Genomic DNA, 57,671 nt, shown 5'->3' on the forward strand with positions numbered 1-57,671 from the left:
ATACTCACCTAATATCGCCGTGCTGCGGTCACATTCGTTGTTTTAACTCTCCATAGCCGGCGCTTGGACGAGGCCTAGTTTATCTACCGCTGTTTCCGACCTACGATTATCAAGCATACTCGGTGGTATTTTGTTGCAAGAGATTGATTTTACGCACCGCTCGCAAAACGCTTTTGGGAGAGCTTTATGCTTAAACTTCAAAGTGTGTATTGGCGTGTCGGTGCGTTCTCCCTTCAGGCAGCATCGCTGTATTAATCTGCACCGGGTAAATTAGTCGGCTATCTAAAACGACAATTCTCGGAAATTGTTCCTTCGTAGCTGACATTGAAGGTTTGATCAGAACAGACTGTGATATGCCAGAGCTAATCGTATTTGTTATCTCACTCTAGGTTGTTATAGTCAGTCATTTACACTGATACACTTCGAGGGTTCATGAAAATTGCACAGATTGATAAAGTCGCTTTATTTCTTGATTTTGACGGTACGTTGGTTAATTTTGCTACTACGCCCGAGGGGGTGCATGTATCTGTGGAGCTGAAGGATATGCTGGCTCAGATTTCCTTGCACCTTAATGGTGCGTTAGCTTTAGTGTCTGGTCGTTCTATAAGCTCATTGAGCGGTCTACTCGACCTACCTTTGACCATGGCGGGTAGCCATGGAGCCGAATGGTGTTACAGCGGTGGGCCTGTTCAGAGAGTGGATCTGAATAATAATACCTTTGCTGAGATTCGTTCTGCGTTATTAACCTTTGCGAATAAACACGACTTAATTGCCGAAGATAAAGGTCATGCGGTGGCACTCCATTACCGTACCAAGATGGAGACGCAACCATTACTAGAGACCTATATTGCTGATGAACTGGAGCTGGATAAAAGCGAAGCTATACGAGTTATCAGGGGTAATTGTGTTTATGAAGTCCAGCCGGTTGGAGTTGATAAAGGCGTTGCTATAGCGCGATTTATGAGTGATGCGCCATTTAAGGGGCGCCAACCTGTTTATATTGGTGATGACGCAACCGATGAAGATGGCTTTGCCTGGGTCAACGCTCATGATGGGATATCTATCAAAGTTGGAGACGGTTCCAGTTGTGCAAAAGCGCGTATTGCCAATACTGGCGAGGTTCTTGCATTTTTGAAGTTACAGCTGGATAAGTTGAGGCATCAAAATGACAGAACGAAACCTAGAGTTGGCATTAATCGGTAATTGCACCATTGGTGCATTAGTCGATAAAAACGCAGAAATTGTATGGAATTGCTTGCCGAGGTTTGACGGAGAGCCGGTATTTAGCTCATTGCTCAAAACCGATGACCCGGAAATAATTTTGGGGACGTACGCTATAGATTTAGAAGACTATAGCCATAGCGAGCAACATTACGAAAAGAATACCGCAATACTACAGACCCACCTTTATGACAGCCACGGCAATGGAGTCACCGTAACTGACTTTGTTCCACGCTTTATGCAGCACGGACGTACTTTCCGGCCGATGATGCTAGTGCGTAAGCTAACGCCAATTGGCTCACCTAAAGTTCGTATTCGCTTGCGGCCCGCTTGCGAGGACGGTTCACAAGCGTACCGAAAAATTCAGGGCAGCAATCATATTCGCTACCTTGGTTGCGATACCATGCTGCGATTGACAACCAGCCTGTCAGTCACCGCCATCATGGATGAAACCTGGTTTATTTTAGATGGCGAACACTATCTTATTTTTGGCGACGATCATTCAATTAATGAGCCAATTAAGCAGCTAGTTGAGCGTTTTTTAATCGAGACCGAATCGTATTGGTTAGAGTGGTCTCGCTATTTAGCGATTCCCTTTGAGTGGCAAGTTGAGGTTATTCGGGCCGCAATCACTTTAAAGCTAAGTGCCTATGAAGACACTGGCGCGATCATAGCGGCGATGACCACCTCGGTACCCGAAGCGCGAGACTCCGAGCGTAATTGGGACTACCGGTTCTGCTGGGTGCGCGACAGCTACTTTACCGTTCACGCACTGAATAGGCTTGGTGCTACCCGCACGATGGAGCAATATTTACAATATCTTGTAAACATAGTGGCAGGGTTGGATGAAGAGCATCTGCAGCCGGTATTTTGTATTAATGGTTCCAAGCAAATGCCCGAACGTCAGGCGGATAAGTTGTCAGGTTACCGTGGCATGGGGCCGGTAAGAATTGGCAATCAAGCCGCCGAACAAGTGCAGCATGATGTCTATGGCGCGATTGTTCTGTCGGCAACGCAAATGTTTTTTGATGAGCGTATCCGCCGACCGGGCAATAAAGAGCTATTTGCGTTGCTCGAAACAATGGGCGAAAAAGCTTATACCTATTACAACCAACCCGATGCAGGGTTGTGGGAGTTGCGCGGTAGTAAGCATGTACACACTTTTTCTAGCATGATGTGTTGGGCGGCAGCTGATCGTTTGGCTAAAATCGCACGCAAATTAGAATTACCACAACGTTTTGATTATTGGCAACAAGCGGCAGACGAGATACGTGCGGCTATCGAAGAGTATGGGTTTAACCAACAGCTTAATGCCTATACCGCGACTTGGGGTGGCGAGACAATGGATGCCAGCTTGTTGCTTGCTTGTGAGCTGGGTTATATCAACGGTGAAGATACTCGCTTTACCGGCACTATTGCCGAGATAGAAAAACGGCTTATGCCCAAAGGTAGTCGTTATTTGTTTCGCTACGTTGTCGAAGACGATTTTGGCATGCCCGAAAACGCTTTTACTATTTGTACGTTCTGGTATATCGATGCGCTGGCAGCGGCTGGGCGTACCGATGAGGCACGTGATTTATTCGAAGATTTACTCTCTAAGCGTAACCATTTGGGTTTGCTGTCAGAAGATTTAGACCCAGAGACCGGGGAGTTATGGGGGAATTTTCCGCAAACTTACTCGATGGTGGGTATTATTAACAGCGCCCGGATACTCAGTAAAAAATGGGAGACCGAACTATGAGCCGTTTAATTGTAGTATCCAATCGCGTAGCTAAAAGTGATGCTACTAGTAAAGGCTCAGAGGGTGGCTTAGCTGTTGGCGTTATGGCCGCGATGGAAAAAGATGGGGGCATATGGTTTGGCTGGAGCGGAAAGATCGATAACCGTAATGAAGAGCCCAAGACCGAGACTCGCGGTAATATTGAGTACGTCACCATTAATTTGCGTCAGTCAGAGTATAACCAATACTACAAAGGCTATGCCAATAGTGTGCTGTGGCCGTTGTTTCATCAGCGTCCCGAGTTAATGAGATACAGAGATATTGATTTATCGGGTTACTTGCAGGCCAATCAAAAATTCGCTGATGAACTATTAAAAATCATTCAGCCGGGCGACACCATTTGGGTTCATGATTATCATTTAATTCCGCTGGGAAAAATGTTGCGTGAAGCTGGCATTAAAAATCCGATTGGTTTTTTTCTTCACACGCCATTTCCATCGTTGGATTTATTGCGCACAGTGCCAGGTTACACAAAAACCCTTAAAGACTTAATGCGTTACGATTTGGTCGGTTTTCAAACCGAAGGCGATCACATGGGTTTTTGCATGGGGATTGCGCAAGGGCTTGGCGGGGAAATTTTAAAGAACGATAAGCTGCGGTTGGGCAGTTTACATTGTACCAGTCGCGTATATCCCATCAGTGTAGAAACCTCGGTGCTAAATGGTGCAGCACATGCGGGAATGCATACCGATGAGTACCGTCGTTTACATAGCAGCCTTGGGGATCGCAGCTTAATTATTGGTGTAGACCGGCTGGATTATTCCAAAGGCTTGGTGCAGCGCTGCCAAGCTTACGATAAGTTGTTAGGACAAAACCAAGAATTTATTCGCAATGTAGTTTACCTACAGATATCGCCCACCTCACGCGGCGACGTGCAAGCTTATGGTGATCTGGCGAAACGCATCGATAGTGAAGTAGGCCATATCATTGGCACTTATGCCGACTTTGATTGGATGCCAATGCGTTACTTAAACCGAGGTTTTCGACGTCGCACTATTCTTGCCATGTACAACCTTGCTCGCGTGGGTTTGGTTACGCCGTTAAAAGACGGCATGAATTTAGTGGCTAAAGAGTATGTAGCAGCACAAAATCCCGAAGACCCCGGCGTATTGGTGCTGTCCGAACTAGCCGGTGCGGCCGATGAGCTGGATTCTGCGGTTATTATTAATCCTTACGATGTCTGCGCAACGACTGGCGCACTGGCCCAGGCGCTTAAGATGCCTTTGAATGAGCGTATAGACCGTTGGCGTAAAATGATGGATGTATTAGAAAATCATGATATCCATGCTTGGCAGAGCAAGTTTTTAGGTGATTTGCAGCAAGTGACTAGCAGTGCGGTGTCTTAAGTCACCCGCAGTTTAGCTTGGCACGGCATGTGTATTGATCATGGATATCCCAGCGCCATGGATGGCGGAGCAGATCCTACCATATGAGCGAATGGTCAACCTGAGTTGTCTGTTAATCAAGATATATCGTGCGCCACATTCTCTGCGGCTTAAGCGACTTTCCTACGGTTCGGCACGCTTGCCGACTCTCCGTAATAATGCAGGCATACCGAGTAACAGCAGGTTTTGCTATATTTATCTTTCTTTGCTGGGCTCGATTTGTCTGCGTGGTAGGTTTCCGGCGTGGGACACTTTATAATGCGCAAATGGACTAACGCCTTAAAGGCGCATTAATGCATTGCCGGGAATCAGTATGACCAGTAAAGACAAACTTTATATTTTTGATACCACCTTGCGCGACGGTGAGCAGAGCCCCGGCGCATCAATGACTCGTGATGAGAAAATTCGCATTGCTAAAATGTTAGAAAAAATGCGAGTCGATGTGATTGAAGCCGGCTTTGCCATTGCCAGTAAGGGTGATTTTGAATCTATTCAGGCGATTGCTAAAGTCGTTAAAGACAGTACGATTTGCTCACTGGCGCGGGCCGTTCCTGGCGATATAGAGCGTGCGGCCGAGGCGATTAAGCCTGCCAATAGTGGCCGAATTCACACGTTTATCGCTACCTCGCCGATCCATATGCAGTACAAATTAAAAATGGAGCCCGCGAAGGTGCTAGAGCAAGCGGTAGCGGCGGTAAAGTTAGCGCGTAACTATACCGATAATGTTGAATTTTCACTGGAAGATGCCAGCCGTTCAGAATTTGATTTTATGTGCCAAATTATCGAGGCTGTGATTAACGCCGGTGCCGGCACCATTAACCTGCCGGATACTGTTGGTTATGGTGAGCCAGGCGAGTATGGACAAATGTTTGGCCGCTTAATTGGCAATATCCCTAACGCTGACAAAGCGATATTTTCAACTCATTGTCACAACGATTTAGGCTTGGCTGTGGCCAACTCGTTGTCTGCTGTTATGCATGGGGCGCGTCAAGTAGAGTGTACGATTAACGGTTTGGGCGAGCGCGCTGGTAACGCTGCACTAGAAGAGATCGTCATGGCTGTGCGCACTCGACAAGACATGATGCCGGTTGAAACATTTATTGACCCGCAGCACATCGTGCCAACGTCTCGTTTGGTTAGTAGTATTACTGGGTTTCCAGTACAGCCTAATAAGGCCATTGTTGGCGCTAATGCATTTGCTCATGAGTCTGGTATTCACCAGGACGGGGTACTTAAACATCGCGAAACTTACGAGATCATGCGCGCCGAAGATGTTGGCTGGAACACCAACAAATTAGTATTGGGTAAACATTCGGGGCGCGCTGCCGTAAAAGCACGCTTTGAGGCGCTGGGGATTACCTTCGAAAATACCGAAGCTCTAGGCGCCGCATTTGCGCGTTTTAAAGATTTGGCCGATAAAAAGCATGAGATTTTTGACGAGGATTTACAAGCGCTAGTCAGTGATGTTCGTCCACAAGCCGTGTTAGAGACATACCAGTTGGGTGAAATGGAAGTGCATTCTAAAAGCGGCCAGCAACCGACCACTACCATTAATCTGCATATTAATGGTAAATCGCATGTCTGCACCGCCAGCGGTAGCGGTCCAGTTGACGCTACTTATAAAGCCATCGAAAGCGCGGTTAACAGCGGCGCAACGCTTAAGCTGTACTCGGTTAATGCCATTACCCAAGGTACTGACTCGCAAGGCGATGTAACGGTACGGCTTGAAAAAGATGGTCACATAGTCAACGGTGTGGGCGCCGATACAGATATCGTGGTGGCCTCGGCCAAAGCGTATTTACATGCACTCAACCTATTGGTTGCCCCCGAACGCTCACACCCGCAGCGCGAAGGCATTTAAACCGGTCTATGAATGAGCTACAGCGTCAGCGTTATTTGTCTGCTCTTGGTATTGATAGCTTTGTTCCGCGGTTAATTTTACCGTGGGCACAGCCATCGGCGCCTTGTGAGCTGCCGCTGCCGCAAGCGCCGGTAGCCGCAGTTCATAAGATTACCGCTCAGCCGCCTGTCCTCACGAGTGCTCCCCAAGGCCAAACCGGTGGCGCTGAAACGGTAGGCCAAGTACTGCGAGATATGGGTGCGGTCAAGCCAACAGCGGTGCGTAAAGAGCCTTTAAAAACGCTACTGCCGAAACAAGTCGAGAAGCTCGAGACGATACATCTACGCCTCTGGCGCCCCGCTGATGATTTAATCGTCATCGATCATTATCACCCCGGCGCCGGACTACCTACCGATACATTGCTGCACAACATTCTGCGTTTACTGTGGCGGGCCGATATCCGAGTAGACGCCGGTGATGCTATTCGCTGCCCCATCAGTGATAAAGTCGCGAGTCTATATACTCGCCAAGATATGCAGCTTGAGCTGCAAGCTTGGTTTTCAGAAGTGCTGCAAAAAACACCCACAGCGAAAGTTTGGCTGCTGGGTGCTAGCGCGGCTAAATACCTTCTTCGCACTGACTCAGTGAGTGCTGATGTTACGAAGTCCAATGTCGAGGAGGCCGTGGCAGATGCTGATACCCCGCCAGGCGAGTTATCGCAAGGTTTGCTCTTTAAGCGATTTCCTTTAGCTATAAGTTCAGAGGCAAAGATAACCGCTGATGCGTTAGTTCTGCCGAGCTTAACTGAGATGCTAAATACCCCCGAGTTAAAAAATAAATTGTGGTATGCGGTACACGATGATGCCTGAACAAAAGCGGCTACCCGATCACTTAAACGGCACCGGAACAACTCGGACGGGTGAGCTCTTAGAGTATGGTTTGCTGGATGAAAGTCAGTTAGACGCCATTTGGGAGCTAGAACAACAAGCGCACAGCTACCCTTGGACCCGAAAACTATTTGGCGATTGTTTGGGGGTTCGGCAGCCTTGTGTTGTCGTTTATAATCGTGCGCAAATCGTCGGTTATGCGGTCGTAAGCGCCGCTGCCGGCAACGCCGAGCTACTTAACTTAGTGGTTGCCCCCAATTCTCGTCGTCAAGGTATTGCCCACGCCTTGATGCGGCATGTCATTGGCGCAGTAGCGTCCTACGCCGATACGCTTTACCTAGAGGTGCGTCAATCTAATGCGCCAGCTATCGCGCTTTATGAAGAAATCGGTTTCGTTGAGGTGGGTATTCGGCCTAATTATTATCCGGCCGCCAAAGGCCGAGAAGACGCTTTAATTTTAGCTTACACACTTTAAGCTACGCACTCCCCTTAAAGGTATAACGGTCGTGAGTTGTGGCGCTATAGCGTCTTGCGTGAGAGTTAACTTTTCACCGGCCGCTTGGTTAGCTTGCGTTGCAGTGTGCGCCGGTGCATACCCAATGAGCGCGCTGTTGCCGATACGTTGCCGTTATTCTCCAGCAATACTTTTTGTATGTGTTCCCATGCAACGCGGTCCACTGACGGAGGACGATCGGGGATGGTTGGTTGGCTTGCGGCACTGATTCCCAGTGCACTGAGCAGTTCATCGGTATCGGCCGGTTTGCATAAATAATTTTTTGCGCCCAACTTTATCGCTTGTACGGCGGTGGCAATGCTTGAGTAGCCAGTTAGCACAACAATCACAACAGATGGTTGTGCTTGCAGCAGCAGTTTAATAACCTCAAGCCCAGAGTCGTCCCCGAGTTTTAAATCGACAATCGCGTAGTGATACGCCTGAGTCTGTGCACACTGCTGCGTGGCCGCCGCCGAATGAGCCACATCGGCGTTATACCCACGGCGAATTAATGAGCGCTGCAACGCTGCCGCGAACACGGTGTCATCGTCCACAATTAAAAAGTGGTTGGGGTTAGTCATGCTGTGCGTCCAACGGTAAAGTAATGGTAGTGGTGGTGCCACCTTCCGGGCGGGATGTTAGCACGACTGTTCCGCCAAAACGTTGAATGCTGGCATGAGTTAAAAATAAGCCTAAACCCATGCCGTTAGGTTTGCTCGAAAAAAATGTTTTTCCGGCTGCGTTGCGTGCAGCTTCGGGCAAGCCTTCACCGCGATCATCCACTTGCCACACTAAAGAGTCGTTTTGACTGCTAACAGTTATGGTTAAGTGCTCAGGACAAGCGTCGGCGGCATTATTAAGTACGTTAATAATAGCCTGCTCAATGGTGGCATGAAAGCACACTTGTCGTTTAGTCAGATTGGTGTCCAAACAAATCTCGGGGCGTGCCTCTGGGCGTAGTAACTGCCAGTGCTCCAGCAGTGTGGTGCAATATTGTTGTGCTGGCATTGGCTGTGGCTGATGCAAACGACTTAGATCAGAGCGCGCCCGCAACCCCGTTAAAATCTCTGCACAGTGATTAACTTGTCGGTACAGTACGTCAAGATCATCGCCACAGGCTTTACGTGCTTGTGTATCTTGGCGCAAATCAGCTAATAGCACTTTCATGGTACTTAGTGGTGTGCCTAGCTCGTGCGCAGTGCCGGCTGCTTGAGCTGCGACTGCCAGCAGTTGTTCATCGCGCAAGTCTTCTTCACGGCGACGGTTAAGCTCGTTTTGTTGTACGCGTACGGCTCCAGCCATACGAGCCACAAAGAAACTGATCAATACCGCACTTAAGGCAAAATTTAACCACATGCCAAGTACATGTAAGTTGAGGCCGTTGGTACTGTGATGCGCGTGTGCGTCGCCGGGAGGCGCAAGCCATTGTAACGGTACATACCAATGCAGTAATAAGCCGTACAAAATGATACCTACGGCACTCACTGCCCAAGCATTTCTGGATGGCAGTGTGGCGGCCCCGATACATACCGGCACCAAGACATAACTTAAAAAGGGGTTGGTTGCACCGCCAGTAAAGTAAGCAACCGCTGCCACCGCAATAATATCAATAAGCAATTGCACGCTTAGCTCGCCCGCGGTGACGCTTTTAGAGTGCCCCAGGCGCAAAAAGGCTCCGCCATTGATGATGGACAATAACAGCAGTAGCAACAGTATCGGAGTGAGAGGTAAGTGCGTTACACCGGAGCGATTGATCAATAAGGCGGCAACAATCAAAGTAATAATGACTACCCAGCGCATCATGATTAGCTGACGGTAGTGCTCGGAGGGTGCTTTTAATGTTAGGTAGGGTGTTTTCATGGCGCTATTATACGGACAAGGTTTAACCATGACAGCTGCGGTTTATTGTCGCAGCTAATAGTGATGGCATCTCGGCGCTCATTAACAAACTCTCGGCCCGCCGCAAGTTTATCTTTTATCTGTTGCGAGAATATACCGCCGCACATAAAGGGAGTGGTGCGATGGTGTATACTGCCACAGCCCCAATTCACCTGAGTACAGGCCCATTTATGCCCCCCATGCCCGCGACCATGACAGAAGGCTCCGTACCCCGGCAGCTTCGCTCTCTGGCGCTGCCTATGGTGTGGGGGCTATTGGCGACTATGTCGTTTAATGTGGTGGACACTTTTTTTGTCGCTCAGCTGGGTAAAGCTCCGCTGGCGGCGATGAGTTTTACTTTTCCTGTAGTGATGTTGCTTACCAGTATGGGTATTGGCTTAGGGGCGGGCACCTCATCGGCGGTAGCGCGTGGCGTGGGTGCCGGCGACTCCAATCGCGCCCAGCGTTTATCTACCGATGCTGTCACTTTGACGTTACTACTTTCTGTAACGGTTTGTCTGCTCGGCTGGTTAACCATCGATCCACTGTTTACCTTGCTGGGAGCTTCGCCCGAGTTACTGCCGTTAATCCATCAATACATGAGTGTTTGGTATATCAGTGCCCCATGCTTATTGGTCCCTATGGTGGCGTTAGCTTCACTTAGAGCGATGGGCTTAAGCCAAATCCAAGGCACTTTAATGGGAGTTGCGGCATTGTTTAATGCCGCACTCGATCCGATTTTAATTTTTGGCTTACTGGGCGCGCCAAGGCTCGAGTTGGCGGGAGCAGCTTGGGCGACGCTTATTACTCGTAGTGTCACGCTAGTGGTGGCACTGTATGTTTTGCGCGCTCGGGTTGGCTTGTTGGTCAATCCGATTGCCCCTTGGGAGAAATTATTAAAATCTTGGCGCGCGGTTGTACACGTGGGATTGCCGGCTATGGCCGCCAACATGATTATTCCGTTGGCCAGCGCAATCGTGGTTATGATGGTGGCCCGTTATGGCAATGATGCCGTGGCCGGCTTGGGTATTGCGGTACGTATCGAACCGGTCGCGCTGATCGCTTTTTACGCTTTGTCGGGGGTTGTCGGCCCATTTTTTGGCCAAAATCACGCGGCGGGTAAGCGCGCTAGGTTGGTCGAGGCGCAGCGTATATTACTGGTATTTTGTCTTGGTTTTGGAGTGTTGCTCGCGACCATACTGTTGTTGTTTGGTCCGCTTATTGCCGGAATGTTCACCGACCATCCGGAGGTCGCTGCCGTAGCTGTGCGTTACCTTGCAATAGTGCCATTTAGTTATGGCGCCTACGGGTTAGTTATGTCCTGTAACGCCGCCTTTAATGGTTTGGGTACTCCTTGGCCGGCGATGTTGTTATCGCTGTGTCGGGTGTTGGTTATATTTTTGCCGCTGGCGGGCTTGTTGCAATACCTTTGGGGGCTGGATGGTTTATTTATGGCTGCAGCCATTACCAATGTCATCGTTGGCATTTGGGCGTGGCGGTGGCTGCGGTGGCAGTTAAAACATGAGCAGCCGAATTATTAGCATTAAGTGGTAAATTTGAAGCCTCGAGTTAGTTTGGGGCGTTTTTGACACGCCTCGCTGTGGCGTTGTAATTGTGAATTAGTGCGTTTTCATGGAGAATGACGCGCTTACTGTATCGGCCCGTAAGGGCTGCCAAGCCTTAAGATCTAAAACTATGTCTAACCCTACGCATCTTAAAAACGTCCAAAAACGCCGCACGTTTGCGATTATCTCGCATCCCGATGCGGGTAAAACCACGATTACTGAAAAACTATTGCTGTTTGGTAATGCCATTCAAGTAGGTGGCTCGGTTAAAGGTAAACGTGGGCCGCACGCAAAATCGGACTGGATGACGATGGAGCAGGAGCGGGGTATTTCGGTGACCTCGTCGGTGATGCAGTTTCCCTATAAAGAGCGAATCGTTAATTTGCTGGATACACCGGGGCACGAAGATTTCTCGGAGGATACTTACCGGACGTTAACGGCAGTGGATTCAGTGCTAATGGTGATTGACGGCGCGAAAGGTGTCGAGGATCGGACGATTAAGCTGATGGAGGTGTGTCGCCTACGAGACACCCCTATTTTATCGTTTATTAACAAAATGGATCGCGATATTCGCGACCCCATTGAAGTGTTAGACGAAGTTGAGGATGTGCTAAAAATTGCCGCCGCACCGATCAATTGGCCATTGGGTATGGGGCGTGATTTCAAAGGCGTTTATAACTTATATACCGATACGATACATGTGTTTGCTTCGGGTTTTGGTCATACAATCCCCCCTGATACGCTTATTAAAGGGCTCAACAGCCCTGAGGCGAGTGAGTTGTTAGGCAGCGATGCTGATGATATTCGCGAAGAGCTGGAGCTGGTGCGTGGCGCGACTCACAAATTTGATTTAGATGAATATATGGCTGGGCGTTTAACGCCGGTATTTTTTGGCACGGCGCTGGCCAATTTTGGTGTGCGTGAGATGTTGGACGGTTTTGTTGAATTTGCTCCTAAGCCTATTGGTCGCGAGACTAAAAGCCATTTTGTGGAAGCCTCGACTGAGGCGTTCAGTGGTTTCGTATTTAAAATTCAGGCCAATATGGATCCGCGCCACCGTGATCGCATTGCATTTATGCGCGTCTGTTCAGGTGTGTACAGCAAAGGCATGAAGATGCGTCATGTGCGTTTAGGCAAAGACGTTAAAATATCCGACGCCGTTACTTTTATGGCGGGCGATCGTGAATCGGTAGAAGAGGCCGTGGCCGGTGATATTATTGGGCTGCACAATCACGGGACTATTCAGATCGGTGATACTTTTACCGAAGGCGAAGATTTAAAATTTACCGGGATACCACACTTTGCGCCTGAGCTGTTTCGGCGTATTCGATTAAAAGACCCTCTTAAGACCAAGGCGCTGCAAAAAGGTTTGCAGCAGTTGTCTGAGGAAGGCTCGACACAGGTATTCTTTCCGCTCAACAATAACGATATTGTGGTCGGAGCTGTGGGTGTATTGCAGTTTGAGGTTGTGGCCTATCGTTTAAAAGACGAGTACAAGGTAGAGGCTATTTACGAGCCGGTTAACATTGCTACCGCGCGCTGGACTGACTGCGATGACGCTAAGAAACTAGAGGAGTTTAAGCACAAGTGTGCTGACAACCTCAGTATTGACGGCGGTGGTCACTTAACCTACCTAGCGCCTACGCGAGTTAATTTGTCGCTCGCCGAAGAGCGTTACCCCAGTGTAGAGTTTAGATCAACGCGGGAACATTAAGTTAAGCATTAGCGTCATGTGGACGTTTGATTTAGCGGGTTACCCTAAGACAACCAAAAAGCGCGGCCTAGGCCGCGCTTTTTGGTTTAGTTTTGTTGCAAGGTAAACGTGATGGGAATGGTGAATTCGTGAACTTGACCCGTAATGAGTGCAGGCACTTCGGGGAAAGGCACAGCATCTTGTACGGCGCCTAGTGCCTCATTGTTTAGAAGTTTATGATCAGTTTCTTCAATTAGCATCGAATTCAGTAGCTCACCATTGCGATTAATGGTGATAGCAATACGAATAGAGCCCTCGTAGCCGCGTTGCATAGCGCGACGTGGGTAGCTAATTTCCGCTTGAATTTGACGTACTAAGTTTGAGAAGTAACGCTGGTTGGCCAGCAGTGATTCGGCGGTAAAGATTGGTACGAAATCTTCATCACTTTCATCAAGCGGCTCAGGCTCATTAAGCGCAATCGGTGCGACGCTGCTTGATGAGCTACTAGAGATCGGTGCGGGGCCTTCAATTTGCGCTATATCATCGCTGGTGCTGCTAGCGGAAGCGGCAGTATTGGCGGTTGGTGCGGCTGGAATTTCAATTTTTGGAACACTGATCTGTGCAGTATCAGGAATACTAACGGGCGCGCTTGCCACGACTGGTGCAGGTGTAGGCTCTGGCGCAGGTGCTGGTACAGGCTCTGGTTTAGGCGCTGGTTTAGGCGCTGGAGCCCCCCACAATGCAACTTGATCGACTCGTGCAGGCGTTGGGTTAATGCTGTCGTAACGGTCGACGAGTGAGGCGCTAACATCACCGCTGACCAATAGTTGTTCCCGATAGGTTGATGAAAGCGGTACTCGACCGAGCCATGTGCTTAGCAGTAAGCCAAAGAAGTCGTCATCGGCAATAGTGCCAAGGTTAACGTCATCGACACTAATAACAACGCCTTGGCCTGGAGTTAAGGAAAACACCACATGGTCGTCTTTTTGCAGACGCTCTTGAAAAAGCTTAGTGAAGCTCACCATATTGTCCGCTTGCTCGGTGAGGGCGTTGCCGCGAATATTGATGGCCATGCCTTCTATCCACATGCGACTAAACTTACGCGCGGCAATACCTCTATCCGCGGTAATCTTTAGCTCCATGCGCATAGCTTGGTTGGCGGCCATGAGTGTGCTGGCATCGCTGCTGAGCGTATCGCTGTATATGGCACCAATAAACTGATCTCGACCGAGTTCTTGGTGTAGCGCCATGCCGTTTAATAAAGGGGCTGCCTGTACTAGATTAGCACCTAGTACAAACAGTGATAGAATCCAAAAAACAGGGGCTCTGAGTATGCACATAGGTTTTGCTTCGCTTTAATTGGGTGGTCGCAAATGCCTGCTGGCCGGGCATGACGTACAGGCTTGTATAAGTCTGATGAAAGTCATTATTGTAAGCAGCACTTTGCTTACAATTCACTTCATTCAGAATCGCTTTTTTAGTTGCAACCCTTACTCTACCTAAAAACGGCTGTACAGAAAAGATTAAAGCGCCAAAAGGCCTCGAAGTTTTACGTATAACCAATATCGTCGATATATAATGTAAGGAGCTGCTATCATTAGAGCTTATTAGCCGTGTTTTCGGTTAAAACGATGGTTGTCGACAGGGGAGATGATCGGCCGGCGTATGGATATAAAGCTAATTCAAAAATTTCAACGTGAAACTGTCGATCAGTTGCTTTCGGCCATCCCTTTCTTTAAAGCCGTGCGACAACACGATTTGGCCCAGTTTGAGGTGTTACTGGAGCATTCTAGTATTATCACCTATCGGCCAGGTGAGATCGTTGTGAACCGCGGTGACGGTGATCAGAGCCTATATTTTTTACTGAGAGGCTGTCTGGCGGTATACCCTAATGAGGCTCTTAAAGGCGAGCCCGTGAATATGATTACCCCCGGCGAGGTATTTGGCGATCTGGCTCGGCTGACGCATCAACCCCGCTCTGCGACAATAGTGGCCGATCATAACAGCCGTGAGGTAGTGGTGTTTGCCTCCGATTTTGGTGTATTTGGTGACCTTGAGTCTACTTACCCCATTAGTTTGCATACTAAGCTGCTTTACTATCGCAACACTGTACACAACTTGCGCTGGAAGCTAGAGGTGTACCGCACGACTCATTCTGATGCCGAACTTGCTAATCAGCACCGTGCAATCAAACTGTATATTGGCCCTAAAGATTGCTTGCAAGAACTCTTGTCGTTGCATGATCAGGCTTGTAAATTGGCGGCACTATTGCTCAGTTGGAACGATCGATTTGGTTCCATAAGCCATGATGAGGCGCCTGTTAACGATCAATTGGTTAATGCCCTTGAGCATTAATTTGCCGTACGGGTAATAACTAAGTGATACTAGCGGTTGTTGTGGTAAGCCCGTGCGTCTTTTTGGTTAAACGTCGGTATATCTGCGCTGCAACGCTGCCCCTAAAATTCATTGTTACGCGCCGGCGTAATCACCTCGCACTTAATAAAAGTACGTTATGGACTTTGCTGACTTAAAACTACCCTACGGTACATCGTTGCAACTACAAGCTACCAGTAGTAGTGGTCAACCAGAGAAATTCGCGTCGCGTTTAGTGGGCGCCGTGCCTGGGCGTAGCTTAATCTTTAGTGTGCCTCGCGCTGCAAATAAAGCCGTGCGTTTTCGCCCTGGGCAAAAGCTTGCCGTACGTTTAATGGTGGCTAATGGTGTGGGCTTATTTGCTGCCGTGGTCGAGGCGCAAAGTGCCGAACCCTACCCACTACTTTATGTAAGTTACCCCGAAACGGTTACTTTTAAAGGTATACGTGGTGCCACTCGGGTAACGGTAGGGTTACCGGTGATTACCACCAACCGAGACGATCTAAGCGGCATTAAATCCGAAGGCTGTATCGCCGATATCAGTACCTCGGGAGCGCGGCTTGAATTGCGTGATGCTATTGTCAGTGTCGGGGATAACCTGACCATAGACGCCGAGGTTAAAATTGCCGAACTCACGCGTCACTTGTCAGTAACCGCAGTGGTGCGCGCCCGTATCGAGCGTAGCACCAAGGAGCGAGATCAAGACTTACCTGCCGTTTACGGTGTTGAATTTATCGAGCGCAATCAAGATGCTCTGCTGGTACTTTACGCTTATGTCTTTGCACAAATCCTTAAAGAACAGATGCCTCACGAAATCTCTTAAACCGCACAGTCTAACGGTTGCTCCTGTGGCTTTAGGCGTATTGCTTGTAACTCTTTGCGCAGCTAATGCGCCGGCTGCAGTAGCGACAACCGATGTTGATGTGCAGCAGTTGCACTTACCTCGCAGTTACCTTCGTTACCTTCCCTCTATGCTCGACGGTGCTAGGCTTATGGCGGCCGACGAGCAATGCGCGCAATTTTTGGCGGGTGACCTGAATATCGATCAAAGTACGTTATCGCACCCAGTATTTCGCTATCAGTGTCGAGACCCTAATGGGGCTACTTATCGTTGGTATATCGATGGTGATACTTTAGAGGTGATCGATAATACGCGTCCCAATGGACGTATAAGTTTTGCCGACTTGGCGGCACAGTACGAGCACGAGCGCGAGCTGGCGCGACAATTGGCCGCCGAGCGTCAAGCAAAAATTGACGCATTACAGCGTGAGCGTCAAGAAGTGGCTGAGCAGCGTCAGGCAGAGCAGTTAGCGCGCGAGCAGTTAGAGGCCGAGCGACAAGAGCAGGCCCGCCGCCAGCGGTTGTGGCAAGAGTGCCAAACACAATTGGCTAAGCAAACGGCTGATATGATCGAGCGCGAATGGCTTACTCTTACCCAGCCCGAGGCCGAGGTGACTGAGACTCGGCTGCGCTTTAGTGTGGATTTTAACGCGCTTAATTTAAATGGTGTTGAGTTGAAGTATCGCGCCTATTGCGATGCACAAAACCCAGTCGAGCCGCAAACCCCAAATGAGGCGCCTGTTAACCTTAACGGAGAGGATGGCGAGCAGTTAACCATTGAAATTCACCCGCGGGCATTGGTGCAGTCGACATCGAGCTCGACTACATCTGTTATGTCGGCAAGTGAGCCGATGAGTGTATCAACGTCTAGCTCGTCACAGCGCTAAGGGAGTATATGCGATGTAGGTAAGGTCGCTGTAGCTGGCTGAACTTGTCTAGGAAAAACCCCGTGGCAACTCAGTTGCCACGGGGTTTTTATTTAACCGAGTTAGCGAGTAGCTTTACTTGGCTTTTGACTTGCGGCCGCGTTTAGCAGGCGCTTTTTTTGCTGCGGCTTTAGCTGGAGCTTTTTTCGCTGCAGGCTTAGCTTTAGGGGCTGCTTTGGCTTTGGCTGGAGCTTTTTTAGGCTTAGCTTTGGCGGTCGCTTTCTTAGGCTTAGCTTTAGCAGCGGCTTTTTTGGCAGCTAGTTTAGCTTTGGCAGCGGCTTTTTTCTCGGCCATTTTTTGCTTGGCGGCGGCCTTTTTGGCGGCAGCTTGGGCGCGAGCAGCCGCTTTCTTGGCGGCCAACTTGGCTTTAGCGGCGGCTTTTTTAGCGGCGGCTTTTTCGCGGATAGCGGCTTTTTTAGCAGCTAGCTTAGCTTTGGCTGCTTCTTTACGCTCTGCAGCTTTTTGCTTTTTGGCAACTTCGGCTTGGGCTTTGGCGTTTGCTTTGGCGTGTTGCGCCGCGACACGGTTAGCAGCCTTGATCGCGCTTAAGGTTTGCTTTAACGCGCTCAGGTCAGCTTTGGCGTTAGTAGCTTCTGTTTGTGCTTTGCGTACTGCTGCGTTAGCGGCAGTTACTTGCTTGGCAGCAGCAGCTGTACTCTTTTTCTTTTTAGCACTGGCCAATTTGGTGCGTGCGGCTTTAAGAGCATTGTTTGCTTTTGTTACTGCTTTTTGTTGGGATTCAACAGCCTTGGCCGCAGCTGTTTCTTCTGCGGTGCGGGCTTTGGTTAACTGGTTTTGTAATTGAGCCAGTTCTTTTTCCAATTGTGCAACTGTGTTAACAGCTTTAGTTTTGCGAGCAGCCATGGTGAGCTTCCTTTATTATCAGAACAAAAAAGCGAACGGTGTATGTTCGAGTGGGTAATACGTTAAAACTTTGCGTATGAATTTCAAGCATTTTACGACATTTTTACAAAAAAAATTGGATTTTTAGTGAAAATTAATCGCTTTATATGGTTTTTTTTATAGTTTAAGCGCATTTTTTTTAATTTATTGCTTGGTCGACCACCTTTATCGGTCATTTAACCAAATAAAATTTTGTTGTCCGCTTAAGCTGGTGCCGAGTTTAACTCTTACTTTATACTGGCTTTATATACAGTTTTTTTGGTTGGTATGAGGCAGGTATGAGCAAAACAATTATCCATTGCGATGCCGATTGTTTTTTTGCTGCGATTGAAATCCGTGATAATCCCGATTTGCAGGGACGTCCTGTTGCCGTAGGTGGGCATCCAGAGCGTCGTGGTGTTATTTCTACCTGTAATTATCCAGCAAGAAAATTTGGTGTCCGCTCGGCGATGGCGTCGGCTTATGCGTTACGGTTGTGTGCGGGACTTATCATCTTGCCGCATCGTATGGCGCACTATCGGCAGATCTCGCAAAAAATCATGATGATATTTCATCAGTTTACCGATTTAGTCGAGCCGTTATCGTTAGATGAGGCTTTCTTGGATGTAACAGAGCAGGTTAATATTAATGTCAGTGCCCGTGATATTGCTGCCAGCATTCGTAAACAAGTGTCCGATGAGTTGGGTATCACAGTGTCGGCGGGCGTGGCACCCAATAAATTTTTGGCTAAAGTCGCGAGCGATTGGCACAAGCCTGATGCGTTGTTTGAAATTGCCCCCAGCCAAGTGTCGACATTTGTGGCTCAACTCCCCGTAACCTGCATTCCGGGGGTAGGCCGTGTTACCGCCGAGCGGTTGGCACGCCTGCATGTAAAAACCTGTGCCGACCTGTTGGCTTTTAGTGAGCAGGAGCTGTGTGAGCACTTTGGTCAGTTTGGTTCACGGCTATATCACTGCAGTCGTGGCTCTGATACCCGTATGGTGCGCAGCGAGCGACAGAAAAAATCTGTGAGTGTCGAGCAAACGTTTGATTGCGATTTACCCGCGAGGGAGGCCTGCGATTTGTATCTGTCAGAGTTAATATGCCGCTTACAAGAGCGTATTGATAAGCTGGCCGATAGCTATAGCGCGGGTAAGGCGTTTGTAAAAGTAAAGTTTGCAGATTTTTCGAGCACCACTTTGGAGCGTGCAGGAGGCGAGTTTACTCGTAATAGCTTTGCTGAGCTGATTCTTGAGGCCGCCAGCAGAAATGAAGGCTTGGTGCGATTATTGGGGGTGGGAGTTCGGCTTAATAAAGCCGACTCGGTGCCGCCTACCGAGGTTGATCAGTTGGGATTGTTCGAGAATTAATCCTTAAATATCCGCGCCATCGGCTGGATAGTAATAAATGCAGCGGTCCTTTGGTTTGTTTGTCCCCTACGCAGCTTTTATCGTATAGCAATGCTGCAAGCTTTACTTGGCTGCTAATGATTGAGTCATGTTAGGTAAATATCGAGCAATAGTTTTCATTAACATTGCAAATTGCTTTGAGCGCACGGAGGTCGCGTGGATAACCTTGTTTTTAGGTCAATATCTCCTGTTTGCGGATGTCATTATTGTTCCCAACAATTTATTTAACCGAGGTACATTATGTGTGGCCGACTTTTTATAGCGCCTTCTAAAGCCGCTCAAACCTTAATGGCCAGTCTTGGCTTGCCTGATGTCAATCTGCCTACGGTTAATAACATCGCACCCACCGAGGCGGTTCCTGTTTTGTTTCGTGATGAAGAGGGTACACACATGGGGCCGATGCGTTGGTGGTTGCACCCACATTGGTCACCCGACCCGCCCAATCAACGCTTTGCTATGTTTAATGCCAGGCTTGAAAGCGTGCTATCGAGCCGCGCTTACAAAGACCCTGTGCGATACCGGCGTGCCATTGTGCCTGCGGCGGGGTTTGTAGAATGGAAAACGGAGCAAGGCGAGAAGCAACCCTATTACGTCGAGACCGATGGCGTTCTTAAACTCGCGGCCATTTGGGATTGTTGGAAAGAAGAGCTGTGGAGCTGCTCAATCCTCACTCAGCCTGCATCGTCAAGCTTTAGCGTTATTCATGGCAGAATGCCGGTTAGTTTAAGCGATGACTTAGTCTACCAATGGATGGATCCGAGAGCGGATGTAAAAACATTGCTATCCAGCGTCAGAGGCGCCTCGCAACACTTGCGGGCAACAAAAATCGATAGCGCGATTAATAATGTGCGTTATAAAGGATGTGTTGATCCGGAATCTAACAGGGGTTAGCCGAAGATTATAAGTTAATAGGGTGTTAACAATATTTGGGATGAATTGTTGGTATGACAAATAGAGCTTTATAGTATCAACTTAAAAGACTAACGCAGGATAGGCAGAGCAGGTGAGGATACACTCTAAAAGCTTTTTATGCGCGATATGCTGTATTCCACCATTGGCTGGCATTTGGGGTGGTGAATACCCCAGAGCAACACCCAGAGATCGCCATTGACGCGGACAAGGGGCTGTGTGATAACTTACTTGGAGTCATTGCAATAACTGCTGGGCCGATTGTCATACGCTCGGCCTATCGCAGTCCAGCGGTTAATGAATTGGGCAATAAGTAAGGGCTTAACTGCGCTAAGAACAAAAGCAGCTACGCTCGTCATATATGGGACTGCAAAGATGCGGATGGTTATCTGGGCACAACGGCTTGCATCGTTGTCCCTAGTTTTATTGAGTATTACGAAAAATCGGTGATTAGACCGCATTGGCGTGGGGGGTACACAATAACTTGCCGAGTTACGCGAGTTTATACTTCTTTCCACAATGTGCGGTTTTTATATTCGCTGGAGCGAAAACCCCACGACTAAGCCGTCTATAGAACGCTACATCACCAATCCCCACACTGGCACTAAAAAATCGTTAGTGTTTGATGACAAGGTGGTGGAGGCGTGGACCACCAAGCGGTTTATTAACCTTGGTTGGAGAGTGTTAGTAACGCGTAGGGGCTTGGTATGCGTAAGTGATTTTTATTAAAGCATGTCATATGCCCTATACCTGCAGGCCATACCAATGGAAACTTTCCGAGAAACAACCCAGCTTAAAGGTAGAATCTTCTCATGCTAACCCTGAACGAGGTACTGCTTGGAAGTACCTCGTTCAGGGTTGTTTTTAGTACGCTGAAGCTGCGGCGTTAGTTACAAAATAATACGCGGGAAAGATTTAGCTGTCTGTATTGGCGTTGATCAAGTGCTCTAGAGTCAAATCTACCTGTTCATCCATAAGTGTATTCTGGTCTATCTTTATTGCCCCTTTAATTATTTTAGTGGCAAGAACATAAGCTTTTGCGTGGTTGACGGTATCGACAGCGAGTAAACGCTCATTTAGAAAATACCATACCGAGAACTTATGCCCTGACGCATCAGGCTCATGCCTAGTGATGATTGTGTTGTGGCCGGCAGATAGCCCCACCATTTGTAGCTTTATGTCGTATTGATCAGACCAAAACCACGGAATGGCATTATAGCTGGGTTGTTTTTTGGTGATAGCCGCGGCGACCACCTTGGCTTGATCAACAGCATTTTGTACAGACTCTAGGCGGACGTAGCGATCGTACAGTGGGTTGTGGTGATAAGTGCAGTCGCCCACCGCGTAAATGTGTTCGTCGCTGGTGCGGGCACAGGTGTCCACTACGATACCGTTGTCGACATGCAGGCCGGCCTCTTGCGCCAGTTCTTGGTTTACTTTAATGCCTACCCCAACGATGATCACGTCCGCAGAGTACTGGCTGCCATCGCTGCATTGCACCCAGGATGTTGAGTTTTCTTGGTTGATGGAGGTAACATTTTTACCCGTGTGAATAGCGACTCCATGTTGTGAATGTAATGTGTTAAAAAACTCAGACATATAAGGCGTTGTTACGCGGGCCAGTAATCGGTCTTCGCGTTCGAGTACGGTAACCTCTACTCCAATTTTGGTGAGTGAGGCGGCGGTCTCAAGGCCTATATAGCCTCCGCCAATAATAACCGCGCGGGGCTTTTCTATAACTTTAATTGTGTTACGTATACCATCGATATCGGCAAGAGTACGCACGGCAAAGAGGTTGCTTGCCGTATCAATACCCGCTATTGGCGGGATGATGGGGCGTGCGCCTAGCGCTAACACCAGTTTGTCGTAGTGGAGGGTCGATCCATCGGACAAAGTAACCACATGCTGCTCTTTGTCGATTTGGCTCACCTCGACACCTAGGTGCAAAGTAATATCTTGCTCAAGATAGCTTGGTACAGGTTTAAGTAGAATTTTTTGAGGGTCGCGCTCGTTGAGTAAGTAGGTTTTAGACAGCGGCGGCCGGTGATATGGGTAATTCGGATCTCGATCAATTAAAATAATGCGTCCTTTCCAGCCCTCTTTTCTTAAGGAAAAAGCAACATTTACACCGCCATGACTGGCGCCAATGACTATGCAAGTTTGTTGTGCTGCTGTGGTATGGGACATGGTGATGACCTTATTGATGTTGTCGGTTTGCCTGTGGCGCTTGGCAGATTTAACAAAATGTTAGTGCGCAACGTTTAATACAATGCCGTCTAGCTCTTCTGAGATCTCCATTTGGCAGCATAAACGGCTGTATTCATTGGCATTATCATCCAGCTCTAACATGTCTTGTTCGATCTCGCTGGGCGCACCGATTTTGCTAACGTCTTTAGGCGCAACATGAACGTGGCAAGTCGCACACGAGCAAACGCCACCGCAGTCGCCATCGATGCCTGACACGGAGTTTTGTACTGCCAACTCCATTACCGAGCCAGAACTTGCCTCTAGAGTTATTGCTTGTTGGTCACGGGTGATAAAAGTGATTTTAGCCATGTTTTTCTCGCTTGTTATAAGTTGTTAACGGGCGTTAAAGGTTAAGTGTAATTTGTGATAGCCAACTTTGCGTTTAGAGTCGCCCCACTGCTCGATGTTTTCCTCGGCATTGATAAAATCTATGTGGTCAACCTTGCTGACCAGTTGCTCAATTAGGATGTGCATAATGGTGCGAGCGTGAGTGGCACCCAAGCAGTTATGGTGGCCAAAGCCAAAGGCTACATGTGGGTTTAATTTTCGATCTAGCACCACCTCATTAGGGTTTTCAAACACGGTCTCGTCACGGTTGGCCGAGGCCCAGCAAAGCGAGATACGGCTGTCGGCCTTAACGGCATGCTCACACACTTGAGCATCTTCTGTCGCCACCCGGCCCATGTGGGTTAGGGGCGAGAAATAGCGAATTAATTCTTCGATGGCGCGGGTGTGAATCTCGGGCTCGTCACGCAAACGTTGTAAGGACTCAGGGTGATCGGCCAGATACGCCAGGGTATTGGTGACCATATTAATCACGGTATCGCGGCCGCCGGCGAAGGTGAGGATAATAATGCCTTTGATTTGTTCGCGGGCGAGTCTCTCTCCATCTACCTCAGCTGCCAGTAGGGTCGAGAACAAATCGTCACTGGGGTTGGCTTCGGCTTCATCAATTTTTTGGTCGATGTAGTCATACAGTTGCTGTGCTTTAGCGGCATCCAGTGGGTCGTCTTCGCTGCGAAAAACGTGGGTGCCCCAGCTGATAAAAGTTTCGGCTTCCGACTCGGGCGTATTCATTAAAACGGTCAGAGCGCGTGACTGTAACAGTAGCGAGAAGTTGTAAATGGCTTCGATGCTGTCCTGCTGATTAACGTCGTCAATCAGTGTGCTGATTTGCTTGCGCAGCTTGTCGCGGTACTTGTCTTGCAGTGGGCGCTTAAACCAGGGGTCCAGCAGCTCGCGAAAGGCGCTGTGCTTCGGAGGGTCTACCTCAAACGGTATTTGCCGAGTATCGCGAATATTCACCTCGGAGGGCACAACAATGCGTCCCGGGGTGGCTTCGGAGGAGTAGGTCTTCCAGTTGTGGGCGCATTTGCGCACGTCTTTTAAACGCAGCACCATATTAACAGGGTCGTTTTGGTCGTCGATCTTACTAACGCCTTGCTCGGTGCGGGCTTGTTGAAAGGGGTCTAGATGATCGGATGGCTTCACTGTTTACGCTCCCGCATGATTTTTGCTCTATCGGGTTAATGTCAATTTGGTGACATGGTATTGCAGTGATCCTGTGACAAATAGACGGCCGACGGATAAAAATATCAAATATATGCTCTTTTAGCTGTGCAGGCGATAATTTTCCAGCATTTGTACCAGCTCGGGTGCGATACCTAAATAAACGGCGGCGTGTAGGTATCGCTCTGGTGCTACGCTCGGGTCATTGTCAGCCATGCGCAAAAGCTCTTGGCAGGGTAGCCCCAATTGCGCGCTAAGGTGCTCGGGTGTCGCTTGTGGTTGTCCCGCCAAGTGGTGTTGCAACTCGCGGATCATGCTGTGAATTAAGTCGGGATCCATGTCGGTCACCGTTTTATTGTTATAAAAAGGCAGCCCGAAGGCTGCCACAGATTTTTTATAGTGTGTCGAGTGCTTGCTCTGACTCGTATAACTCCAGCACGGCCGAGCTAACATGACCGCCGTCGTCGCCAAAGTTAAGAGTCAAGGTGTTGTCGGCCTGTAAGAGATCCAGCGGGAGCGGGATCTCCAGGGTGCCAAAGAAGCTCTCACGACCTTTGCCATCCAGGTACTGGTCGTCCCCGCGGATATCCTCGGGTGCCGCCAGGCTCTGGCCATTAAAGCTAATGCTGGGTGCTAGCGATAAACCGTGGTCGCGCCCCAGGCTTAGCCGCAGTGTCACTTTGCCGTTGGCCGGTGGCGTTAACCCGTTGAACTGAAAGTTAATGTCCTCGCCGCTGCTAATGGCTTGCTTATAGCGATCGGCGTAGGCAAAGCGCTTGTCGACAGTGTAGTCGGCGTTGCTGTCGTTGACCGTAAAGCTAATAACCATGCTGGCCTCTGGCGCAATGACTACGGTGTCGGTAAAGCTATCAAGGCCGCTCAGTTCAACTATCGGAGCACGCTGCTCTTGGGCCTCCGCCTCGTCGCCTAAATACAAGTGCTTAACCTCGATGCTGTCGGCCTGGATATTGTCGGGCAAGTTGACGCTAAAAGGCTGCTCGGTAAAGTCGAGATTGGTGAGTGCCAGATAGTGAGTGTCGCCATCGACGTAGGCATCTACCAGAAGGTCCCGATCAGAGCTGGCGGAGTAAAGGCGCTCGCCTTTAACGTCTTTCCAGAGCTCAAAAAAGTCGATGAGTTCGGAGTAAACCCACTGCTCACCGGTTTCGCCTTCGCCCTCTTTTTGCTGACGCATCAGGCGTGAGGGGTAGGGGGTATCGGCCGATTTGCGGCCCCACTCGGCTTTAACCGTAAAAAAGGGTATCGCCATTTCGATTTGATCGGCGCGCTGCATAAACTGCATCATCATGGCGTTGGCCGACTTTACGATTAACCAGTCGCGGTACGGTACCCAGGGGCCGTTGTCCAGAGCGTGCGTTTGTGCGCTGTACTCTGAGATCATCAGCGGTTTCACCTCGCCCTCGGTCATTACGCTGTACTGGTTCAGCATGTCAAAGGTGGCCTCGAGGTTGGAGCCTTTGCGGTAGCGTTGTACCAAAGCCCCATTGGCGCCACCGGGGAAGATCGGAAAGTCGTAAAAGTGCAGCGATATAAAATCCATGTTCTCGCCGGCGATATCCATAAATAGCTTGTCGCGCTCTTCCCAGCGCTGGAAGTTGTCTTTCTCAAAATCCGGGAAGGCGGCGGTGTAGCCGCCGAGCAGTACATCGGGGTTAAGCTTACGCACGGCGTCGGCCACGGCGTTGTGGAACTCAAAGATCTTGGCGGGATCTTCGGGGGTGTCGGCGGCCGTTATCAGGTCGTACAGCGGCTCGTTCATTACCTCGACGTACTTAGGCTTAGGTTGCCCCGGCTCGCCCTCGCTTTGGCGGAAGTAGTTTGCCAGAAACAGACCCATGTAATCCCCGGTGGCGGTACCAAAGGGGGCGTCGGCGGTATTGGCCTGAGAGAACGCCCAGCCTTGCCCGGTTAAGGTGCCATTGGGCCAGTAGGGGTGTTGTTGTGCAGCTACCACCATTTGGCTGTTACGGTGTTCTTGAGCACGCATTTGCAGGCCTTGTTCGTCGGTGCGAAAGTCGTACCAGCCGGTAGTGTCACCGCCGATTTGCTCGGCATCAGCAGAGCTGGCGTAACCTGGCCGCGCCGGGTCTTCGGCGATTTGTGACAGCTGCCAGGCCATGCCGCCTGTGTCTCGGCCAAAGTAGACGTCGTAGGTTTCAACAAACTCAGGCATTAGGGCGCTGCCGCCTAGGCTTGCGTCGTTGGTGCCCAGCCACCAGTCGTTTTCGGTGTGTGAGGCGTGCAAGGTAATAAATTTTTCCCGCTCAAAGGTCGTCGAGTCGCCAATATGCAGACGGCTGCTCGGATCGACAAACACCTGGGTGTGACTAACACTTGAAGAGCTAGAGCTAGAGCTAGAGCTAGAGCTAGAGCTAGAGCTAGAGCTAGAGCTAGTATTTGAGTTATCAGAGTCGGATGAGCCGCACCCAACTAAGCTTAAGTTGCAGGCGATTAATGCGGATAAATACAGTTTTTTATAAGGGGTTATAGTCATAGCTACCTCTGTGAAAGGCTCGGCGGCTGCGCCGGCCGGTATGTTGTGGTTATGCTCGCCCTTGTTAAGCGGGTAAACCGTTGCTCCGTGCTTTTTTGCTCTGTGTACAGCTCAAAACGATTACTTTGCTATCGGGGTGAGTGTATAGTATATTGTATACAATCGCCAATGTGCGAGTGTTTAAAGCAAGTGCGTAAGCGTGCCTAGCTTTTACGCGTTACCCATAATAATTAGGCTTTGGTGATCTCTATGACCTCCTATCAGCGTGCCGCTGTTCGTTATGCCGCCATAGTGGCTTTTGGTGGATTTATTTTTGGCCTAGATGCCGCGCTTATCTCTGGGGTGGTGCGGGATATCACCGAAGTGTTTGACTTGTCCTCATTTCAGGTGGGGCTGGTGGTAGGTTCGCCCGGATATGGGGTGTTGTTTGCCCTGTTTTTGGCAGGCTATTTGGCCGATAAGTTAGGTCGTAAAAAAACCCTGCAAATCATTGCTTCTTTATATGTTGTCTCGGCCATAGCCTCGGCCATTGCCCCAGGCTATGAGGCGCTGGTGGCCGCTCGGTTCCTGGGTGGGCTGGCGTTTACCTCGCTATCGTTGGCTTCGATGTATATCGGCGAAATAGCCCCGCCCAAGGCGCGCGGCAAGCTGGTGGCCATGAACCAAATGGCGATTGTGGTGGGCTTGTCGGCGGCTTATTTGTCGGTGTTTGCGGTGCATCAAATTTCTGAGCTAGACGCGTCATGGGTCAGCTCGTTGTTGATCGATACGCAAACGTGGCGCTGGATGTTGGGGGTTGAAATAGTACCCGCCTTGGTTTGGGTGCTGTTGTTATTCTCGATCCCCGAAAGTCCGCGCTGGCTGGTGTTGCGTGGTCGTATCGATGACGCCGAAGCGGTCATGGCCAAGTTGGTGCCGCCACAAGAGTTGGCAATTGAGATGCAGGGCATTCGCGAGAGCTCGGTACACGGCCATAAAGATCACAGTGTGTGGCATCAGCTGCAAGATTTATTTTCTCCTGCTATTCGTAAGGCGCTGATTATTGCGGTAGTGATTGCGTTCTTTCAGCAAACCGTAGGTATTAACGCGGTGATGTTCTACGCACCGATTATCTTTGAGCAGGTGGGGCTTGGTACTAGTGCCGCTTTGTTTAACGGTGTGTATATCGGCTTGATTAGTGTGTTGGCTACCGCTTTGGCACTGGCGCTGATCGATAGGTTGGGGCGCCGGGTGTTGATTATTGTGGGCTTGGTGGTAGCGGGTGTCAGCTTGTTGTCCTGCGCGTGGGCATTTAACCAGGCCACTTATAGTTTAAACGCGGGGGCGTTAGTTAGTTTAGCGGAGCACTTGGATGTTTCTCAGTTGCAGGCGCTGGCGGGGCAAACTTACGATAGCGATTTAAGCTTTAAGGCGGCCCTAGTGGAGCAGTTGGGTCCTAGGGTGGCTCGTGATAACGAAGCGGTATTGTTTCAGTATGCAGCCAATATGAATGCCACGGTGATTTTGTTTGGGGTGTTGGCCTTTATTGCGGCTTTCCAGTTTTCCATTGGTCCGGTGATGTGGGTGCTGTTCTCTGAGCTGTTTCCTATTCATGTGCGCAGTGTGGCAATACCAGCCATGGCGCTGGTGGCAAGTATTGTCAGTGCCATGGTGCAGCAGCTGTTCCCTATTCAACTTGAGCTGATGGGCTCCTCTGGCGTGTTTTTGAGCTACGGCGTCAGTGCCGTACTTGCTTTGATACTGCTCGCATGGCTAATGCCCGAGACTAAGGGCAAGAGTATCGAAGAGATTGAGCAAATGCTTGCGGCAAAATAAATGTGTATATTGTTGACAATTTACAATGGTTGGGGGTAGTCTGTGACTATTGTGAAAAGTGCAGGTAATTCAATGAAAAATCAGGTGGCGGAACAAGCACGGCACGTTGCGAGCGCAACGCAGAATATTGCCGAGGTTAAAGTGGAGTACTATCGGGTGCCCTTGAAAGAGGTGCTGGCCGATGCCAAACACGGAACCCATACCCACTTTGAGTTGGTGTTGTGCCGCGTTATTTGTGATGACGGCCTTGAAGGTGTGGGCTACACCTACACTGGGGGTACTGGTGGTCGCGCTATTTATTCGCTGTTGGCCGATGAGCTGGCGCCGATGCTTAAAGGTATGGATGCCGGCAAAATACAGGCTATTTGGGAAAAAATTCAGTGGCATCTACATTATGTTGGTCGCGGTGGCCTGGTAAGTTTTGCCCAGTCGGCGGTGGATATCGCCCTGTGGGATATTCGCTGTAAAAGGCTTGAGCAACCTCTGTGGAAGGTGGCTGGCGGGATGAGCAATACAACTCGCTGTTACGCGGGTGGAATCGATCTAAATTTTACTCAGGATCGGTTGTTGGAGAATATTCAAGGTTATCTCGATCGCGGCTTTAATGCGGTAAAAATTAAAGTAGGTAAGGAAGATTACCGTGAAGACGTAGCTCGTGTGCGTGCGGTGCGTGAGCTAATTGGTGATGACGCTACCTTTATGGTGGATGCGAATTATTCGATGACTGTAGCCGATGCAATTCGCTTCTCAAACGCCATCAGTGATCAGGATATTACCTGGTTTGAAGAGCCGACTATTCCGGATGATTATCAAGGTTACGCCAAGATAGCTAAAGCAACTGATATCGCTTTGGCTATGGGTGAAAACCTACACACAGTACACGAATTTACCTACGCTATTAATCAAGCTTCTCTTGGTTATTTACAGCCAGATGCTTCTAATATTGGTGGTATTACGGGTTGGTTAAAAGTTGCCGATATGGCGCAAGCGTTTAACTTGCCGGTATGTAGCCACGGTATGCATGAGTTGCATGTATCGCTTATGGCTTCGCAGCCCAATGCGGGCTATTTAGAGGTGCACTCATTTCCCATCGACTCCTACACCACACACCCTATTAAGTTGGTAAATGGTCTGGCGAAAGCACCTGATATTCCTGGCACAGGTGTTTGTTTTGATGATGATCTATTGCGGGACCACTTAATTCAACATTCTTGATCGAGGTTTAATATGAAAGCTGCCCAATATACTGGTAATAAAGGCTTCAGCATTGTCGATGGCGAAAAAGTTTCTCCTAAAGCGGACGAGGTTTGTATTCAGGTGGGGTTCGCGGGTATCTGTGGCACAGATATGCACATTTACCATGGTGTAATGGATAAGCGTGTTTCTATTCCGCAAACTATTGGCCATGAAATGTCTGGCACGGTTGCCGAGGTGGGAGAGGGCGTTAGTGATTACGCTGTAGGCGATCGTGTGGTCGTGCGACCGTTAGATTACTGTGATGATTGCCCAGCATGCGATGCGGGTCATTCACACGTATGCCACAACTTAAAATTTATGGGAGTGGATACTCCCGGTGCGTTTCAAAGCTACTGGACGGTAAAAGCTCGTACCTTACACCGTCTGCCTGAAAGCGTGAGCCTAAAGCAGGGCGCTTTGGTTGAGCCGCTCTCGGTTGCTTGTCACGATGTGTCACGCGTGGGCTTAAAGGCCGGTGAGAAAGCTGTCATCTTAGGTGGCGGTCCAATTGGTCAGCTGATCGCGGCAGTGGCTAAAAGTATTGGCGCCGAGGTGATGGTCTCTGAAGTGAACTCCGAACGCTTGAAGTTCTCTCGTGACTTGGGTGTTGCTACGGTGAATCCGTTAGAGCAAGACATAGAGGCTGTTGTTAAAGAGTGGACTGCCGGTAAAGGCGCTGATGTCGTTTTTGAAGTTAGTGGCGTTAAAGCGGCCGTTGACACTATGACACAAATTGCAGCGGTACGTGGTCGTATTTGTATGGTAGCTATTCATTCGCAAAAGCCAGAGGTCGATTTGTTTCAGTTTTTCTGGAAGGAGTTGGAGCTGGTGGGTGCCCGTGTGTATGAGGCAAAAGATTTTGATCAGGCGATCGAGCTGATTTCGAGCAAAAAAATATCGATTGATAATTTTATCAGCAGTGTGGCACCGCTATCGCAAATTGGCGATATCTTTAGCGGTATCGACAGCAACCCTGCAGGCATGAAGTCTCTTATTGATTGTGGAGCAAGCGAATGAACCAGTATTTTAATTTAGATGGTAAAGTAGCATTAGTTACCGGCTGTAAGCGTGGTATTGGTAAAGGCATGGCAGTTGCGCTGGCCGAAGCCGGAGCAGATATTATTGGCGTTTCTGCCACTTTAGAGCTGTCTGGCTCTGAGGTGGCGAAAGAAGTTGAGGCAACTGGTCGTCGTTTTAGTGCGTATCAGTGTGACTTTTCTAATCGCGAAAGCCTGTACAAATTTATTGCCGAAGTTAAAGCGCAGCATCCGCGCATTGATATCTTAGTGAACAATGCTGGAACAATTAAGCGTGCCCCTGCGGTTGAGCATGGTGATGATATTTGGGATGAAGTGATGGAGGTTAACCTCAACTCTCAGTTTGTTCTAAGCCGCGCTTTTGGTAAAGGTATGGTAGAGCAAGGCTCTGGGAAAATTATCTTTACCGCATCTTTATTAACTTTCCAAGGTGGTATTACTGTGCCGGGTTATGCGGCAAGTAAAGGTGCTATTGGTCAGCTGACAAAAGCGCTAGCCAACGAGTGGGCCGCCCATGGCGTGAACGTTAATGCCATTGCCCCTGGATATATTGCTACCGACAACACTCAAGCGTTGCGAGACGACGAGGGTCGTTCTAAGTCGATCCTTGAGCGCATTCCTCAGGGGCGCTGGGGAACTCCCGAGGACTTTAAAGGCCCGATTGTGTTTTTGGCTTCTAAAGCGTCTGATTATATGAATGGTAGTGTCGTCTTGGTAGATGGCGGTTGGATGGGGCGCTAGGCATGATTAAGAATAGTGTAAATTTTATCGATGGTAAGTATGTCAAGTCTTCAGCTACTGAAACGCTAGATGTGCTTAATCCAACTACGGGTGAACTGGTTGGAAAAATTCCGGCCGGTACCATTCAAGATGCAGAGCAAGCTCTAGAAAGCGCTAAGGCCGCGCAAAAAAGCTGGGCAAAACGTACCGCGCGCGATCGGGCAAGTTTACTGCGAAAATTTGCGGCCGCTATTCGGGCTAAAACTGACGGGTTAGCTGAATTGCTGGTGGCCGAGCAAGGTAAGTTGCTCTCGGTTGCTAAGGCCGAGGTGAACGCAACAGCTACGTTTATTGAGTATGCCTGTGATAACGCGTTAACTATAGAGGGAGATATTTTACCGTCTGATAATATCGGTGAAAAAATATATATCCATAAGGTTCCACGGGGCGTTGTCGTGGCGATTACGGCATGGAACTTCCCTCTTGCCTTGGCTGGCCGAAAAATTGGTCCGGCTCTGATTACTGGTAATACGATTGTCGTTAAACCGACGCAAGAAACTCCATTAGCGACTTTAGCGTTAGGTGAAATAGCTAATGAGGTTGGTTTACCCGCTGGAGTTTTAAATATCGTTAACGGTGTGGGCTCTGTCGTGGGACAGCACTTATGTGAGAGTCCCATTACTCGCTTGATTACTATGACAGGTAGTACACCTGCCGGTCAGCGTATTTATCGCACCAGTGCCGATCAGCTTACTCCGGTAATGTTAGAGCTGGGCGGTAAGGCACCCTTTATTGTGATGGATGACGCCGACCTTGATGAGGCGGCCAATGCTGCATTTGTCACACGCTTTAGTAATTGCGGCCAAGTGTGTACGTGTGCCGAGCGACTGTATGTGCACGAGGCTGTATATGACGCGTTCTTAGATAAACTTTTACCAATGGTAAAAGCGATTAAAGTCGGCAATCCAATGGATCCAGAAACCACCATGGGGCCAAAAGTTAATGCCAGAGAAATTGAAAATATAGATCGACTGGTTAAAGAAGGTATTGCTCAGGGAGCCACCTTGCTGAGCGGCGGTGATATTGCCGTGGTTGACGGTTACCCTAATGGCCATTGGTATCAGCCCACTGTTTTGGGGGATGTTCAGCAAGACAATATCTTAGTTCATGAAGAAACCTTTGGGCCGATTTTGCCTGTTGTAAAAATTAAAAATATTGATGAAGCTATTGCTTACTCCAACGACAGTGAATATGGGTTATCTACCTACTTATTTACTCAAAATCTAAACTCTATCCACCGTTATATTGACGAGGTGGAAAGCGGCGAGGTTTACGTCAATCGTGGTATTGGCGAGCAACATCAGGGTTTCCATAACGGTTGGAAACTCAGTGGTGCCGGTGGCGAAGATGGTCGGTACGGGCTCGAACAGTACTTAGAGAAAAAAACTGTTTACCTTCAGGAATGAAAAGGGCCGGTAGGGGAGTCGTTAACAGCGGCTCCTTTATCGTATGCGTCGGGTGAAAACCAGAAATTAACGCTCCTCGACCGCATCACCATAGGGTGTATCTAGCGAGATTGCTCAGCGTGTATACGTAATATTTACTTAGACTTATTAAAATAAAGTGGTAGCTATGAACGTCTATAAAACTATAACTCCATTCGTTTTATTATTCTCACTGTTTCTTTCAGCGTGCAACACAGAAGAGGCTCCAACGGTTGCGGCTAGCAACGAGGCGGCGCAAGAGAAGGCCGATACCGATCAGCCATTGGCGGTTTTGTATAACTTCGATGATGCGCTTGATTCAACCATTAAATCCGCTTCTGCCAACTTAGACTTGGTCGGTTATGGCTCAGATAAAGCTATTAAAATTGACTTTCTGTCAAAAGAGAACGGTTACTCGGGGATTACCTTTAAGCCTGAGAAACCCTGGGATTGGAGTGAGTTTGATAGCTTTAGTCTGAGTATGGACTTGGCTAATGATGGCGACCAGTCGACGCAAATCTACCTGAATTTAAAAGACGGTAACGGCAACGTGGCAACCCGCAGTGTGGTAGTGCCCCGAGGCGACTTTAAAACCTATTACGCGAAGTTAGCCGGCCACGATATCGAAGCCACCGGTGATGACGATGCCACCGAGCTTAATTTCTCATCTGGATTGCGCTCAAACCCACCCACTTGGAGCGGTGAAGATAGCCACTTTATCTGGATGTGGGGGGTTAAGAGTTTGGATGTCTCGCAGATCACCGAGATCTCGTTAAGTGTGCAGGGCGCGGTGAGCAACAAAACCATCAGTGTTGACAATGTTCGGTTAACGCCTAACCCTAAAATGGACGAAGAATTTTTGGTGGGTATCGTCGACGAGTTCGGCCAAAATGCCAAGTACAACTACGCCGATAAAATTGATAGCCTGGAAGAACTGCACCAGGTGCGCGACGCCGAGCTGGCCGAGTTGGACGGTAAAGCCATGGCCGATCGCTCTAAATTTAGCGGCTGGAAAAGCGGCCCAAAACTTGAGGCTACCGGTTACTTTCGCACCGAAAAGGTCGATGGTAAATGGGCGTTGGTAGATCCAGAGGGCTATCTCTACTTTGCCACCGGTTTGGATATTATTCGTCTTTCCAATTCCACGACCATGACCGGTTATGATTACGATCAGGATAAAATCAATCAGCGCGATGAGCATGACCTGACTCCAGAAGATTCCATTGGCATGCTTAAAGTCAGTGATGAAGCCAAGAAGACCCGTTTTGTGGCCTCCAAAACCCGCGCCGATATGTTTAGCTGGTTGCCCGAGATGGACGGTGAGCTGGCAAACCATTACAGCTACCGTCGCGCGGCTCACTCTGGGCCACTTAAGCACGGTGAAACGTTTAGTTTTTATCAGGCCAACCTCGAGCGAAAATACGGCGAAGAGCACCCCAATAGCTTTTTAGATCAATGGGAAGATGTGACTAAAAAACGTATGCTCAACTGGGGCTTTACCTCTTTAGGAAACTGGACCGATCCGCACTTTTACAGCAATAAACAGATTCCATTTTTTGCCAATGGCTGGATCATTGGTGACTTTAAAAAGGTCTCTAGTGGTAACGATTTTTGGGGCCCACTGCCCGACGTATTCGACCCTAAGTTTTCCGAGCGTGCCAACGTAACCGCTAAGCAAGTGGCCGCCGAGGTGCAAAATACCCCTTGGTGTGTAGGTGTGTTTATCGACAATGAAATGAGCTTTGGCCGCTCCGAATCGGATCAGCTGCGCTACGGCATTGTGATTAACACCCTGGGGCGCGATGCCTCAACCGTGCCCACCAAAGCACAATTTAGTCAGTTGATGAAGGCCAAATATGAAAGTATTGGGGCTTTTAACCAAGCGTGGAATCTAAAGCTGACAGACTGGAGTGAGTTTGACAATGGCTTTGCGCCGGGCGAGATCACCAAAGCCCAGCGTGTGGATTACGCCGATATGCTAGAGCACTACGCTACTCAGTATTACCGTGTGGTACACGATGCAGTGCAGGAGCACTTGCCCAATCATCTATACCTAGGGTCACGTCTGCCCGATTGGGGTATGCCCATCGAGGTGGTGCGAGCTGCGGCTAAGTACGCGGATGTGGTTAGCTACAATGTTTATAAAGAAGGCCTGAATAAGAAAAAGTGGGAGTTTTTGGCCGAGATCGATAAGCCCAGTATTATTGGTGAGTTCCACATGGGCGCTATGGATCGCGGTTTGTATCACCCAGGCTTGATTCACGCCGAAGATCAGGATGACCGGGCGCAAATGTATCTGCGTTATATGGATACGGTCGTCGAGAACCCATACTTTGTCGGGGCGCACTGGTTTCAGTATATGGATTCGCCGCTGACTGGCAGGGCTCACGATGGTGAAAATTACAACGTCGGTTTTGTTGATGTGACCGATACTCCCTATCCAGAAATGGTAGAAGCGGCGAAAGAACTTGGCCGTAATCTTTATGACGAACGCTACGGAGACAAATAAATGCAACGCCGACAATTTATCAAGTTGACAGCGTCAGCTGGGCTGGGTGCGAGCATCGTGCCCAGCTTGGCTGCACTTGCCGCCGCTGAACGATCCTCTGCGGTGGCTATGCCCACCGACTTTTTAGCCATCGAAAACAATCACCAAACGTGGCTGGGCCGCGACTTTTGGGCTAACCGCTTGCAGGACTGGCAGGCGAATAGTGGCCGTATCGAGTGTGTGCAAAGTGATGAGAGTTACGAGGTGCGCACGGTATCGCTGTTAACCCGCGAGTTAACCGAGGCGCACAAGCCGGCCCGTATTCGCTTAACGGTAGGTGCCTTACAGCCGGGCAAAGCGGGCTTTTGTGGCCTGTTGCTGGGCGTGGGAACAGGTCAGCTAGATTACCGCGCCAGTGCTTTGGCGCAGCGCTTTTCTGGTGCTGGCGGCGGTTTTATGGCTACGCTTAACAGTCAGGGCGAACTGGGTTTTCAGGATTTTTCGGAGGCCAAAAACACCTTGGCGTTTGAGTCACTAACGCGCCCTGGGGCATCACCGATTGGTGAGTTAGGGGATCGGGCAGTGGTGCTCGACTGCCATATTGACCCTGTCGCTGACGGCCGATTTGATGTGCGGTTAATTGCGTTGGATGCAAAAACCGAGCTCGAAATCGGTTTCGCCGTACGCACTGATGTGTCGCCTGACGAATTAATGGGCGGGGTTATGCTGGTGTCTTCGACACCGGCTAAGCAGCCGGGTACGGGCTGGTGGTTTAAAAACATTGCCACCGCCGGCGATAAAATTCTTGTCGAACCTAACCGTGCTGAAGGCCCGGTGTTAGGTTGTTTGTATAGCCTAAACCAGCGTGTGATGAAGCTAACCGCGCAGTTTTTTCCGCTCAATACGGACGCGTATCCCAACGCCCAACTACAGCTTAAAAGTGCCTCGGGCGAGTGGCAAACACGGGCTGTTGCGGCGATTGAAGATGGTTTTGTGGCGCGCTTTCGGGCCGACGATTGGGATGCTTCGCAGGCGGTAGATTATCGAATTGTAATCCCTGGAGATAATCAGTATCCAGCTTTTACCGGACAGTTTAAACAAGATAGCGCGAGCCCCGACGAGCTAAAAGTGGGGCTGTACTCTTGTATTATCCCGACGGCCAAATCACTTGATGAAGGCCATTATAAAAAGCTGATTCCCGAAGAGCGCGAGTTGGGCCGCTATACCCCAGACAATATTTTCTTTCCCCATAACGAGCTGGTTAGCAACAGTGCTACGCACGACCCCGACCTCTGCTTGTTTGTCGGTGACCAGTACTACGAGACTTATCCGACGCGCTACGGCCGCGATACGCCCCAAGCCAAGTTAGATACCTTATACCGTTGGTATTTGTGGCTGTGGGCGTTTCGCGATATGGCCCGCAATCGGCCCTCGATTGTGTTGGTGGACGATCACGATGTGCTGCAGGGCAATCTGTGGGGTAATGCCGGTGTATCCGGTGGCCCTAAAGAGGAGGACGGCGGCTTTAAATGGGATTTAGATTTGATGCGGATGGTGTACCGCGTGCAGTGCAGCCATAATCCTGATGCCTATGATCCTACCCCCATTAACGGTTGTATCCCCGTGTACTACGGTTCGTTTGTGTACGGTGGGGTTAACTTTGCGTTTGTAGAAGATCGCAAATTTAAAACCGCGCCCGATTACGAGCCCGACCCCGAAACCACCAGTGGCGTGCTTTTGGGTACACGTCAGGAGCAGTTTTTAGAGAACTGGGCGAACTCGCGCCCAGGTATGCCTAAAGCGATTATTACTGCGTCCATGTGGGGTTCACCGCAAACGGACGAAAAAGGCGAGCCGTTGCTTGATTATGATGCCAATGGTTATCCACCCGACGGCCGCCGGCGCGCTATTGCTTTGGCGAAAAAAGCGCAGGCGGTAGTGCTATCGGGCGATCAGCATTTGGGCATGTTAGCCGAGCAGTGCCTCGACTCGTTTGACGACGGCGTGTTGTTCTTTTCCGGGCCGGCTTCGGCGGCTTTTTGGCAGCGTTGGTTTGAACCGGCTAGAGCGCTCGACAATCAGCGCAATGACGATCCAAACACAGGTAATTTTGTCGATACCTTTGGCAATAAAATGCGAGTGTTGGCCGTCGCCAACCCCAAAATTAGCCACGCCGACTTTCAGGACGATAACACTACCTGGGGCAAATTTTTGGCAGATCGGCAATTAAAAAGTGAAGGTTATGGTTTGGTTCGATTCAGACCGGCCAAAGGCGAAGTCACTTTTGAATGCTGGCCTTGGGATGCGGACCCGTCACGTGATCAGCAATTTTCCGGTTGGCCATACCGATATAAGTATTAACTGTTTAGTGTTTACGTAAGGGGCATTTGCCCCTTTTTTTGTGCCTGCCGTTTGACGCCTTACTCTTCCATGTACTCTCAAATTGTGAGCTGCTTAGCTTTTTTGGCTAGTTTTCACTCAACAACCTTTACTTAAATTATCGTTAACAGTAGATTGTTTACAAGTCGCGTAAAGCAAGAAGCTTTTTAGTGTCAGTGTGGTTTTCAAACACAGGCGATAGAGCGCAGGATGCGTAGGAGCGCGTTTGTGCCAGATGTCCTCTCCCTAGGCTGCCATTTCCGCGCGGCCGCTTCGCTTGCAAATACCGCCATCGGACTGGGCAGGTTTGTCGGCATACCTAGATAATAAAACAATTGGAGGTTATTCCTGTGAGAGTCAAACGTTTTTCCCGATTGACACTGGCCTGCGCAGTTTCGGCTGTGGTGGCTGGTACAGTGGCGTCACATGCATTAGCGCAAACGGTACATATTCAGGCCGAAAACTTTACGGCCGTTGGTGGTAGTTATGCCGATGGCCAACCTCAGGCCGTAAGTACTTACGCGGTTAATGGCGTGCAGGCCATCAACTATGTTAACCGTGGTGACTATGTAGAGTACGAGGTAAATATCGCCCAAGCTGGTGTTTACACCGTGCAGTATTTAATTGGTACCGCGGTGCCCAGCGGCGCCGCGGTGGAGTTGTCGGTTAAAAACGGCAACACCTGGCAAAGCCAGGACACTACCACTGTACCCACCGGTGGCTGGGACAACTTTCAGCCATTGGACGGTACTCACGAAATCACACTGCCGGCGGGCAATGTCAGCATTCGTTTAACCGGCAGCGGCGCCAACGATTGGCAGTGGAACCTAGATGAGTTTGCGCTGACTTTAACCCAATCTGAAGTTGAACCCGAAATCCCTTCAGACATCAGTCAAGAGGCAGAAGACTATCACGCGGTAAGCGGCACCTTTGCCGATGGTCAGACAGCTCCTGTTAGCACCTATTCAGTTAATGGTGGCACCGCGCTAAATTACATTAACCGTGGCGACGCGATCGAGTATCAAATAGCGGTTGATCGCGCCGGCATTTATGATTTGACCTATTTTATTGGCACCGCTATTACCTCGGGTGCACAGGTTGAATTTCAGGTTAAACAAAACGGCAACTGGGTGTCTCAGGGTGTCGAAAGTGTTACTGCCAACGGCTGGGACAACTTTCAGGCGCAGAGCGCAGGTCATACCGTTCAGTTGCCTGCCGGTGTGGTTGAGGTGCGTTTATTGGCTTCTGGCAGCAGCGATTGGCAGTGGAACATTGATAAGTTCGACTTGGTGTTTGTCAGTGACAACGGTGCCAGCTCTAGCTCGTCGGTCAGCAGCTCAAGTAGCTCTGTAAGTAGCACGAGCAGTTCTGTAAGCAGCTCCAGCTCTGTGAGTAGCACCAGTAGCTCCAGTTCATCGGTTAGCTCTGGTAGCTCGAGCTCGCAAGTGCCTGGCGGCGTCGTTACCGTATCGGGTGACTTTTCACTTGAGGCCGAAAGTTTTAACGCGGTGGGTGGCTCGGTAGAAATTTACAGCGTTAATGGCGGTCGCGCGGTTAATTACTTTAACGCTGGTGATTACCTCGAGTTTGATATTGATAACGCTCAGGGCGGTTTGTACGAAGCGGTTTACCGCGTAGGCACAGGCAATACCAGTGGCACTGCGGTGGGCTTAATGCTGACCGATCATCAAGGGAATTTGGTGCTTAAAAACACCACTGATGTGGTTAGCCAGGGGGGCTGGGATACATTTTATGACTTAACCTCAAGCACACGTTTTAATATTTACCCCGGCACTAGCAAAATTAGGATTACCGGCGCTGGCAGCCAAGATTTTCAGTTTAATATCGACAATATCGTCTTTAAATATTTGGGGACTGTCGATAATAACCTCGATGGTGACGGTGATGGCGTCGCGGATATTAATGATAGTTGCTCCGGTACGCCGAGTGGTGAAGCGGCCAACGGCGAAGGGTGCTCTCCCTCACAGCTGGATACCGATGTTGATGGTATCAATGATGCCGAAGACCAGTGCCCCAGCAGTGCAATAGACGCCTTTGTAAACTCCGTCGGTTGTGCTACCAGTGGCGGCGATGACGATGATTTTGACGGTGTGTTTAACTGGGACGATCAGTGCCCCAACACCTTCCGCATGAATGTTGGCCCCGATGGCTGTCTCGCCTCGGGTCGCGATAGTGACGGCGATGGTGTGGTAAATAGTGTTGATGTTTGTCCTGCCACCCCGGGCAGCGAGTTTGCCAATGGGCAGGGTTGTTCATCGTCGCAAGTTAGCACCGTCGAGTCGGTAGACGTTCACGTGAATGCCAATATCGAGCATATTGTTAACGGCGTTTCTGATTTTGGTCGCGACCGTCATATGACGGTTCACAGCACCGTATATGAGCAGGATTGGGACGGTCACGCTGACAAGCTGAACTATCTTTTGAACGAGCTCGATGTGTATATGGGGCGCGATAACGGCTCGGCTACCTGGAAGTTTCAAGACACTCAGGAAGATCCAAACCGCCCCAATATGGCCGATTTGGCATGGATGGAAGGTCGTGGCGCAGAGCTGCGTCAAGTCCATGAAGACAACCCTTTCTACTCACGCTTCCCCGATTCTAAAACGCAGATGATTGCCGGAACTAACCCGCATCCTTTGTACCCGACCTTAAGCTGGTACGACAATGGTAAGACTTGGTCGGGTTGGCAGCCGATGAATATTGAAACCTCGGCCGAGTGGGTGGGTAAATACCTGGAAAGCTACTTTGCCAATAGCCGCAATGGCGATATTGGCGAGCCTACGCCCACATTCTGGGAGGTGATTAACGAACCGGACATGAAGATGAAGACTGGTCAGTTTATGGTGACCAACCAAGAGCAAATTTGGGAGTATCATAATCTGGTGGCGCAAGAGATTCGCTCGCGTCTGGGCAACGAGGCGCCGTTGATTGGTGGTATGACCTGGGGACAGCACGACTTCTATCGTCGTGATGGTATCTCGCGTTTTGCCGATGATTCTTACGATCAGTGGATCGTGGCGGATGATCCGGCGGTAGAAGCAGAGTCGGAAGCGTTTTTCGAAAGCCGCATGGCGACTACCGTGGATGACACGCGCGCGTTGGATTGGTATCAGTGGGACGTGATGTGGAAAGGCTTTATGGACGCCGCCGGCGACAGCATGGACTTTTATGCTGTGCATATATACGACTGGCCCTCCGCCAATGAGGGAGGTAAGGGCAGCTTGCGCCGTGGTGGTCACGTGCAGGGCATGCTGGACATGATGGAGTGGTACGACGTGCACGAAAACGGCATGAACAACCGCAAGCCCATCGTGTTATCGGAGTACGGCGCTGTGCAAGGTGGCTGGGATAACCTGCCGCACAACCCGCGATACGAATCTGAAGTCCTGAAATCATTTAACGGCATGTTGATGCAGTTTTTGGAACGCCCAGATTACGTTATTAAGTCTATGCCCTTTACGCCAGCTAAACCGCTATGGGGTTATGTTGGTGCGCAAGATGGTTATACCACTGTGGGGGTTTGTGGCTACAAAGAGGTGCCAGATTGCAATGTGCGTTATCACTACGCCATGATGATCGAAGAGAATCTCAACCAAGGTGATTGGGTCTGGTCGGACTATATCCGTTTTTACGAGCTGTGGGACGACGTTGACGGTACTCGTGTGGATACCCGATCATCGGATGCGGATGTGCAGATCGAATCCTACGTAGATGGCGATGAAGTATTCGTTATTCTGAACAACCTAGAAGACGAATCTACCACCGTAAATCTTAACTTGCATGGTCTGTCGTTGGGCAATGTATCCAAGGTTGAAATGCGTGACATGCACTTTGATGCCAGTCACAAAACTCAGTTGGATCGTCGCTTTATGGACTCGGCGCCAAGCACGGTAACGCTCGCACCCGACGGTACTGTCGTGTTGCGCTACACCATGAGTAACAATGTGGCGGTTAACGAGCAAGTGCAAGAGAAGAAGTATTTTGGTAGCAGTGTTAGTGGTGGCAGTGAGCCGCATCGTGTGTCAATTGCTGGCGGTGACATTCCAGTGTCTATCAATAATGTGCAGGTGCCTAGTGGCCCAGCAGAGGCAATGTTGCGCTTAACCGTTGCAATGTTTATGAGTGAAGACGATGTGCCAAACGGCAATCTCACCATTAACACTCTGACTATCAATGGTGTAGAAGTGGCGACGCCAATCGACTGGCGCGGACCGGCTGATTATCAGGCCGATCGCTACTTTGCGACGCTGGAGATTCCTGTGCCGGTTAACACCTTACAAGCCAACAACGACATTAAGGTGGATTTTCGTCACAACGGTGAGCTGACCGTGGTAAACCTTGTGGTGTGGGAGTTCTCAACCGAACCACAGCGGTAAGTATGAAAGTGTTATAGGTGAAAGGGTAACGGTGTGGCTTTAATGTCATACCGTTACCCGCGACAGTTTTACTTAATATCAATGACCCATTTGTAGTGGGTCACCTTTTTATGGCAATTACCCGAAAGATAAGGTTAACAACTTGGGTCTAGCTTGTGGTAAAACTCATCTTGAGTAGAGCACTTTAATTAGATACTTGACAAATAATTTACAAGCATAAAAAAACGAGCCTCAAGGCTCGTTTTTTTATGCTTGCATAGGTCAACAGGTTGTTACTTAATGTTGGCCATTAAACACTTTTTGGCCAGTGTAACGTTTTTCGCTCGTAGCGCATCAAGAATCGCTTGGTGTTCTTCTACGCACGCTTTGGGGGTTGATAAGCGTTTGTAGTTCATGCGCATTCGTAAAACGATAGGGTACCAAAGATTTACCAGCTCGTTGCCGCCGGCTTTAAATACCAAAAACCGATGAAAATCGATATCGGCTTTGGTGACCTCGTTAAAGTCTTCACTGCTAAAGGCATCTTGGATGCGCGCTAGAATACTCTCGGCTTGAGCAAAGTCCTCTTCGGTAAAGCTATTTTTAATGGTCGAGATCGCATAGGTCTCGATCTTTCGGCGGATGTCGATCATGAGCGCTTGCATGCTTGGGTCTAATGCGCTGTTAACCGATACGCCGCAGTTATTTTTGGAGACCAACAAGCCTTCTTTGGTTAGCTGCAGCAGCACCTCGCGGATTGGCCCGCGGGAAACGCCAAAACGCTCTGAAAGCGTTTGTTCGCTTAGTTTGGTGCTAGGGGCCAAGGCGCCGGAAATAATATCCGAGCGTAGCTGATCGGCTATTTGGTCTTTAACGGATATAATTTTGTTATTAAACATAAGTTTTAACTTTCAATAATGATACCGCTTTTAGTGTATAGCAGCTTTGCTAAATTGTCTATTGTAGACATGTTACAGCTTAGCTCTCAGTGCTGGCAAGCGCCAGTATACAATAATATAGTTGGATTGACTCTAGCTAAAGAGGTAAGTGTAACGCTTTACATGGCGCAAACTTAAACTCCGCAGGGTAATAGCGGACATTTGAGTGGGAGCTATGAAGTAAATAAAGGCGTTAAGATGCTTTTGGCGCCTGTTGCGGGGCAATTTGAACCCGTACAGCCGGCGCCGTAGTTATTGAGGCGGATGCTCTAAGTTTTGAAAAAACAGCAAACTGCGTTCGACGTTGGTGTTCCAGTAGGACCACTCGTGGGCGCCTTCTAGCGAAGTAAAGCTATGCTTGATGTTGTCGTGCTTTAGCTGTTGGCTAAACGCCAAGTTGCCACTGTGCAACGGGTCATCTTGACCGCAGTCGAAGCGCAGCGGTGGTAGTTGATGCCGATGGCGTTGCATCCAGTAAAGGATGTCGGGCTCGCGACTTGCCTCACAGCGATAAATCGATAAGGCTTCATTAATGAATAGGCTGAGCTCTTGCAGTTGAGTAATGGCTGAGTGCGCAGAAATACCTTGAAATTTATCGGGGTACTTTGCTCCCAGCCGTAAGGCGCCATACCCCCCCATGGATAACCCCGAAAGATAAACATTGGAGTTTTTACTGGCGCCGTGGATAGAGCGTATTACCGCCTCGAGCACGTCTGTAACAATCCATTGTTCGGCATTAGGCCCTGCTTGCAATGGTAGATACCCCGAGCCGGCATAATAACTACCATCTCCAGGCATCACTAATATCATATCGTCCAGCTGGCCATTGGCACGCAGACGTTGATACACCTGGTGTACCCCACCCAATTCATTCCATACCCAGTGATCGCCATAAACGCCGTGCAATAGGATGACAATGGGAATGTCTTGCTGTTTGCTATTAACGTTGTAACAGCTGATGGTGCCGCGTCCATTAAGGGAGGAGGCATGCACCGTTAGTATTGCTTGGTTGGTAGCGCTAAGGCTTGAGCCCGACTGTTCAATTTGCTGGAGCGACATTACCGATTCCTAACTAAACGTATGGAGGGTGAGAGTTAACCTTTATTAAGGGGTGGGGTCGATAATCACAACCCCTTTGGCGAGTTTTCCTGCCAGCATATCGGCTAGTCCGTCGGCTAAGGTTTCTAAGGTATAGGTGTTGCTAATCAGTTCGTCGAGCAACAACTGGCCGTTGCGGTACAGCGCTAAAATACGTGGAAAGTCTCGCTCGGGGTTGCACTGGCCGTACAGTGGGTTGAGGTAGAGTTTATCCCACTCAAATAATTCACAATCAAAATCAATGCGTTGTTCGATACCGCTGGCTTGAATTGCGGTGCCGGCACTGCGTATTAATTTTAATGGTGCCGATCCCAAGGCGGGGATTGCGCTGCACTCAAAGGCGTAATCAGCCATGCGACCACCATTAAGCGCTTTAACTTGCTGTGCTACAGCAACAAAATCGACATCGCTAGGGCTGGCTAACACGGTTTGGTTGGCGCCAAAGCGACGAGCTTGGGTCAGGCGCTGCTCGGCAATATCAATGGCGATGATGGTGGCCGCGCCGGACAGCTTAGCGGCTTGAATTACGTTTAATCCCACGCCGCCACAGCCAATTACGCAGACACTTGAGCCAGCCTTTACGTTAGCGGCGTTAACCACAGAGCCCCATCCTGTCATAACTCCGCAAGCGGTAATTGCTGCTACGGGGTAGGGGATGGCTGAGTCGATGCGGGTTACAGCCTCTCGCTTAACGACGGTGTATTCGGCCATGGTTCCTAGATGAAAGGAGCGTTCGATTGGTTGCTCTTGGTGTAAGCACGCCTCTGGGTGAGCGTGACCTGCGAGGCCGCTTGAGCAAACCGGTGAGTGTTGTTCGCAAATATGGGGATTGCCCTCAAGGCACTGAAAGCACTGCCCGCAAGGGATTGCCCAGTTCAGTAAGACTCGCTCACCTACGGCTAAATCCTTTACCTCAGAACCCACGGCGTGTACGACACCTGCGCCCTCGTGTCCCACCACAAAAGGTTTGTTCCAGTGTTGGATGGAGTCCCAGTCGGTATGGCAAATGCCGGCGGCTTTAATTTTCACCCGAACCTCTTTGGGCCCCGGTGCGCCTACCTTAATGGTGCTGAGTTGAAAGTTTCCCTGACCGTCAGAGACGATTGCTTTTGCGTTAATCATGTATGCCTCGCAGAAAATTCTGTTACCGCATTTAATCACCACCAGGTATCGCTTCACTACAACGGGGGGAATAAAAGTGTCAGATATATGCGCTTTCCTGTAGTGTCGTCATAAAAAGAGCTAGCCTGACCCTTGAGTCACGAAAATGCTAACTACCGTATTCTTGGCTCTAGCTTAAATCGAGAAAAGTACGGTAAATTAAGAGGAAATAAATATTTGAGGTGTGGGCGTGAGCGTTAAAAACAGCTTGATTCACTGTGAGCCTTTTTGTATTCAAAAGGGGTATAACTTTGAAATACACCACGTGGTGTATCAGCAAAATGACCCATACTCGTGTTTTATGCACTTCCATGAGGTGCATGAGCTGATTGTTTTTGAGCATATTGAAGGGACTTTTTTTTATAACCAAGGTGAGTCGGCACTGAACGATTATGATCTCGTTTTTACTCCGGCACTGGAGACCCATGACTTTGAAATATCTGAGCGCCCAAAATCTTGGTACATAATTCAGTTTTTACCCGAGGTGCTCGACGATGTCAGTTTGAGTGCGGTGGCCAGTTTTTTTCAGTACGGAATGCACCTGCGGCAAGACTCGGCGGCAAAGCAAGAAGTCATGCAGTTGGTGCGGTGGCTGCACCAAAGCTACCAGTGTGACCCCTATAGCGAAAAGTCGCAGTTGTTATTGCGATTATTACTGTGTTGGGTGGCCGATAGCGCCAAGCCGGTACAGCTACCCCATACCGCACCGCTGCAAAAAAACTTAGGTTACGAAAAGCTCACCCCAGTTATTAATTTGTTTCGTTATCAGCGTTGCGTCGAGCTGCCACTTGCTGAGGCCGCGGGCTTATGTGATTTATCTCCCTCGTACTTTTCGCGTCTGTTTAAACGGGTGTTCCGTTACAGCTATAGTGAATACGGTATTCGACACCGTTTGTATAGTGCGGCGCGAATGCTTAGTCAAGCTGAGCATTCAGTGACGGACATTGGTTACGAGCTGGGTTTTTCTAGCCCTTCTCATTTTATTTCACTGTTTAAAAAGCAGTTTGGCGTAACCCCTAAAAAGTACCAAGGTCAGGTGGTATTACGCGCCCGACGCGTCGAGTAATCACGCTGGGGCAATGCGCTTGGTCGGTGGCGTTTTTTCTTGTAATCTATGCAGTTAATGGATATATTGTTGACAATAAACAATAGATTTGGTGTTTAAATGTCACAATCCAACAAGGTCCTAGTTACTGGCGGCGCAGGCTATATCGGCAGTCACGTGTGTGTTGCTCTGATAGAGGCAGGTTTTGAGCCGATTATTATCGACAATTTCTGCAATAGTAGCCCGTTGGTGCTCGAGCGTATCGCGACAATATCGGGTGTGAAGCCGGTGTTGTATCAAGCGGATATTAACGATGTCGTGGCGCTGCAACGCATTTTTGATGAGCACGACATTACCGCAGTAATGCATTTTGCTGGATTAAAAGCGGTGGGCGAATCGACGGAAATTCCGCTGTCGTATTATCGCGCTAATGTGGCCGGCTCTATTGCACTGTTTGAAGCGATGGCGGCAAACCAAGTGTGGAGCTTGATCTTTAGTTCATCGGCTACAGTTTATGGCAACCCTAAAAGCGTGCCTATCGATGAAGGCTTTCCCTGTTCGGCGACCAATCCCTATGGTCGGAGTAAGCTGATTGTTGAGGATATCTTACGAGACTTATCGGCAGCACCCGGAGCCGACTGGAAGATCTCATTGCTGCGATACTTTAATCCGATCGGTGCCCACAGCTCTGGCTTGATCGGTGAAAACCCCAACGGGATTCCCAACAATTTACTGCCCTTTGTCTCGCAAGTGGCAATTGGTCGGCTGCCCCAGTTAAAAGTGTTTGGTGACGATTACGACACACTCGATGGTACCGGTGTGCGTGATTATATTCATGTGGTCGATTTAGCGTTAGGCCATGTGGCAGCGTTACAGCAATTGCGTAGCTCCACGCCCGCTTGCCAGGTTTATAACTTAGGCACTGGGGTTGGTTATTCGGTGCTGCAAATTATTAATGCTTTCTCGCAAGCCAGCGGTGTTGAGATCCCCTACAGTATTGAACCCCGTCGCGCAGGCGATATTGCTGAGTGTTACGCCAAGCCTGATTTGGCGTTGTCGGAGCTAGGCTGGAAGGCCGAGCGCGGCTTAACCGAAATGATGCAAGACACTTGGCGTTGGCAAAAAAGCAATCCTAAAGGCTATTGATTCCGCTAAGGTGGGTGAGTAAAAAATTATGAGTTTGTTATCCGATAAAAGTCATCGACGCTATAACCCGCTACTTGGTGAGTGGGTGCTGGTATCTCCCCACCGAGGTAAACGACCTTGGCAGGGGCAACAAGAGGCGCCGGCTAGTAATGCAGCGGCCTCTTACGACGACAAATGCTATCTTTGTCCAGGTAACACCAGAATTACCGGTGATACAAACCCTGCTTATACTGGCACTTATGTGTTTCAAAATGACTTTCCAGCTTTGCAGAATGAGGGCGATAGTAGCGCTGACGAGTTGCGCGAGCCGGACCCGTTGTTTCACTACCGGGCGGTAACGGGGGAGTCGCGGGTAATTTGTTTTTCGCCCGATCACTCAAAGAGTTTACCACAGCTGTCCTGCGCCGAAATTGTTGGTGTGATTAATACTTGGACAACCCAGATGGCAGAGCTTGCGCAGCACTACCAATGGGTACAGGTGTTTGAAAATAAAGGCGCGGTAATGGGGTGCTCTAACCCCCATCCCCACGGCCAGATCTGGGCACAAAATCAGTTGCCTACCGAGGCGGCCAAAATCGACGCTAATTTAAAGGCTTACCAGCTTAAATACGATAACAATTTGTTGTTGGATTACGTGGCGCGGGAGCTGGAAAGCGGCGAGCGTTTGGTCGATGTTAATGATGACTGGGTGACCTTGGTACCTTTTTGGGCTTGTTGGCCTTTTGAGTTGATGCTTTTACCGCGCTTTAAGGTGGAGGATTTTGGTCAATTATCGACCGCTCAAAAAGCCTCGTTAGCGGAGATATTAAAAGCTAGTTTAAGCCGTTACGACAATCTTTTTCAGTGTAGTTTTCCATACTCTATGGGGTGGCGCACCGCGCCATTTAACGCTGAGAATAATCAACACTGGCAGTTGCATGCGGTGTTTTTCCCGCCGTTATTACGCAGTGCCAGTGTTAAAAAGTTTATGGTGGGCTATGAAATGTTGGCCGAAGCGCAGCGCGACATTACCCCAGAACAGGCCGCCCAACGTTTGCGTGATTGCAGCACCACGCACTATTTAGAGAGTTAACGCTATGAAAAAGCAAATAGCCGAACGTTTTTTATCTATCTATCAAGTGCCGTATAAAAGCCTTTATTTTGCGCCGGGGCGGGTTAACTTGATCGGTGAGCATACCGATTACAATGATGGTTTTGTGTTTCCTTGCGCGCTAGAGTTTGGCACTTATGTGGCAATTTCATTGCGGTCAGATCAGGTGATACGTGTTTGTGCGGGTAATTTTTCTGACGAGTTTAATCAGTGGCAAATAAGCTCCGAGGTGCCGACTGATCCGGATTGTTTGTGGTCAAACTACTTGCGAGGTGTGTGTGCGGTTTTGCGACAGCAAGGCCATCAGCTGCAGGGTATGGATGTGTATATCGAAGGTAATGTGCCCCGTGGTGCAGGACTTAGCTCATCGGCCTCGCTGTCGGTCGCGTTTGCTAAAGCATTAAGTGATACAAATAATTTAGGGTTGTCGGTCAGCGAGCTGGCGCGTATTGCGCAGTCGGCCGAAAACGATTTTGCCGGTTGTAGTTGCGGCATTATGGATCAGTTGGCCTCCGCTGGAGGTAAAGAGGGCCATGCGCTGCTGCTTGATTGTCGTGATCTGTCGTTTACCTTGGTAGGGATTCCCGCGCATTTAGATATTCTGATTATCGACTCTCGGGTAGAGCGCAATTTGGTGGGTAGTGAATATAACGATCGTCGCGCCGATTGTGAAAAGGCGGCACAAGCTCTGGGGGTGAGAACCTTGCGTGAGACAACGCTCGAAGCGTTAGAGCAAAAGCGCAATGAGCTGGACTTATTAGTTTATCGGCGGGCGCGACATGTCCTGACTGAGAACGAGCGCACCGAACGTTGTGCTGCAGCTTTAAAAAGTGGTGATATGGCTGTAGTGGCCGAGACGATGCACAACTCCCATGTGTCTATGCGCGACGATTTTGAAATAACCGTGCCAGAGATCGATTTTATTGTTGAGACTGTGGCGGCGCAGCTCAATAATGACGGAGGTGTACGTATGACCGGCGGTGGTTTTGGTGGCTGTGTGGTGGCTTTGGTGCCAAATGCAAAATCAAACGCAATTGAGGCGGATGTTAAAGCGCGTTATTTGGCGGAGTTTGGTAAAGAGCCCAATGTGTATCACTGTAAAGCAAAAGATGGTGCTCGGGTGCTGTAAATACCAAATGCGTTTGTATGTTGTTAATAAAAAAGCCAGCAAGAGTTTTGCTGGCTTTTTTATTGCGAAGCGATTAAATCCCCGAACCTCCAGTTTGCTGAAAGGTTCCCGCATCCAATATTTGGCGGCGCGCTTTATACTGGCAAATATAATTCCAGTTCCAGCTGCTGTCGTATTTGTGGCACAGCCCCCAAGTAATACCCGTTAGCGGATCATCTGAAGATTCATAGCCAGGCTTGCGGTACAGCCCCATGGCCTCTGGCGCGCCTTTTATGTGCGACATAATGTCAAAGTTTTCACCATCCGGCGCCCACTGGCAGGTGTTTTTCTCTGGTCCATCGGTTGTGAGGATACAGGCAATACCATTTTGGTAGTGCCATACAGCAACTTCGTGACCACTATTGGTGATCGGGTTGAGCGGTGACTTGACGTAAGGCCCAAGGATGTTGTCGGCAACGGCAACGCCGTGCTTGATTTCGCGCCCACCAAAGTTCATGCCTTCACCCATAATTTCACCCTTGTAGTATAGGTAAAACTTTCCTTGATAGAACATTAGGCAAGGGTCGTGCACTTTATGGCTGTCAAAATCACCGCGCTCGATAACATGAAACCGGTTATCCTCATCGCCGCGCCAGATGCCGTTATCAGCAGGACTTAAGATGGGCTCGGCCGAGGTGTGCCAAGGACCGAATGGTGAGTCACTGTGGGCAATGGCAATGTGTTCTTTGCTGCGATTTAGGTAGGGCGCCTGAACAGTTTGGTATACCAAATAGTAACGGTTATCGTGAGCTAGTACTTCGGGGGTAAATACCGCGCGGTCGTCGTGTCGGCCTGCTGGACCTGGTTGCACAGCCGGGCCTTGCTCATCCCAGTGGTAACCGTCTTTGGATGTCGCATGCCAGACTTCGGTTTTATCCCAGGGAAAGACTTTATCTTCTGGGTTGCTACTGCCAAAGCCTACGGTCTCGCCTTCGCCTTTGGTGTACCACACATGGAGTAGCTTGCCGACTTTGATAACCGCACTTGGGTCGCGGCGAATAACGCCCTCTTGATAGGCGAAGTCGCCAGCTAGCGGGCTAATATCAAACTCGACGACCCAGTGGGCGTCTTTGTTGTCGTAGCCGCGTTCAATGGCTCGCAGACTGGCTTTGCTTAGAGGCTTATCGATGGATAGATTGTTTGACATGGAAACCTTCTATTGAATTAGCTGATTGAACTGAATCCAGGGGTGATGGCATTGATTGTTTGGGAATAATAGCACCAGTTTGGCTGATTACCTTGGCGGATAATCGGCACCCTTCGGTAAGGGCTTGGGGGATACTGCCCCCGCTGATACGGCTAGCCAAATAGCCGGCATTAAATGAATCGCCAGCAGCGGTTGTATCTACTACGGTGGCAACCTTAGGTACGGCAAAGGTGCCACGTTTGCCTGCATGAATATAAACGATAGTATCGGGGCCGTTTTTAATAATAAGCTCTTGAATATTGTAGGGCTCAAGTAGTTGGCAAACTTGTTTTTCGGTTGATACATTAAAGAGTTTGTGTAAGTCATCCATGCTAGGCAGTGCTATATCGGCAACGCTAAAAGCCCACTGATAAGTTTCTTCGGCTTCGCTCGGTGTGCTCCATAGCGTGGGTCGAAAATTAGCATCAAAGATGATCTGTGTCCCCTGGGCCTTTATGCCTTCAGTCCAGCGTTTAAAGGTGGTCCGACTCTGCACATCCAAAATGGCAAGACTGATACCGCTAAAGTATAAGTATTCGGGGCGGACTAACGAGGCTAAATCGATGAGGTTAACCGTTTCGCGTGCGGCTGACTGATTGCGCCAGTAAAAAAATTCACGTTCACCCTGTTCATCGTTATCGATCAAATATACCCCGAGATGTTTATGCGGGTGAGTGGCAAGGTGGCTAGTGTTGACGCCTTCAGACTGTAACGATTGGCGCAACCCTGCACTGAGTTTGTCGCCACCAATTGCCGACAGCATGCTAACTTGTACCTCAGTGGCGACGAGTCGAGCAAGATATACTGCAACGCTAAAAACATCGCCGGCATAAGCCTTGCGCAACAGGGAGCCCTGCTGGGAGGTTAGTTCTAGCATTGGCTCGCCAAAAATCATGATGTTGCTCATAGACAAGAGGTCCTAACAGTTTGCTGCATTGTTGGCTGCGCGATAGTTAATATTTCTATATTTGTTAATTGTATACAATATATAGTTGACATGCGAGGGGTGAATGTTGGATTATAGCAACTGTAAGTTAAGTGTGATTACCGCAAGTACGGTATGGGCAAAAGACCGTTACTTAAGTTGTAGATCATGCTGAGCTGCTATCCTCATCTCCGGGGTGTTCTTCGATAGCTTAGTGATATCGAAGAGCGTTTATACATGGGCTCCACTTATTTTGGCCACAACTGCTTAGGAGTTGTGGCTTTTTTTTGTTCAAAATAAAGGCTGGCTGACGCCCCGCAACGACAATGTAGAGTAATAATTATGACGATAACTTCCTCTCGCGTTACCACCTCGGTGGTGGGCCACTTAAATGATGGTCAAAAAATCTGTGCTTATACACTTAATAATCATCATGGTGTGCAGGCGCGTATTATCGATTTTGGTGCAACCTTAATGGAATTGTTGGTGCCAGATCGCACGGGGAGCGTGAATAATGTCGTGTTAGGCTATGACACGCCGGAGGATTATCAGAAAGGCAGTTCTTACTTGGGGGCGGTAGTGGGACGAGTGGCAAACCGTATTAAAGACGGACGTTTTAGTTTGGCGGGTAAAGCCTATTCTTTGGTTAAAAATGACAACAACCTTAACCATTTGCACGGCGGTGAGGTTGGTTTTGATAAACGTCTGTGGCGGGCCGAGATATTAAATGAGCCTGCTGTTGCGGCTGTGGCTTTTCATTTAACCAGTGATGATGGTGATGAGGGGTATCCCGGGACTTTGTCTGTTAGTGTGATTTATCGGCTACACAATGATAATACCTTGAGTGTTGAGTATCAGGCGAGCACCACCGCGACCACAGTTGTTAATCTGACTCAGCACAGTTATTTTAATTTGGCAGGGGCTCCTTTTGCTCATGTAGGTGGCCACGAGTTACAGCTTAATGCAAGTCGTTTTACTCCTACTGATGATCATGGCATCCCAACCGGTGAGCAGCTACCGGTTCCAGAGGTTTTGGATTTTTGTGTGGCCAAACCATTAAGTTGTGCTCTTGATAGTGGAGATGCGCTACTGCAAGCCAGCCGAGGCTTGGACCATAACTTTTGCATTGATATCGAGCCTGGGACTAGTCGTAAAAGGCGAGTGGTACGTGCGGTGGCTGAAGTGTACGACCCTAGCTCTGGCCGCCGTATGACGGTTAGGTCCAGCTATCCCGGAGTACAATTGTATACCGGCAACTACTTAGCTGAAGACGCTTGTCATGAGCGCCAACCATTTTTGCCTCAGAGTGGTTTTTGTCTAGAGTGTCAGTATTATCCTGATGCGCCCAATCGGTCCGAATTTGACAGCATTGAGCTGCGCGCGGGGCAGTTGTACCGTGAGCTTACCAGCTACCATTTTTCTTGGTAGCTGGCATTGCAATACAGAGCTTTATCGTTTAGTTAGTTTTAGGCCCATCAGGGTGTCGTGCGCTGTGATATATAAATAATCTTCCTTGGTATTTAATGCGCAGTTAGAGGTTAGGCGTCCGGTGTTTATTTTAGCCAGTAGTTTTCCCGACTGATTAAATAGCCAGACGCCTCCGGGTGCGCTGGCAAAAATTGCTCCGCTACTGTGTACAGCCATGCCATCGGGCACGCCATCCGTGTTTTCTTGTTTGCTATTGTTGGCATTAAAAAATACGCGCTTGTTGCTAAGCGAGCTGTCTTCAGGGTTTATGTCGTAAGCAAGCCAGATAGGGTTTTCCCGATCAGATAAAGCCACATAAAGTGTTTTGTTGTCGGGGGATAGGGCGATACCGTTAGGTGCGCCGACCGAGTCGTCGAGCAGGATTAACTCGCCATCGGAAGTTAATCGGAAGATTCCATAGTATTCAAGTTCGCGCCGTGGATCGCTAGCTCCGCCCATTAAACCGTATGCAGGGTCGGTAAAATAGATGCTGCCATCAATTGCCAGTACCGCATCATTAGGGCTGTTTAAACGCGAGCCTTGAAAGTCGCCAGCGAGGGTTCGGTAGTTAGCGCTAGGCGTTGCAAGCGGCGCTTTCATGACCGCGACTCGTCGATCACCTTGTTGCAGTAGCACTAGTTGGCCGTTGCTGTCTAACAGTAAGCCGTTAGACCCGCCGTTGTCGTCATGCTCAAACATATTGGTTGCACCGGAGCGTGCAAGATATTGACTGGTGCCTTCCCCTGGTGTGTATTTATGAATGACATTATTGGGGATGTCTGAGAATAATAGGTAACCCTCATCGATCCAAAGCGGACCTTCGGACCAGGCATAGCCCTCGCCCAAAATATCAAGAGACGCTTGTGGGTTAAGGTATTGTAGTGCTTCAGGTGACAGTATCTCGATTACGTTCAACGGTTTTGCTTTTTCATTGTGTGAGCTATTAATACAGCCGCTAAGCAATACCGAGCTGATAAGTGATGCTGCGCACAGTAGTAAATACTTTTTCATTCGTGTGATTCCTGTTTTTTATCAATAAGCTTGCTGATGTTGCCCATAGAGGCAAGCATTAAGTAACACGCTTGTAAGTAGCCAAGCTTGTGAAGTTCGCTAACAGCCTCGGGCTCTAAGGTTGCTAAAGTTTGCTCGTTAATGGTGTATAAGCCTTCGTAGTTCTTTTGCTCGCCGGAGGCTAAAGTGATGTTGATTTTTGCGGCCTCAAGCAGGTTTTTATCTGCTAGGGTTTGAATAAACCTTGAGGTGATTTGGCTGCCTTCGATAAGCTTGGCGAGTAAACGTTGCATCTGCTTAAAATATTCCGTGGGCTGGCCTGCATCATCAAAGATGGCCTCGCCTTGATCGGCAGATTGGCTAATCCGAGCGCTATCCATATCCACCATGGCAACACTGCGGGAACTGTTGTCGTTTAGCGTATGGTTGGCAACTAAAAACGGTTGGCGTCGTACATGCAGTGGGATATAGCTGGCATGCCAGTTGTCACCATTAAGGTAGAGGTTCTCACCTTCACCAAATCCCAGTAAAGCGTACAGTCCAAACTGTCCGGTTTCGGTGTCTTTGATAAAACAGATTGGGTAGTCCAGCACAAGGCTGCGTAGCTCGTCGGCGATAACCGGCACAAGGTGTACGGCCTCGCCAAATTGAGCCCCGCGTTTGGTAATAACTCGTAAGTCGTGATGTTTTTTTGCGTCTAACACTACAGGGTTGGCCATGTTAGCCTCCTTAATTAACAAATAATTTATACTTGTGACAGGCCGTGCTGATAAATCTTATTTAGTAGTTCTCGGTGATCGGGCAGGGCGCGGGCAAGTTGTTGGCTTGTCTGTCGATTTTGGATAAATTCAAATTCAGCACGCTGCTGTTGCTCTTTAGATAGCCCTCGTTTCCCCATGTCGGTTGTAAAACCCATGCCGTACAGTACGTATTGGTAGCTGGCGGCGGGAAACACTTCTATCGCCTGATCAAAGTCACTGTCCCAAGGGGCTTGAAATTGCCATAACGCTAATAACTCTTGTAAATCTGAGGGAATGTTGCTGCGGTTATCGCGCCAAAAGTCACTGTCGTCGCGTTTGCTGAGACAATAATGTAATTTAAGAAAATCAATAATCCTTTGCCAGCGGTACAAAAAAGTTTTGTTAAAACGCTTGGCGACGATATCCATAGTGCTGCGAGTTGCTGGTAATTGACTGGCAATCATATCGGCTGAAATTTCCACCAACACTAACGCGGAGGCTTCTAACGGTTCTAAAAAACCGGCCGACAAACCTACTGCGACACAGTTGTTTTGCCAAAACTTAGTCCTGTGACCTGGTTCTATGGGAATTTCGCGCACGCTTAATTTGTCTATATCGTGTCCTGACTGAGCCGCGTAACGGGCAAGATTTTGATACGCTTGCTCGGCACTGCCGTGAGCGCTAGAGAATACGTGTCCAACCCCGCGTCTTGTAGGTAAACCTATATCCCAGATCCAGCCGTTATCCTGCGCCGTAGAGATAGTATAAGAGGCAATGGGAGTGTCGGGGCTGGGGGAGGGGAGGTGGACCGCAAGAGCTCGGTCAATAAATAAAACATCTTTGCAGGATTTAAACGGAACTTGGTAGTGTTGCCCTAATAAACGAGATCTAAAACCACTGCAGTCAATAAATAATTCGCCGCTTATAGCGCCGTGGTTATCGGTGGTTAGCGAGCTAATGTCGCCATTGTCGTGGCTGTTTACCTGAGTAACCTCATCGCTAATATGCCGGACACCTAAAGTGTTTACACAATGACGGCGCAAAAAGTTGGCAAAGGCGCCAGCATCCAAATGATAGGCGTAATTGGCCACTGCAGCGTACTCTGGGGTGGTAATATTTTTGGGTGCGAGCCCATTAATGCAAAGTGTGTCTTGGGGGCAAACAGCATCGGCAAACGATGTGCCGGTGTTGCCATTAAGCCAATGTGGCGCAAGATTAATGTCACTGAAACTACGCGGCAGCATTAAAGGGTGAAAGTAGCTGTCTTTGTGCTCGCCGGTGGTCCATTGGTTAAATTGTGCACCTTGCTTAAAGGCTACGTGGCACTCGCGAATAAAATCTGTCTCGCGGATTCCCATTTTACGCAGGGTTGCTCGCATGGTCGGCCAAGTGCCTTCGCCCACCCCTACGGTAGGTACTTTAGGAGATTCTATTAAGGTGATGGTGGGTGGTGTTGCATGTTCTTTTTTGACTCGGGCGGCGATCGTTCCTGCGCACAGCCAGCCTGCGGTTCCTCCTCCTAAGATAACGATAGAGTGTATAGGTTGGTGCATAGTGGCAGCCTCTTATCATTGTTTTTAATTGCCGGCGTTTAATAAATACTTCTTTCTGAAAAGCATTTATTAAACTCGCTGATAAAAAGAGGGTCGACGCTGCAGCGACGCCCCTTAAGTCAGTTACGGCTTACTTTAACCCAAATGGTTAGAAGCGAGCACGTACGCCAATGTTATAACGCGCACCAAACTGTTGTGCGGCTAATAACTGCTCGCTATAACGACCATGACTGCGGGTGGTTTCTTCGGTAATGTTTAACCCCTCCACAAATACTGAAATATTGTCGTTAATATCGTAGCTGGCATTGATGTCCCACTGACCGTAGGCCTCAGTAAAGGTTGGCTCATTAAAGTTTTGTGGTTGACCGGTACTTAGCAAGAAGTCATCGCGCCAGTTGTAGGCTAGTCGAGCTTGGAACGAATCAGTTTCATAAAACCCGATTAAGTTGGCTGAATCACTTAAGCCAGTTAATGCTAAGGTTTGATCGAAACTGCTAATGTCGTACTTGGCATCGCTGTTAACCAATGTGGCGTTGACGATGGCACCAAAGCCGGAGTCGCCAAACATGTGCTGTACGTTTAGCTCCCAACCATTGATCTCAGTGCTGTCTAAGTTACCTGGGGTACCAACATCCCAAGTGACGATTGGATCGCCAGCTTGTGATAAACAGGCCGGATTTGGTGTGCTGCCGCCATCGGGGCAACCTGGTCTAGCGTTCACACTTGAGTCACGTAATGGTTCACCGTTAACGTCGAGAATCTGACGTTTTTCGACGGTTGAGCCGATGAAGTTATCAACAAACTTTTTAAAGTAGCCGATAGAAGCGTAGCTGCCATCATCGTAGTACCACTCAACAGCCAAGTCGAGGTTTTCAGACTCATAGGGTAATAAACCTGGATTACCTTGGGTCGCGTTAAACGGGCCGTTGGGGCGCGCTACGCTGATTTGAGTGGCTGGAAACATGGCGGAAACGTCTGGACGAGCCAGGGTTTTGCTGTACGAGAAGCGGCCTACCAAGCTTTCGTTTAAATCGATTTTTACGTCTAAGTTGGGCAAAAAGCGTGTGTAGCCACCGGTTAACGTTTGAGCCGATGGCGTGTCATCGTACAGTACTTGCAGCTCTTCTGTGTTGCGGTAGTTTAGATTCGTAATACCGTTTTGTATGGAGGTGCCGCTGGTGTCGGTATCTTCGTAGCGAACTCCGGCGTTAAGCGCAATAGGGAATCCGTTAAACTCGGTTTCAAAATTAAAGGTA

General features: G+C 49.3%; 44 protein-coding genes (1 of these 44 running past the window's edge). 26 read left to right on the plus strand and 18 right to left on the minus strand.

Annotated features, from left to right (window positions below):
* The first annotated feature begins 432 nt into the window (after positions 1-432).
* The 6 genes from otsB to rimI all read left to right on the plus strand — a co-directional run bounded on the left by otsB (position 433) and on the right by rimI (position 7,588).
* Positions 433-1,203 carry a trehalose-phosphatase gene (gene otsB / locus GILYN3_RS00005; RefSeq protein ID WP_049720948.1) on the plus strand — a complete coding sequence of 257 codons (771 nt, stop codon included), beginning with the start codon at positions 433-435 and terminating at the stop codon, positions 1,201-1,203.
* Entirely contained in the window at positions 1,166-2,962 is a 1,797-nt protein-coding gene (locus GILYN3_RS00010; RefSeq protein WP_049720949.1) for a glycoside hydrolase family 15 protein, read from the plus strand. The genes otsB and GILYN3_RS00010 overlap by 38 nt, the downstream gene beginning before the upstream one ends.
* The gene (locus tag GILYN3_RS00015) at positions 2,959-4,347 is read left to right on the plus strand and encodes an alpha,alpha-trehalose-phosphate synthase (UDP-forming) (RefSeq protein ID WP_049720950.1); all 1,389 of its coding nucleotides are present in this window, start codon (positions 2,959-2,961) and stop codon (positions 4,345-4,347) included. Before GILYN3_RS00010 ends, GILYN3_RS00015 begins: the two co-directional genes overlap by 4 nt.
* A gap of 352 nt (positions 4,348-4,699) precedes the next feature.
* Positions 4,700-6,247: a 2-isopropylmalate synthase gene (locus GILYN3_RS00020; protein ID WP_049720951.1), complete on the plus strand. Its 1,548-nt coding sequence runs from the start codon at positions 4,700-4,702 to the stop codon at positions 6,245-6,247.
* An 8-nt stretch (positions 6,248-6,255) separates the two neighbouring features.
* Positions 6,256-7,095, plus strand: coding sequence for a hypothetical protein (locus GILYN3_RS00025; RefSeq protein ID WP_049720952.1), 840 nt, complete (start codon positions 6,256-6,258; stop codon positions 7,093-7,095).
* Complete coding sequence (gene rimI / locus GILYN3_RS00030) at positions 7,085-7,588, plus strand: ribosomal protein S18-alanine N-acetyltransferase (protein WP_049720953.1); 504 nt, start codon at positions 7,085-7,087, stop codon at positions 7,586-7,588. The genes GILYN3_RS00025 and rimI overlap by 11 nt, the downstream gene beginning before the upstream one ends.
* Positions 7,589-7,653: 65 nt before the next feature.
* Here the strand turns inward: rimI and GILYN3_RS00035 are convergent, their stop codons facing one another.
* Positions 7,654-8,187 (minus strand): response regulator transcription factor, encoded by a 534-nt coding sequence (locus GILYN3_RS00035; RefSeq protein ID WP_049720954.1) that lies wholly within the window; start codon positions 8,185-8,187, stop codon positions 7,654-7,656.
* A complete protein-coding gene (locus GILYN3_RS00040) occupies positions 8,180-9,466 on the minus strand; it encodes an ATP-binding protein (protein WP_049720955.1) in 1,287 nt (428 codons plus the stop codon). Before GILYN3_RS00040 ends, GILYN3_RS00035 begins: the two co-directional genes overlap by 8 nt.
* 209 nt (positions 9,467-9,675) lie before the next feature.
* Here GILYN3_RS00040 and GILYN3_RS00045 point away from each other — a divergent pair, with 209 nt between their 5' ends.
* Both GILYN3_RS00045 and prfC read left to right on the plus strand, forming a co-directional pair.
* A complete protein-coding gene (locus GILYN3_RS00045) occupies positions 9,676-11,025 on the plus strand; it encodes an MATE family efflux transporter (RefSeq protein ID WP_049722484.1) in 1,350 nt (449 codons plus the stop codon).
* Between the two features lie 154 nt (positions 11,026-11,179).
* Positions 11,180-12,763, plus strand: a complete 1,584-nt coding sequence (prfC, locus tag GILYN3_RS00050; RefSeq protein WP_049722485.1) for a peptide chain release factor 3 — start codon at positions 11,180-11,182, stop codon at positions 12,761-12,763.
* Positions 12,764-12,849: 86 nt separating this feature from the next.
* Here prfC and GILYN3_RS16955 read toward each other — a convergent pair whose 3' ends face one another.
* Complete coding sequence (locus GILYN3_RS16955) at positions 12,850-14,082, minus strand: TonB family protein (RefSeq protein ID WP_084004964.1); 1,233 nt, start codon at positions 14,080-14,082, stop codon at positions 12,850-12,852.
* A 325-nt stretch (positions 14,083-14,407) separates the two neighbouring features.
* Between GILYN3_RS16955 and GILYN3_RS00060 the strand changes: the two genes are divergently transcribed.
* The 3 genes from GILYN3_RS00060 (at position 14,408) to GILYN3_RS00070 (ending at position 16,842) form a co-directional block, all read left to right on the plus strand.
* On the plus strand, positions 14,408-15,097 hold the full coding sequence (locus GILYN3_RS00060; RefSeq protein WP_049722486.1) for a cyclic nucleotide-binding domain-containing protein: 690 nt from the start codon (positions 14,408-14,410) through the stop codon (positions 15,095-15,097).
* A 157-nt stretch (positions 15,098-15,254) separates the two neighbouring features.
* On the plus strand, positions 15,255-15,938 hold the full coding sequence (locus GILYN3_RS00065) for a flagellar brake protein (RefSeq protein WP_049720957.1): 684 nt from the start codon (positions 15,255-15,257) through the stop codon (positions 15,936-15,938).
* Between the two features lie 25 nt (positions 15,939-15,963).
* A complete protein-coding gene (locus GILYN3_RS00070; protein WP_049720958.1) occupies positions 15,964-16,842 on the plus strand; it encodes a hypothetical protein in 879 nt (292 codons plus the stop codon).
* Between the two features lie 114 nt (positions 16,843-16,956).
* Here the strand turns inward: GILYN3_RS00070 and GILYN3_RS00075 are convergent, their stop codons facing one another.
* On the minus strand, positions 16,957-17,745 hold the full coding sequence (locus GILYN3_RS00075) for a hypothetical protein (protein WP_049720959.1): 789 nt from the start codon (positions 17,743-17,745) through the stop codon (positions 16,957-16,959).
* Between the two features lie 317 nt (positions 17,746-18,062).
* On the opposite strand from GILYN3_RS00075, the gene dinB reads away from it, so the two are divergent.
* Together dinB and GILYN3_RS00085 are read left to right on the plus strand one after the other, a co-directional pair.
* Positions 18,063-19,133, plus strand: coding sequence for a DNA polymerase IV (gene dinB / locus GILYN3_RS00080; protein ID WP_049720960.1), 1,071 nt, complete (start codon positions 18,063-18,065; stop codon positions 19,131-19,133).
* A gap of 279 nt (positions 19,134-19,412) precedes the next feature.
* Entirely contained in the window at positions 19,413-20,063 is a 651-nt protein-coding gene (locus tag GILYN3_RS00085; RefSeq protein WP_084004965.1) for an SOS response-associated peptidase, read from the plus strand.
* Between the two features lie 933 nt (positions 20,064-20,996).
* On the opposite strand, the gene GILYN3_RS00095 is transcribed toward GILYN3_RS00085, so the two are convergent.
* The 5 genes from GILYN3_RS00095 to GILYN3_RS00115 form a co-directional block, all read right to left on the minus strand.
* Entirely contained in the window at positions 20,997-22,268 is a 1,272-nt protein-coding gene (locus tag GILYN3_RS00095; protein ID WP_049720962.1) for an NAD(P)/FAD-dependent oxidoreductase, read from the minus strand.
* 60 nt (positions 22,269-22,328) lie between these two features.
* Entirely contained in the window at positions 22,329-22,637 is a 309-nt protein-coding gene (locus GILYN3_RS00100; protein WP_049720963.1) for a 2Fe-2S iron-sulfur cluster-binding protein, read from the minus strand.
* A gap of 24 nt (positions 22,638-22,661) precedes the next feature.
* Positions 22,662-23,819, minus strand: a complete 1,158-nt coding sequence (locus GILYN3_RS00105) for a cytochrome P450 (RefSeq protein WP_049720964.1) — start codon at positions 23,817-23,819, stop codon at positions 22,662-22,664.
* A gap of 120 nt (positions 23,820-23,939) precedes the next feature.
* Entirely contained in the window at positions 23,940-24,176 is a 237-nt protein-coding gene (locus GILYN3_RS00110; RefSeq protein WP_049720965.1) for a hypothetical protein, read from the minus strand.
* 55 nt (positions 24,177-24,231) lie between these two features.
* On the minus strand, positions 24,232-26,352 hold the full coding sequence (locus tag GILYN3_RS00115) for an agarase (protein WP_232305480.1): 2,121 nt from the start codon (positions 26,350-26,352) through the stop codon (positions 24,232-24,234).
* A gap of 249 nt (positions 26,353-26,601) precedes the next feature.
* Here GILYN3_RS00115 and GILYN3_RS00120 point away from each other — a divergent pair, with 249 nt between their 5' ends.
* The 8 genes from GILYN3_RS00120 (at position 26,602) to GILYN3_RS00155 (ending at position 41,908) form a co-directional block, all read left to right on the plus strand.
* Positions 26,602-28,167, plus strand: coding sequence for an MFS transporter (locus tag GILYN3_RS00120; RefSeq protein WP_049720966.1), 1,566 nt, complete (start codon positions 26,602-26,604; stop codon positions 28,165-28,167).
* Positions 28,168-28,209: 42 nt separating this feature from the next.
* Positions 28,210-29,382, plus strand: a complete 1,173-nt coding sequence (locus tag GILYN3_RS00125; RefSeq protein ID WP_269745901.1) for a mandelate racemase/muconate lactonizing enzyme family protein — start codon at positions 28,210-28,212, stop codon at positions 29,380-29,382.
* Between the two features lie 12 nt (positions 29,383-29,394).
* Complete coding sequence (locus GILYN3_RS00130) at positions 29,395-30,420, plus strand: (R,R)-butanediol dehydrogenase (RefSeq protein WP_049720967.1); 1,026 nt, start codon at positions 29,395-29,397, stop codon at positions 30,418-30,420.
* On the plus strand, positions 30,417-31,181 hold the full coding sequence (gene kduD, locus GILYN3_RS00135; RefSeq protein WP_049720968.1) for a 2-dehydro-3-deoxy-D-gluconate 5-dehydrogenase KduD: 765 nt from the start codon (positions 30,417-30,419) through the stop codon (positions 31,179-31,181). Before GILYN3_RS00130 ends, kduD begins: the two co-directional genes overlap by 4 nt.
* Positions 31,182-31,183: 2 nt before the next feature.
* On the plus strand, positions 31,184-32,626 hold the full coding sequence (gene aldA / locus GILYN3_RS00140) for an aldehyde dehydrogenase (RefSeq protein ID WP_049720969.1): 1,443 nt from the start codon (positions 31,184-31,186) through the stop codon (positions 32,624-32,626).
* A gap of 166 nt (positions 32,627-32,792) precedes the next feature.
* Entirely contained in the window at positions 32,793-35,153 is a 2,361-nt protein-coding gene (locus GILYN3_RS00145) for a beta-galactosidase (protein WP_049720970.1), read from the plus strand.
* Complete coding sequence (locus tag GILYN3_RS00150; protein WP_049720971.1) at positions 35,154-37,493, plus strand: alkaline phosphatase D family protein; 2,340 nt, start codon at positions 35,154-35,156, stop codon at positions 37,491-37,493.
* Positions 37,494-37,861: 368 nt separating this feature from the next.
* Positions 37,862-41,908 carry a carbohydrate-binding protein gene (locus GILYN3_RS00155; protein WP_232305481.1) on the plus strand — a complete coding sequence of 1,349 codons (4,047 nt, stop codon included), beginning with the start codon at positions 37,862-37,864 and terminating at the stop codon, positions 41,906-41,908.
* 272 nt (positions 41,909-42,180) lie between these two features.
* Here the strand turns inward: GILYN3_RS00155 and GILYN3_RS00160 are convergent, their stop codons facing one another.
* From GILYN3_RS00160 to GILYN3_RS00170, 3 genes are all read right to left on the minus strand, one after another.
* Positions 42,181-42,786: a GntR family transcriptional regulator gene (locus tag GILYN3_RS00160; RefSeq protein ID WP_049720973.1), complete on the minus strand. Its 606-nt coding sequence runs from the start codon at positions 42,784-42,786 to the stop codon at positions 42,181-42,183.
* Positions 42,787-43,077: 291 nt separating this feature from the next.
* A complete protein-coding gene (locus GILYN3_RS00165; RefSeq protein WP_049720974.1) occupies positions 43,078-43,884 on the minus strand; it encodes an alpha/beta hydrolase in 807 nt (268 codons plus the stop codon).
* Positions 43,885-43,929: 45 nt separating this feature from the next.
* Positions 43,930-45,045 (minus strand): alcohol dehydrogenase catalytic domain-containing protein, encoded by a 1,116-nt coding sequence (locus tag GILYN3_RS00170; RefSeq protein ID WP_049720975.1) that lies wholly within the window; start codon positions 45,043-45,045, stop codon positions 43,930-43,932.
* Between the two features lie 229 nt (positions 45,046-45,274).
* Between GILYN3_RS00170 and GILYN3_RS00175 the strand changes: the two genes are divergently transcribed.
* The 4 genes from GILYN3_RS00175 to galK all read left to right on the plus strand — a co-directional run bounded on the left by GILYN3_RS00175 (position 45,275) and on the right by galK (position 49,494).
* Positions 45,275-46,150 carry an AraC family transcriptional regulator gene (locus GILYN3_RS00175; RefSeq protein ID WP_049720976.1) on the plus strand — a complete coding sequence of 292 codons (876 nt, stop codon included), beginning with the start codon at positions 45,275-45,277 and terminating at the stop codon, positions 46,148-46,150.
* Positions 46,151-46,249: 99 nt separating this feature from the next.
* Entirely contained in the window at positions 46,250-47,275 is a 1,026-nt protein-coding gene (galE, locus tag GILYN3_RS00180; RefSeq protein ID WP_049720977.1) for a UDP-glucose 4-epimerase GalE, read from the plus strand.
* Positions 47,276-47,303: 28 nt separating this feature from the next.
* The gene (locus tag GILYN3_RS00185; protein WP_049720978.1) at positions 47,304-48,347 is read left to right on the plus strand and encodes a UDP-glucose--hexose-1-phosphate uridylyltransferase; all 1,044 of its coding nucleotides are present in this window, start codon (positions 47,304-47,306) and stop codon (positions 48,345-48,347) included.
* Between the two features lie 4 nt (positions 48,348-48,351).
* On the plus strand, positions 48,352-49,494 hold the full coding sequence (gene galK, locus GILYN3_RS00190) for a galactokinase (protein ID WP_049720979.1): 1,143 nt from the start codon (positions 48,352-48,354) through the stop codon (positions 49,492-49,494).
* A 73-nt stretch (positions 49,495-49,567) separates the two neighbouring features.
* Here galK and GILYN3_RS00195 read toward each other — a convergent pair whose 3' ends face one another.
* Both GILYN3_RS00195 and GILYN3_RS00200 read right to left on the minus strand, forming a co-directional pair.
* Positions 49,568-50,680: a glycoside hydrolase family 117 protein gene (locus GILYN3_RS00195; RefSeq protein ID WP_049720980.1), complete on the minus strand. Its 1,113-nt coding sequence runs from the start codon at positions 50,678-50,680 to the stop codon at positions 49,568-49,570.
* The gene (locus GILYN3_RS00200) at positions 50,655-51,626 is read right to left on the minus strand and encodes a sugar kinase (RefSeq protein ID WP_049720981.1); all 972 of its coding nucleotides are present in this window, start codon (positions 51,624-51,626) and stop codon (positions 50,655-50,657) included. Before GILYN3_RS00200 ends, GILYN3_RS00195 begins: the two co-directional genes overlap by 26 nt.
* A 360-nt stretch (positions 51,627-51,986) precedes the next feature.
* Here GILYN3_RS00200 and GILYN3_RS00205 point away from each other — a divergent pair, with 360 nt between their 5' ends.
* Positions 51,987-53,072: an aldose epimerase family protein gene (locus GILYN3_RS00205; RefSeq protein WP_049720982.1), complete on the plus strand. Its 1,086-nt coding sequence runs from the start codon at positions 51,987-51,989 to the stop codon at positions 53,070-53,072.
* A gap of 21 nt (positions 53,073-53,093) precedes the next feature.
* Here the strand turns inward: GILYN3_RS00205 and GILYN3_RS00210 are convergent, their stop codons facing one another.
* The 4 genes from GILYN3_RS00210 to GILYN3_RS00225 form a co-directional block, all read right to left on the minus strand.
* Entirely contained in the window at positions 53,094-54,122 is a 1,029-nt protein-coding gene (locus tag GILYN3_RS00210) for an SMP-30/gluconolactonase/LRE family protein (protein WP_049720983.1), read from the minus strand.
* Positions 54,119-54,841, minus strand: coding sequence for a SapC family protein (locus tag GILYN3_RS00215; RefSeq protein ID WP_049720984.1), 723 nt, complete (start codon positions 54,839-54,841; stop codon positions 54,119-54,121). The genes GILYN3_RS00210 and GILYN3_RS00215 overlap by 4 nt, the downstream gene beginning before the upstream one ends.
* Positions 54,842-54,867: 26 nt before the next feature.
* Complete coding sequence (locus GILYN3_RS00220) at positions 54,868-56,415, minus strand: tryptophan halogenase family protein (RefSeq protein WP_049720985.1); 1,548 nt, start codon at positions 56,413-56,415, stop codon at positions 54,868-54,870.
* A gap of 148 nt (positions 56,416-56,563) precedes the next feature.
* A protein-coding gene (locus GILYN3_RS00225; protein WP_049720986.1) for a TonB-dependent receptor crosses the window boundary here: on the minus strand, positions 56,564-57,671 show its 3' portion. Its footprint extends 1,691 nt past the window's final position; 1,108 of the gene's 2,799 nt are visible here — the last part of the coding sequence; its start codon lies off the right edge, out of view; its stop codon occupies positions 56,564-56,566.

The sequence above is a fragment of the Gilvimarinus polysaccharolyticus genome, from assembly GCF_001187555.1.
In the GTDB taxonomy this organism is placed as follows: Bacteria; Pseudomonadota; Gammaproteobacteria; order Pseudomonadales; family Cellvibrionaceae; genus Gilvimarinus; species Gilvimarinus polysaccharolyticus.

Excerpts from the sequence above, each read along its gene's own strand:
- otsB (WP_049720948.1), top strand. The coding sequence starts at position 433 with ATGAAAATTGCACAGATTGATAAAGTCGCTTTATTTCTTGATTTTGAC.
- GILYN3_RS00010 (WP_049720949.1), top strand. The coding sequence starts at position 1,166 with ATGACAGAACGAAACCTAGAGTTGGCATTAATCGGTAATTGCACCATT.
- GILYN3_RS00015 (WP_049720950.1), top strand. The coding sequence starts at position 2,959 with ATGAGCCGTTTAATTGTAGTATCCAATCGCGTAGCTAAAAGTGATGCT.
- GILYN3_RS00020 (WP_049720951.1), top strand. The coding sequence starts at position 4,700 with ATGACCAGTAAAGACAAACTTTATATTTTTGATACCACCTTGCGCGAC.
- GILYN3_RS00025 (WP_049720952.1), top strand. The coding sequence starts at position 6,256 with ATGAATGAGCTACAGCGTCAGCGTTATTTGTCTGCTCTTGGTATTGAT.
- rimI (WP_049720953.1), top strand. The coding sequence starts at position 7,085 with ATGATGCCTGAACAAAAGCGGCTACCCGATCACTTAAACGGCACCGGA.
- GILYN3_RS00035 (WP_049720954.1), bottom strand. The coding sequence starts at position 8,187 with ATGACTAACCCCAACCACTTTTTAATTGTGGACGATGACACCGTGTTC.
- GILYN3_RS00040 (WP_049720955.1), bottom strand. The coding sequence starts at position 9,466 with ATGAAAACACCCTACCTAACATTAAAAGCACCCTCCGAGCACTACCGT.
- GILYN3_RS00045 (WP_049722484.1), top strand. The coding sequence starts at position 9,676 with ATGCCCCCCATGCCCGCGACCATGACAGAAGGCTCCGTACCCCGGCAG.
- prfC (WP_049722485.1), top strand. The coding sequence starts at position 11,180 with ATGTCTAACCCTACGCATCTTAAAAACGTCCAAAAACGCCGCACGTTT.
- GILYN3_RS16955 (WP_084004964.1), bottom strand. The coding sequence starts at position 14,082 with ATGTGCATACTCAGAGCCCCTGTTTTTTGGATTCTATCACTGTTTGTA.
- GILYN3_RS00060 (WP_049722486.1), top strand. The coding sequence starts at position 14,408 with ATGGATATAAAGCTAATTCAAAAATTTCAACGTGAAACTGTCGATCAG.
- GILYN3_RS00065 (WP_049720957.1), top strand. The coding sequence starts at position 15,255 with ATGGACTTTGCTGACTTAAAACTACCCTACGGTACATCGTTGCAACTA.
- GILYN3_RS00075 (WP_049720959.1), bottom strand. The coding sequence starts at position 17,745 with ATGGCTGCTCGCAAAACTAAAGCTGTTAACACAGTTGCACAATTGGAA.
- dinB (WP_049720960.1), top strand. The coding sequence starts at position 18,063 with ATGAGCAAAACAATTATCCATTGCGATGCCGATTGTTTTTTTGCTGCG.
- GILYN3_RS00085 (WP_084004965.1), top strand. The coding sequence starts at position 19,413 with ATGTGTGGCCGACTTTTTATAGCGCCTTCTAAAGCCGCTCAAACCTTA.
- GILYN3_RS00095 (WP_049720962.1), bottom strand. The coding sequence starts at position 22,268 with ATGTCCCATACCACAGCAGCACAACAAACTTGCATAGTCATTGGCGCC.
- GILYN3_RS00100 (WP_049720963.1), bottom strand. The coding sequence starts at position 22,637 with ATGGCTAAAATCACTTTTATCACCCGTGACCAACAAGCAATAACTCTA.
- GILYN3_RS00110 (WP_049720965.1), bottom strand. The coding sequence starts at position 24,176 with ATGGATCCCGACTTAATTCACAGCATGATCCGCGAGTTGCAACACCAC.
- GILYN3_RS00115 (WP_232305480.1), bottom strand. The coding sequence starts at position 26,352 with ATGACTATAACCCCTTATAAAAAACTGTATTTATCCGCATTAATCGCC.
- GILYN3_RS00120 (WP_049720966.1), top strand. The coding sequence starts at position 26,602 with ATGACCTCCTATCAGCGTGCCGCTGTTCGTTATGCCGCCATAGTGGCT.
- GILYN3_RS00130 (WP_049720967.1), top strand. The coding sequence starts at position 29,395 with ATGAAAGCTGCCCAATATACTGGTAATAAAGGCTTCAGCATTGTCGAT.
- kduD (WP_049720968.1), top strand. The coding sequence starts at position 30,417 with ATGAACCAGTATTTTAATTTAGATGGTAAAGTAGCATTAGTTACCGGC.
- aldA (WP_049720969.1), top strand. The coding sequence starts at position 31,184 with ATGATTAAGAATAGTGTAAATTTTATCGATGGTAAGTATGTCAAGTCT.
- GILYN3_RS00145 (WP_049720970.1), top strand. The coding sequence starts at position 32,793 with ATGAACGTCTATAAAACTATAACTCCATTCGTTTTATTATTCTCACTG.
- GILYN3_RS00150 (WP_049720971.1), top strand. The coding sequence starts at position 35,154 with ATGCAACGCCGACAATTTATCAAGTTGACAGCGTCAGCTGGGCTGGGT.
- GILYN3_RS00160 (WP_049720973.1), bottom strand. The coding sequence starts at position 42,786 with ATGTTTAATAACAAAATTATATCCGTTAAAGACCAAATAGCCGATCAG.
- GILYN3_RS00165 (WP_049720974.1), bottom strand. The coding sequence starts at position 43,884 with ATGTCGCTCCAGCAAATTGAACAGTCGGGCTCAAGCCTTAGCGCTACC.
- GILYN3_RS00170 (WP_049720975.1), bottom strand. The coding sequence starts at position 45,045 with ATGATTAACGCAAAAGCAATCGTCTCTGACGGTCAGGGAAACTTTCAA.
- galE (WP_049720977.1), top strand. The coding sequence starts at position 46,250 with ATGTCACAATCCAACAAGGTCCTAGTTACTGGCGGCGCAGGCTATATC.
- GILYN3_RS00185 (WP_049720978.1), top strand. The coding sequence starts at position 47,304 with ATGAGTTTGTTATCCGATAAAAGTCATCGACGCTATAACCCGCTACTT.
- galK (WP_049720979.1), top strand. The coding sequence starts at position 48,352 with ATGAAAAAGCAAATAGCCGAACGTTTTTTATCTATCTATCAAGTGCCG.
- GILYN3_RS00195 (WP_049720980.1), bottom strand. The coding sequence starts at position 50,680 with ATGTCAAACAATCTATCCATCGATAAGCCTCTAAGCAAAGCCAGTCTG.
- GILYN3_RS00200 (WP_049720981.1), bottom strand. The coding sequence starts at position 51,626 with ATGAGCAACATCATGATTTTTGGCGAGCCAATGCTAGAACTAACCTCC.
- GILYN3_RS00205 (WP_049720982.1), top strand. The coding sequence starts at position 51,987 with ATGACGATAACTTCCTCTCGCGTTACCACCTCGGTGGTGGGCCACTTA.
- GILYN3_RS00210 (WP_049720983.1), bottom strand. The coding sequence starts at position 54,122 with ATGAAAAAGTATTTACTACTGTGCGCAGCATCACTTATCAGCTCGGTA.
- GILYN3_RS00215 (WP_049720984.1), bottom strand. The coding sequence starts at position 54,841 with ATGGCCAACCCTGTAGTGTTAGACGCAAAAAAACATCACGACTTACGA.
- GILYN3_RS00220 (WP_049720985.1), bottom strand. The coding sequence starts at position 56,415 with ATGCACCAACCTATACACTCTATCGTTATCTTAGGAGGAGGAACCGCA.